The sequence below is a fragment of the Luteibacter sp. 329MFSha genome (assembly GCF_900111665.1).
Classification (GTDB): domain Bacteria; phylum Pseudomonadota; class Gammaproteobacteria; order Xanthomonadales; family Rhodanobacteraceae; genus Luteibacter.
On record NZ_FOJE01000002.1, the window covers coordinates 167682 to 224500 of the forward strand.

General features: G+C 68.5%; 51 protein-coding genes (2 of these 51 cut by a window edge). 32 read left to right on the forward strand and 19 right to left on the reverse strand.

What is annotated here, in order from left to right; translation table 11 throughout:
- The 7 genes from BMW54_RS12105 to BMW54_RS12135 all read left to right on the forward strand — a co-directional run.
- A protein-coding gene (locus tag BMW54_RS12105) for an AraC family transcriptional regulator (RefSeq protein WP_217642656.1) crosses the window boundary here: on the forward strand, positions 1-923 show its 3' portion. The gene continues 46 nt to the left of window position 1, outside the view; the window shows 923 of its 969 coding nt (coding positions 47-969); its start codon lies off the left edge, out of view; its stop codon occupies positions 921-923.
- A 144-nt stretch (positions 924-1067) separates the two neighbouring features.
- Positions 1068-1685, forward strand: coding sequence for a guanylate kinase (gene gmk / locus BMW54_RS12110; protein WP_090056273.1), 618 nt, complete (start codon positions 1068-1070; stop codon positions 1683-1685).
- On the forward strand, positions 1682-2494 hold the full coding sequence (locus BMW54_RS12115; protein WP_090056274.1) for an ABC transporter ATP-binding protein: 813 nt from the start codon (positions 1682-1684) through the stop codon (positions 2492-2494). The genes gmk and BMW54_RS12115 overlap by 4 nt, the downstream gene beginning before the upstream one ends.
- Positions 2491-3258: a lipid asymmetry maintenance ABC transporter permease subunit MlaE gene (gene mlaE, locus BMW54_RS12120; protein WP_090056276.1), complete on the forward strand. Its 768-nt coding sequence runs from the start codon at positions 2491-2493 to the stop codon at positions 3256-3258. The genes BMW54_RS12115 and mlaE overlap by 4 nt, the downstream gene beginning before the upstream one ends.
- A 58-nt stretch (positions 3259-3316) precedes the next feature.
- A complete protein-coding gene (gene mlaD / locus BMW54_RS12125; RefSeq protein ID WP_090056278.1) occupies positions 3317-4189 on the forward strand; it encodes an outer membrane lipid asymmetry maintenance protein MlaD in 873 nt (290 codons plus the stop codon).
- A 22-nt stretch (positions 4190-4211) separates the two neighbouring features.
- Entirely contained in the window at positions 4212-4886 is a 675-nt protein-coding gene (locus BMW54_RS12130) for an MlaC/ttg2D family ABC transporter substrate-binding protein (protein ID WP_090056280.1), read from the forward strand.
- Positions 4883-5179, forward strand: a complete 297-nt coding sequence (locus tag BMW54_RS12135) for an STAS domain-containing protein (protein WP_090056281.1) — start codon at positions 4883-4885, stop codon at positions 5177-5179. The genes BMW54_RS12130 and BMW54_RS12135 overlap by 4 nt, the downstream gene beginning before the upstream one ends.
- Positions 5180-5242: 63 nt before the next feature.
- On the opposite strand, the gene accC is transcribed toward BMW54_RS12135, so the two are convergent.
- From accC to cutA, 7 genes are all read right to left on the reverse strand, one after another.
- Positions 5243-6607 (reverse strand): acetyl-CoA carboxylase biotin carboxylase subunit, encoded by a 1365-nt coding sequence (gene accC, locus BMW54_RS12140; protein ID WP_090056284.1) that lies wholly within the window; start codon positions 6605-6607, stop codon positions 5243-5245.
- A gap of 10 nt (positions 6608-6617) precedes the next feature.
- Positions 6618-7079 carry an acetyl-CoA carboxylase biotin carboxyl carrier protein gene (gene accB / locus BMW54_RS12145; protein WP_090056287.1) on the reverse strand — a complete coding sequence of 154 codons (462 nt, stop codon included), beginning with the start codon at positions 7077-7079 and terminating at the stop codon, positions 6618-6620.
- A 56-nt stretch (positions 7080-7135) separates the two neighbouring features.
- Positions 7136-7585, reverse strand: coding sequence for a type II 3-dehydroquinate dehydratase (gene aroQ, locus BMW54_RS12150; protein ID WP_090056289.1), 450 nt, complete (start codon positions 7583-7585; stop codon positions 7136-7138).
- A gap of 229 nt (positions 7586-7814) precedes the next feature.
- Positions 7815-8408, reverse strand: a complete 594-nt coding sequence (locus BMW54_RS12155) for a DUF1415 domain-containing protein (protein WP_090056291.1) — start codon at positions 8406-8408, stop codon at positions 7815-7817.
- The gene (locus BMW54_RS12160) at positions 8405-8938 is read right to left on the reverse strand and encodes a TlpA family protein disulfide reductase (protein ID WP_090056293.1); all 534 of its coding nucleotides are present in this window, start codon (positions 8936-8938) and stop codon (positions 8405-8407) included. The genes BMW54_RS12155 and BMW54_RS12160 overlap by 4 nt, the downstream gene beginning before the upstream one ends.
- The gene (locus BMW54_RS12165; protein ID WP_090056295.1) at positions 8935-11163 is read right to left on the reverse strand and encodes a protein-disulfide reductase DsbD family protein; all 2229 of its coding nucleotides are present in this window, start codon (positions 11161-11163) and stop codon (positions 8935-8937) included. Before BMW54_RS12165 ends, BMW54_RS12160 begins: the two co-directional genes overlap by 4 nt.
- A 70-nt stretch (positions 11164-11233) precedes the next feature.
- Positions 11234-11557 (reverse strand): divalent-cation tolerance protein CutA, encoded by a 324-nt coding sequence (cutA, locus tag BMW54_RS12170; RefSeq protein WP_090057070.1) that lies wholly within the window; start codon positions 11555-11557, stop codon positions 11234-11236.
- A 198-nt stretch (positions 11558-11755) separates the two neighbouring features.
- Between cutA and BMW54_RS12175 the strand changes: the two genes are divergently transcribed.
- The gene (locus BMW54_RS12175; protein WP_090056297.1) at positions 11756-12049 is read left to right on the forward strand and encodes a co-chaperone GroES; all 294 of its coding nucleotides are present in this window, start codon (positions 11756-11758) and stop codon (positions 12047-12049) included.
- Positions 12050-12132: 83 nt separating this feature from the next.
- Positions 12133-13776, forward strand: a complete 1644-nt coding sequence (groL, locus tag BMW54_RS12180) for a chaperonin GroEL (protein WP_090056300.1) — start codon at positions 12133-12135, stop codon at positions 13774-13776.
- Between the two features lie 82 nt (positions 13777-13858).
- Here the strand turns inward: groL and BMW54_RS12185 are convergent, their stop codons facing one another.
- Positions 13859-15751, reverse strand: coding sequence for an LTA synthase family protein (locus BMW54_RS12185; protein WP_254779311.1), 1893 nt, complete (start codon positions 15749-15751; stop codon positions 13859-13861).
- Positions 15752-15926: 175 nt separating this feature from the next.
- On the opposite strand from BMW54_RS12185, the gene glnE reads away from it, so the two are divergent.
- The 4 genes from glnE (at position 15927) to BMW54_RS12205 (ending at position 21682) form a co-directional block, all read left to right on the forward strand.
- Positions 15927-18815, forward strand: coding sequence for a bifunctional [glutamate--ammonia ligase]-adenylyl-L-tyrosine phosphorylase/[glutamate--ammonia-ligase] adenylyltransferase (glnE, locus tag BMW54_RS12190; RefSeq protein WP_090056302.1), 2889 nt, complete (start codon positions 15927-15929; stop codon positions 18813-18815).
- A gap of 48 nt (positions 18816-18863) precedes the next feature.
- A complete protein-coding gene (locus BMW54_RS12195) occupies positions 18864-19793 on the forward strand; it encodes a nucleoside hydrolase (RefSeq protein WP_090056304.1) in 930 nt (309 codons plus the stop codon).
- 84 nt (positions 19794-19877) lie between these two features.
- Positions 19878-20123, forward strand: a complete 246-nt coding sequence (locus BMW54_RS12200) for a type B 50S ribosomal protein L31 (protein WP_090056306.1) — start codon at positions 19878-19880, stop codon at positions 20121-20123.
- A 263-nt stretch (positions 20124-20386) separates the two neighbouring features.
- Positions 20387-21682 (forward strand): citrate synthase, encoded by a 1296-nt coding sequence (locus BMW54_RS12205; RefSeq protein ID WP_090056309.1) that lies wholly within the window; start codon positions 20387-20389, stop codon positions 21680-21682.
- 120 nt (positions 21683-21802) lie between these two features.
- Here the strand turns inward: BMW54_RS12205 and BMW54_RS12210 are convergent, their stop codons facing one another.
- On the reverse strand, positions 21803-22465 hold the full coding sequence (locus tag BMW54_RS12210) for a hypothetical protein (protein ID WP_090056311.1): 663 nt from the start codon (positions 22463-22465) through the stop codon (positions 21803-21805).
- Between the two features lie 58 nt (positions 22466-22523).
- The gene (locus BMW54_RS12215) at positions 22524-25085 is read right to left on the reverse strand and encodes a penicillin-binding protein 1A (protein WP_090056314.1); all 2562 of its coding nucleotides are present in this window, start codon (positions 25083-25085) and stop codon (positions 22524-22526) included.
- Positions 25086-25321: 236 nt separating this feature from the next.
- Between BMW54_RS12215 and BMW54_RS12220 the strand changes: the two genes are divergently transcribed.
- The 11 genes from BMW54_RS12220 to BMW54_RS12270 all read left to right on the forward strand — a co-directional run bounded on the left by BMW54_RS12220 (position 25322) and on the right by BMW54_RS12270 (position 37751).
- Positions 25322-26380 (forward strand): pilus assembly protein PilM, encoded by a 1059-nt coding sequence (locus tag BMW54_RS12220; RefSeq protein WP_090056316.1) that lies wholly within the window; start codon positions 25322-25324, stop codon positions 26378-26380.
- Entirely contained in the window at positions 26380-27129 is a 750-nt protein-coding gene (locus BMW54_RS12225; protein WP_090056319.1) for a PilN domain-containing protein, read from the forward strand. The genes BMW54_RS12220 and BMW54_RS12225 overlap by 1 nt, the downstream gene beginning before the upstream one ends.
- Positions 27126-27773 (forward strand): type IV pilus inner membrane component PilO, encoded by a 648-nt coding sequence (pilO, locus tag BMW54_RS12230; protein WP_090056320.1) that lies wholly within the window; start codon positions 27126-27128, stop codon positions 27771-27773. The genes BMW54_RS12225 and pilO overlap by 4 nt, the downstream gene beginning before the upstream one ends.
- The gene (locus BMW54_RS12235; RefSeq protein ID WP_090056323.1) at positions 27773-28300 is read left to right on the forward strand and encodes a pilus assembly protein PilP; all 528 of its coding nucleotides are present in this window, start codon (positions 27773-27775) and stop codon (positions 28298-28300) included. The genes pilO and BMW54_RS12235 overlap by 1 nt, the downstream gene beginning before the upstream one ends.
- A gap of 19 nt (positions 28301-28319) precedes the next feature.
- Entirely contained in the window at positions 28320-30599 is a 2280-nt protein-coding gene (pilQ, locus tag BMW54_RS12240) for a type IV pilus secretin family protein (RefSeq protein ID WP_090057076.1), read from the forward strand.
- Positions 30600-30749: 150 nt separating this feature from the next.
- A complete protein-coding gene (locus BMW54_RS12245; RefSeq protein ID WP_090056325.1) occupies positions 30750-31742 on the forward strand; it encodes an AAA family ATPase in 993 nt (330 codons plus the stop codon).
- The gene (locus BMW54_RS12250) at positions 31739-32656 is read left to right on the forward strand and encodes a DUF58 domain-containing protein (RefSeq protein WP_090056327.1); all 918 of its coding nucleotides are present in this window, start codon (positions 31739-31741) and stop codon (positions 32654-32656) included. The genes BMW54_RS12245 and BMW54_RS12250 overlap by 4 nt, the downstream gene beginning before the upstream one ends.
- Entirely contained in the window at positions 32656-33171 is a 516-nt protein-coding gene (locus BMW54_RS12255; protein WP_090056329.1) for a DUF4381 domain-containing protein, read from the forward strand. Before BMW54_RS12250 ends, BMW54_RS12255 begins: the two co-directional genes overlap by 1 nt.
- A complete protein-coding gene (locus BMW54_RS12260) occupies positions 33158-34144 on the forward strand; it encodes a VWA domain-containing protein (protein WP_090056331.1) in 987 nt (328 codons plus the stop codon). Before BMW54_RS12255 ends, BMW54_RS12260 begins: the two co-directional genes overlap by 14 nt.
- Complete coding sequence (locus BMW54_RS12265; RefSeq protein ID WP_090056334.1) at positions 34141-36060, forward strand: tetratricopeptide repeat protein; 1920 nt, start codon at positions 34141-34143, stop codon at positions 36058-36060. The genes BMW54_RS12260 and BMW54_RS12265 overlap by 4 nt, the downstream gene beginning before the upstream one ends.
- Positions 36057-37751, forward strand: a complete 1695-nt coding sequence (locus BMW54_RS12270) for a BatD family protein (RefSeq protein WP_090056335.1) — start codon at positions 36057-36059, stop codon at positions 37749-37751. The genes BMW54_RS12265 and BMW54_RS12270 overlap by 4 nt, the downstream gene beginning before the upstream one ends.
- 472 nt (positions 37752-38223) lie before the next feature.
- On the opposite strand, the gene BMW54_RS12275 is transcribed toward BMW54_RS12270, so the two are convergent.
- Positions 38224-38733: an O-acetyl-ADP-ribose deacetylase gene (locus BMW54_RS12275; RefSeq protein ID WP_090056338.1), complete on the reverse strand. Its 510-nt coding sequence runs from the start codon at positions 38731-38733 to the stop codon at positions 38224-38226.
- A gap of 76 nt (positions 38734-38809) precedes the next feature.
- Here BMW54_RS12275 and BMW54_RS12280 point away from each other — a divergent pair, with 76 nt between their 5' ends.
- The 3 genes from BMW54_RS12280 to BMW54_RS12290 all read left to right on the forward strand — a co-directional run bounded on the left by BMW54_RS12280 (position 38810) and on the right by BMW54_RS12290 (position 43636).
- Complete coding sequence (locus BMW54_RS12280; protein WP_090056339.1) at positions 38810-39271, forward strand: MarR family winged helix-turn-helix transcriptional regulator; 462 nt, start codon at positions 38810-38812, stop codon at positions 39269-39271.
- Between the two features lie 120 nt (positions 39272-39391).
- The gene (locus BMW54_RS12285) at positions 39392-40525 is read left to right on the forward strand and encodes an efflux RND transporter periplasmic adaptor subunit (RefSeq protein ID WP_090056342.1); all 1134 of its coding nucleotides are present in this window, start codon (positions 39392-39394) and stop codon (positions 40523-40525) included.
- A gap of 12 nt (positions 40526-40537) precedes the next feature.
- Positions 40538-43636: an efflux RND transporter permease subunit gene (locus BMW54_RS12290; protein ID WP_090056347.1), complete on the forward strand. Its 3099-nt coding sequence runs from the start codon at positions 40538-40540 to the stop codon at positions 43634-43636.
- A gap of 45 nt (positions 43637-43681) precedes the next feature.
- On the opposite strand, the gene BMW54_RS12295 is transcribed toward BMW54_RS12290, so the two are convergent.
- The 3 genes from BMW54_RS12295 to BMW54_RS12305 form a co-directional block, all read right to left on the reverse strand.
- Positions 43682-45124 (reverse strand): M20/M25/M40 family metallo-hydrolase, encoded by a 1443-nt coding sequence (locus BMW54_RS12295; RefSeq protein ID WP_090056349.1) that lies wholly within the window; start codon positions 45122-45124, stop codon positions 43682-43684.
- 162 nt (positions 45125-45286) lie between these two features.
- Entirely contained in the window at positions 45287-45691 is a 405-nt protein-coding gene (gene mscL / locus BMW54_RS12300) for a large-conductance mechanosensitive channel protein MscL (protein ID WP_090056351.1), read from the reverse strand.
- Between the two features lie 71 nt (positions 45692-45762).
- On the reverse strand, positions 45763-46449 hold the full coding sequence (locus tag BMW54_RS12305; RefSeq protein WP_090056353.1) for a fumarylacetoacetate hydrolase family protein: 687 nt from the start codon (positions 46447-46449) through the stop codon (positions 45763-45765).
- A gap of 121 nt (positions 46450-46570) precedes the next feature.
- On the opposite strand from BMW54_RS12305, the gene BMW54_RS12310 reads away from it, so the two are divergent.
- From BMW54_RS12310 to BMW54_RS12325, 4 genes are read left to right on the forward strand one after another with little or no spacing between them, the layout of a single operon-like run.
- Positions 46571-47830 (forward strand): efflux RND transporter periplasmic adaptor subunit, encoded by a 1260-nt coding sequence (locus BMW54_RS12310; protein ID WP_090056356.1) that lies wholly within the window; start codon positions 46571-46573, stop codon positions 47828-47830.
- Positions 47831-47848: 18 nt separating this feature from the next.
- Positions 47849-48535 carry an ABC transporter ATP-binding protein gene (locus BMW54_RS12315; protein ID WP_090056357.1) on the forward strand — a complete coding sequence of 229 codons (687 nt, stop codon included), beginning with the start codon at positions 47849-47851 and terminating at the stop codon, positions 48533-48535.
- 17 nt (positions 48536-48552) lie between these two features.
- Complete coding sequence (locus BMW54_RS12320) at positions 48553-49719, forward strand: ABC transporter permease (protein WP_090056360.1); 1167 nt, start codon at positions 48553-48555, stop codon at positions 49717-49719.
- Between the two features lie 13 nt (positions 49720-49732).
- Positions 49733-51055, forward strand: a complete 1323-nt coding sequence (locus tag BMW54_RS12325; RefSeq protein WP_175472848.1) for an ABC transporter permease — start codon at positions 49733-49735, stop codon at positions 51053-51055.
- 237 nt (positions 51056-51292) lie between these two features.
- Here BMW54_RS12325 and yedA read toward each other — a convergent pair whose 3' ends face one another.
- The 3 genes from yedA to BMW54_RS12340 all read right to left on the reverse strand — a co-directional run bounded on the left by yedA (position 51293) and on the right by BMW54_RS12340 (position 53530).
- Positions 51293-52207 carry a drug/metabolite exporter YedA gene (gene yedA, locus BMW54_RS12330; RefSeq protein ID WP_090056361.1) on the reverse strand — a complete coding sequence of 305 codons (915 nt, stop codon included), beginning with the start codon at positions 52205-52207 and terminating at the stop codon, positions 51293-51295.
- Positions 52208-52301: 94 nt separating this feature from the next.
- Positions 52302-53183, reverse strand: coding sequence for a methylated-DNA--[protein]-cysteine S-methyltransferase (locus BMW54_RS12335; RefSeq protein WP_254779313.1), 882 nt, complete (start codon positions 53181-53183; stop codon positions 52302-52304).
- A gap of 68 nt (positions 53184-53251) precedes the next feature.
- A complete protein-coding gene (locus BMW54_RS12340) occupies positions 53252-53530 on the reverse strand; it encodes a hypothetical protein (RefSeq protein WP_090056367.1) in 279 nt (92 codons plus the stop codon).
- Positions 53531-53610: 80 nt separating this feature from the next.
- On the opposite strand from BMW54_RS12340, the gene BMW54_RS12345 reads away from it, so the two are divergent.
- Positions 53611-53952 (forward strand): Rieske (2Fe-2S) protein, encoded by a 342-nt coding sequence (locus BMW54_RS12345; protein WP_090056370.1) that lies wholly within the window; start codon positions 53611-53613, stop codon positions 53950-53952.
- Between the two features lie 12 nt (positions 53953-53964).
- On the opposite strand, the gene BMW54_RS12350 is transcribed toward BMW54_RS12345, so the two are convergent.
- A complete protein-coding gene (locus BMW54_RS12350) occupies positions 53965-55782 on the reverse strand; it encodes an SLC13 family permease (RefSeq protein ID WP_090056373.1) in 1818 nt (605 codons plus the stop codon).
- A gap of 229 nt (positions 55783-56011) precedes the next feature.
- Positions 56012-56819: the 3' end of a ubiquinone-dependent pyruvate dehydrogenase gene (gene poxB / locus BMW54_RS12355; protein ID WP_175472849.1), read on the reverse strand. 926 nt of this gene lie beyond the right edge of the window; only the last 808 of its 1734 coding nucleotides appear in the window; its start codon lies beyond the right edge, outside the window — the gene reads right to left on this strand; it ends in the stop codon at positions 56012-56014.

The following is a 56819-nucleotide window of genomic DNA, read 5'->3' on the forward strand; positions in this document are numbered from 1 at the left end:
TCCGGCTGGCGAGCGTCGAATCGGTCGTCTCGGGCGGTTTCACCGCCGGCGGCGACTGGGCGATCCGCTTTCCCGCCCCGGACAAGCTCAAGTTCTTCGCCGCGGTCCGCGGTGACCTCTGGCTACGCCTGGCCGATAGCGGCGAGACCGTGCGGATCGAATCCGGTGACGTGCTCCTCCTCGTCGCGCCCGAGGCCTTCGTCATGGCCAGCGACGTGTCGATCGCGCCGGTCGAGGCGCACGTCCTGTTCTCGGGCCGGGCGACGCCCATCGTGGCCGCCGGCAGGGGCGACGACGTGCTCATGATCGGAGGGCACGTCCGCGTGGACCGCGCCTATGCGGCGATGCTTGCGGAGGCCTTGCCGCCGCTGGTCCACGTGCGCGGAAACGCCCCGGAAGCGCAGGCGATGCGCTGGATCGTCGACAGGATGGTGGACGAGAGCGCGGGCGATCTCCCGGGCGCCGGTCTCGCCTCCACGCAGCTGGCGCAGTTGCTCTTCGTCCACCTGCTGCGGGCCCATCTCGCCTCGGGCGCGCCGATACGCGCGGGCTGGCTCGGCCTCGCCGCGGATCCCCGGCTCGCACCCGCGCTCCGGCTGATGCACGAGCGCCCCGACCAGCCGTGGCGGCTGGAACAGCTGGCCCGGGCCGCCGCCATGTCGCGGACCGTCTTCGCCTCGCGTTTCCGCGCGGCCGCTGGGGTCGCGCCGCTGACCTACCTCGCGCAGTGGCGGATGCGTCTGGCCGTCCACGCGCTTCGCCGGGGCGGCGTGCCCGTCGCGACGCTGGCGAGGGAACTCGGTTACGCGTCCGAAAGCGCCTTCAGCCATGCGTTCAAACGCATCGTGGGCGTCTCGCCGGGGCGGTACGTGGCGGCGCCGGACGGCGCAGCGGAGCCGTTTCCCATCGATCTGGCGTCGTAGCCGACGGGTGCGACCGAAAGGCGGCCGATAGACGAAACCCGGTACAATCCCCCTTTGCACAAACAGGACGCGTGCCGATGCCGACCCGTCGGCGCGCCGGTGCCACCGGGAGCGAGCCATGAACCCCCAACGAGATACCCGCGGATGATCGAAGGCACCCTGTTCGTGGTGGCCGCGCCTTCCGGTGCGGGAAAATCCACGTTGGTCAATGCGCTGCTCGAACGCGAACCGACCATTTCCCTGTCGATCTCCCACACCACGCGGCCGCCGCGTGTCGGCGAGCAGTACGGCCGCCATTACTTCTTCGTCGAGCGCCCGGACTTCGAGCGCGAGATCGCCGACGGCATCTTCCTCGAGCACGCCGAAGTCCACGGCAACCTCTACGGCACGTCGCGCACGGTCGTGGAGGAAAAGCTGGCGACGGGGTCCGACGTCCTGCTGGAAATCGACTGGCAGGGCGCGCGCCAGGTGCGCAAGGGCAAGCCGGACTGCGTCAGCGTGTTCATCCTGCCGCCGTCCCGCGTCGAGCTGGAACGCCGCCTGCGTGGCCGCGGCTCGGACGCGCCGGACGTGATCGAGCGCCGCCTGTTCAACTCGCGCGAGGAGATCGCCCACGCGCACGAGTTCGACTACATCATCGTCAACGACCGCTTCGAGGACGCCCTGGGCGACCTCCAGGCGATCGTGCGCGCCGTGCGCCAGCGCACGCCGTGGTCGGCGCACCGCCATGCCACGCTGATCGAGGAGCTCCTCGCACCATGACCGACGACGCCATCGTCCGCATCCGCGGCCTGACCACCGTCCTCAACGGCAAGACGATCTTCGACAACCTCGACCTCGACATCCCGCGAGGCAAGGTCACGGCCATCATGGGCCCCAGCGGCACCGGCAAGACCACGCTGCTGAAGCACATCACGGGGCAGATGCGCGGCGACGCGGGCAGCGTGGAACTCGACGGCCAGAACGTCCCGGCGCTGTCGCGCGAGCGCCTGTTCGAGCTGCGCGAGCGCATCGGATACCTGTTCCAGAATTCGGCGCTGCTCACCGACTTCGACGTCTTCGAGAACGTCGCGTTCCCGCTGCGCCAGCACACGCGCCTGCCGGAAGAGCTGATCCGCAACATCGTGCTCACCAAGCTGCAGGCCGTGGGCCTGCGCGGCGCCGCGCGCCTCATGCCCACCGAGCTCTCGGGCGGCATGGCGCGTCGCGTGGCGCTCGCGCGCGCGATCGTCTTCGACCCGGCGCTGATCCTCTACGACGAACCGTTCGTCGGACTCGATCCCATCGCGCTGAACCAGGTGCTGCTGCTGATCCGCACGCTCAACCAGACGCTGGGCATCACCAGCGTGCTCGTCGCGCACGAGCTGGCCGCCGTGCAGAAGGTGGCCGACCACGTGTACCTCATCGCCAACGGCAAGGTCGTGGCGCAGGGCGCGCCGGCCACGCTGGCGACCGACGGCTCGCCGTGGACCGCGCAGTTCTTCGGTGGCGAGGCCGACGGCCCGGTGCCGTTCCAGTATCCCGCGGGCGACTACGCCACCGCGCTCGGTTTCCCCGGAGGCAAGGCATGAGCAACGGGAACGACAACGTCGTCGTTCGCAGCCTGGCGCAGATCGGCGCCTGCGGGCTGTTCCTGCTGACGATCCTGGCGGCGATCCCGCGCAGCTTCCGCCACGGTCGCGAGACGGTGCGGCAGATCTGGTTCGTCGGCGCGATGAGCCTCACCATCGTCATGACCTGCGGCCTGTTCGTCGGCATGGTGCTGGGGCTGCAGCTTTACGACGTGCTATCGATCTTCGGTGGCACGTCGGCCACCGGCACGGTCGTGGCCATCGCCATCTACCGCGAACTCGGTCCGGTCGTGACCGCGCTGCTCTTCGCCGGGCGCGCCGGCACGTCGGTCACCGCGGAGATCGGCCTGATGCGCGCGACGGACCAGCTCGACGCCATGGAGATGATGGCGGTCGACCCCATCGCGTACGTGGCCGCGCCGCGCTTCCTCGCCGGTGTCGTCGCGCTGCCGCTGCTCGCGATCGTGTTCTGCGCGATGGGCGTGTTCGGTGGCCACCTGGTCGGCGTCACCTGGCTCGGCATCGACAACGGCACGTTCTGGTCGAACATGACCGCCGCGGTGGACGTCCACAAGGACATCGTCGACGGCGTCCTGCTGAAATCCATCGCCTTCGGCATCGTGGTCTCCCTGATCGCGGTGTTCCAGGGCTACACCACGCCGCCCACCAGCGAAGGCGTCGCCTATGCGACGACGCGCACGGTGGTCGCCTCGTCCATCGCCATCCTGGCGCTGGACTTCGTCCTCACCTCGTTCCTGATCTGAGGTACCGGAGACCCGCCATGACCACTCCTTCCCTTTCCAAGCATTCGAGGATCGTGCCGTGACCCAGAGACGTTCCTATGCCGTCGGCACCGGTCTGTTCATCGTGCTCGGCTTCGCCGCGCTGGCGTACCTCGCCACGCAGACCACGTCGGTCGCCAATTCGCACAGCGGTTCCACGTACACGGTGGACACGCGCTTCGCCAACGTCGGGCAGCTCAAGGTGCGGGCGCCGGTGAAGATCGCCGGCGTGCGCGTCGGTTCGGTCCAGGCCATCGACCTGGTGCCCGGCAAGGAAGAGGCCAAGGTCACGCTCGCCATCGACGATGGCCACAAGGACATCCCCGACGACTCCGTGGCCACCATCTACACGAGCGGCCTGCTGGGCGACCAGTACGTCGGCATCCAGTTCGGCCAGTCGAAGACGCCGGTCAAGGAAGGTGGCGAAATCGGCCTGACCCGTCCGGCCCAGCAGCTGGAAGAAATGCTCGGCAAGTTCTTCGGTGGCGGCAGCGCCCCGGATCGCCTGGGCGGCACCTATCACGTGACCGGCGACTTCACCAACATCGGCGGCCTGCAGCCGGGCGCGGCGGTGAAGATGGCGGGCGTGCCGATCGGCAGCGTGGATTCCGTCGTGGTGAAGCCGGGCGCGGTCCAGGCCACGGTGACCCTTGCGATCGACAAGCGCTACTCCCAGATACCCGATGACTCGTCCGCGGCGGTGTTCACTAGCGGTTTGATCGGCAGCCAGTATGTTGCGATCCAGCCCGGCGGGTCGCCGGAGTTCCTGGCGGAGGGCGACAGCTTCGTGCTGACGCAGTCCGCGCTCCAGCTGGAAGACCTGATCGGCAAGTTCCTCGTGAACGGATCGCCGAGCGATAACAAGTCCGGCGCCCAGGGCGCTGCCCAACCCGATAACGCCGGCAAGAAGTAAGGCCGGTCAGGAGACAACCCGCATGTTGCGTCAGATTTCACTCGCCATCGCCCTGGCCATGACCACCGCGGCCGCCGCGCCCGTCTTCGCGCAGGCCGCGGCCCCGGCCGCCGCCACGCAGGGCCAGCCGCCCCAGCAGGTCGTGCAGCAGATCTCCGACGACCTCGCCAAGGCCATCGAAGGTCACCAGGCCGAACTGAAGAACGACAAGGAAAAGCTGATCGCCATCATCGACGACACGTTCCTGCCGCACTTCGACATCGACTACGCGTCGATCCTCGTGCTGGGCCAGAACGCGACGAAGGCGACGCCCCAGCAGCGCGAGCGCTTCGCGAAGGCGTTCTATAACTCCATCACGCACCGTTACGCGGAAGGCCTGCTCAACTACACGCGTGGCCGCGTGAAGGTGCTGCCGTTCAGCGGAGACCTCAACAAGAAGCGCACGGTCGTCCGTACCCAGGTCATGCTCGACGACGGCAAGTCGGTGTCGGTCGATTACGCGTTCCGCCAGTCGTCGAGCGGTGACTGGAAGGCCTACGACGTGATCATCGAAGGCATCTCGTACATCACCAACTACCGCAACCAGGTCGATGCCGAGATCAAGAAGGAAGGCCTCGACAAGCTGACCGCCGACCTCGAGCAGAAGGGTTCCGCGGCGATCGACGAGCTCCAGCAGGCCGGTGGCGCGAAGCAGTGACCGCCGCCGCGTTCGCACTGAGCACGCCCGCACCGGAGACCCTCGCGGTCTCCGGTGCCCTGACGTTCGCCACGGCGTCCGACGCGCTGTCGAGCGTGCGCGGCGCGCTCGACCAGGGGCGGCAGTCGCGCCTCGACCTCGGCGGCCTGACCACGTCCGATAGCGCAGGGCTCGCCACGGTGCTGGCCGTGCTGGCGCACAGCCGGACGCAGGGCAGGGTGCTGACGGTCGAGAACATCCCCGCCGGCATGCACGCGCTGGCACGCGTATCGGGTGTGGATTCGTTTCTTTGACGGGCTGACCCACCGTTCCAGTCAAAAAAAATCCCGCCGAGGCGGGATTTTTTTTGCGCGCCATCAACCGGCCGGTGGCGTTTCCTTCTGCTCCGCCATGCGCTTTTCCAGGTAGTGGATGTTCTGTCCGCCCTGCTGGAAGCCGACGTCGGCCATGATCCGCTGCTGCAGCGGGATGTTGCACTTCACGCCTTCGATCACCGTCTCGGCCAGGGCCATGCGCATGCGCGCGATGGCGGTGGCGCGATCCGGGCCGTGCACGATGATCTTGCCGATCATCGAATCGTAGTTCGGCGGGATGCGGTAGCCGTCGTACAGGTGGGTGTCCACGCGGACACCCGGGCCGCCCGGCGCCTCGAAGCGCTTCACCGTGCCAGGGCTCGGCATGAAGGTGTCGGGATCCTCGGCGTTCACGCGGCACTCGATGGCGTGACCGGTGAGGACGATGTCTTCCTGGCGGATCGAGAGCTTCTGGCCGCTGGCGATGAGAAGCTGCTCGCGGACGAGGTCGATGCCCGTCACCAGCTCCGTCACCGGATGCTCCACCTGGATGCGGGTGTTCATCTCGATGAAGTAGAACCGGCCGTTCTCGAACAGGAACTCGAACGTGCCCGCGCCGCGGTAACCGATGCGGATGCAGGCGTCGACGCAGACCTTGCCGATCTGCTCGCGCAGTTCCGGCGTGATGCCCGGCGCCGGCGCTTCCTCGACGACCTTCTGGTGGCGGCGCTGCATGGAGCAGTCGCGCTCGCCGAGGTGGATCGCGTTGCCCTGGCCGTCGGCCAGCACCTGGATCTCCACGTGGCGCGGATTCTCCAGGAACTTCTCCATGTACACCTGATCGTTGCTGAAAGCCGCCTTGGCTTCCTGCTTGGTCATGACGATGGAGTTGGCGAGGTGGGCCTCGGTGCGCACGACGCGCATGCCGCGACCGCCGCCGCCGCCGGCCGCCTTGATGATGACCGGATAGCCGATCTCGCGGGCGATGCGGATGTTCTCGTCGACGTCGTCGCCGAGCGGACCGCCGGAACCCGGCACGCAGGGCACGCCGGCCGCCTTCATCGCGCGGATGGCCTCGACCTTGTCGCCCATCAGGCGGATGACGTCGGCGGTGGGGCCGATGAACACGAAGCCGGATTTCTCGACCTGCTCGGCGAAGTTCGCGTTCTCCGAGAGGAAGCCGTACCCCGGATGGATCGCGCCCGCGTCGGTGATTTCCGCCGCGGCGATGATCGCCGGAATGTTGAGGTAGCTCTCGGCCGACGGACCCGGACCGATGCATACGGATTCGTCGGCGAGGCCGACGTGCTTCAGGTTGCGATCGACGGTGGAGTGCACCGCGACCGTCTTGATGCCGAGCGCGTGGCACGCGCGCAGCACCCGCAGCGCGATCTCGCCGCGATTGGCAATGACGACCTTCTCAAGCATGGGTCGGGCCTCAGGCGATGACGAACATCGGTTCGTCGAATTCCACCGGCTGGCCGTTCTCGACCAGCACGGCGACGACGGTACCGGACACGTCGGCCTCGATCTGGTTGAACATCTTCATCGCTTCGATGATGCCCAGCGTCTCGCCGGCCTTGACCTGCTGGCCGACCGCGGCGAACGCCGGGGCACCCGGGGTCGAGGCGGCGTAGAACGTGCCGACCATCGGCGCCTTGACCACGTGGCCGGCCGGGAGGCCGGCGTCCGCGGCGGGAGCGGCCGGCGCGGCGGCGACCGGCGCCGCGGCCACGGGGGCGGCGGCGGGCGCGGCCATCACCTGCGGCGCGGCGACCGTGACGGCGCCCTTCGGCACGCGGGAAAGGCGGACCACCTCTTCGCCTTCCTTGATTTCCAGCTCGGCGAGGTTCGATTCCTCGAGCAGGTCGATGAGCTTCTTGATCTTGCGCAGGTCCATGGGACAAACCTTCTTGGTGGTGGGGCGGGCGCGCGCGGCGCACCCGCGAAAGGGAATCAGGCGGCCGGAACGGCCAGGCGCAACAGCGCGGCTTCGAGCGCCAGCCGGTAGCTGTCGCCGCCGAAACCGCAGATCACGCCGGCCGCGATGTCCGACAGGTACGAGTGGTGGCGGAACGGCTCGCGCGCATGCGGGTTGGACAGGTGGATCTCGATGAACGGGATCGCCACGCCCGCCAGCGCGTCGCGCAGGGCCACCGACGTATGCGTGAAGGCGGCCGGGTTGATCAGGATCCAGGCGGTGCCCTCGTCGCGCGCCTGATGGATGCGGCCGATGAGGTCGGCTTCGGCGTTCGACTGGTAATAGCCGAGATCGTGTCCCGCCCTCTGGGCGCGGGTGAGCAGCGACGCATTGATGTCGGCGAGGGTTTCGCTGCCGTAGACCGCGGGCTCGCGCACGCCGAGCAGATTGAGGTTGGGTCCGTGCAGGACAAGGATCCTGGCCACTGTTCACCTGTACCGTAGGGTCCGGAGCACCGGAACGCCGCGAAGTGTGCGCCTGTCGCCCGGCGTTGTCCAGTTCGGTGGAGTTCGGCGCAGTTCGCTGGAGATCGCGACTTTCCACACGCCGCCGTATGGTCTTGCAGGAGCCGCCATGCGGCGGGATGGCGCTTGTAGGAGCGCACCTGGGCGCGATGGGTGCTTGCGGCGAGCCCCATCGCGCCCAGGTGCGCTCCTACAAGTCGCTCGTGTCGTCGCTGTCGTGTACGAACAGCCGCCTCCACCCCTCATGCCCCAGCTTGTCGAGCGTGGCCATGTTGGTTTCGAAGATGGCCGAGGCGTCAGGGAAGGCGGCCACCGCTCGGTCGATGCTGGCTTCGCGCAGGAGATGCAGGGTCGGAAAGGGCGAGCGGTTCGTGTAATTGGTGATGTCGTCCGCCGCCGTGCCCTCGAACTGGAAGTCGGGGTGGAAGCTGGCGACCTGGATCTCGCCTTCGAGGTCGAGGTCGGCGACGGTGTCGTCCGCCACCTCGAGGAACTCGTTGAAGTCGAGGAAATCGCCGAGGACGTAGGGGTGGATCAGCAGCGTGGTGTCCGTCGTTTCCGGATCCGTGTCCCTCAGTAGCTCCAGCTCCCGCACGAGGTCCGCGTGCAGCTGCAGCGGCTGCGTCGCCTCGCTGACGACATAGCGGACCTGTCCCTTGCGCTGCACGGCCTTGGCGAACGGGCAGAGGTTGAGGCCGATGACGGCGCGTTCCAGCCAGGTGCGGGTGGCGTCGATGGCCTCGTCAGGCGAGGGTGGGGGCGTTTGGGTGGGTGCGTCGTTCATCGTCCGAGCCAGTCGTCGAGTTCCGCCTGGCTGAAGGTGCCGAGCTTGCGCCGCAGGATACGCCCGTCCTCGCCGATCAGGACGCTATAGGGCAACACGCGGCGCATGTTGCCGAAGGAGAGCGAGCCGCCGGGCGCGTCGTTGTCCGCCAGCACGATCGGGTAGTCGACCGGACGTTCGGCGAGGTACGTACGCACCGCGTTCGCGGAGTCCTCGGCCACGCCGAGGATCGCCACGTTGCGTTCGCGGTAGCGTCCCGCGTTCTCGCTCAGCAGCGGCATTTCGCGACGGCATGGCGCGCACCACGTGGCCCAGAAATTGATCAGCACGCGCTTGCCCCGCCAGTCCGAGAGCAGGCGCGGCTTGCCCTCGACGCTGACGAACGTCGCGTCCGGCGGCAGGTCGCCGACGTCCGCGACCGTGACGCCGGCGGGCGGCGGCGGATGCGCGCGCCGGTGCTCGAGGTAGAGGCCGGTCGCCGCCGCCGCGATGGCGAGCAGGACGATCCAGGCGGTGGGTCGCCGCGTCATGGATGGGCGGCGGCCTCGAGCGCCTTCTCGACGCCGTCGTAGGTCAGCACCGTCGACAGCTTGCGGCCGTCGCCACCGTTCTTCGGATACACGACGTACAGCGGCACGCCGACCGAGTGGTACTGCTCCAGGAACGCCGCGATGGTCGCGTTGACGTCGGTCCAGTCACCCTTCATGTAGACCGTGCCGGTGCGCTTCAGCAGCGCCTTGAAGGCGTCGGTGTCGAGCACCGCCTTCTCGTTGGCCTTGCAGGTGATACACCAGTCGGCCGTCATGTCGACGAGCACCGGGGTGCCCGCGGCGCGCAGCTCGGCGAGCTTCGCGGGGGAATACGGCACGGAGCCGTCCTGCGCCGTGACCGTCGCGCCCGAGGCCGCAGGTAGCCCGTGCACGGTCCACAGCGCGGCGGCGGCGCCGATCGCCAGCACGCCGGTGAACACCCAGGCGAGCGGGCGACCGCCGCGGCTGCGGCCGTACCACCACAGGGCCATGGCCAGCAGCACGCCGCCACCGAGCACGAGGGCGGCGGCATCCGCGCCGCGCTGCTTCGTCAGCACCCAGAGCAGCCAGACGGCCGTCAGGTACATCGGGAAGGCGAGCGCCTGCTTGAGAGTCTCCATCCAGCGACCCGGACGTGGGAGCAGGCGGGCGACGGCGGGGACGAAGCCCATCAGGAGGAACGGCAGCGCCAGGCCCAGGCCGAGCGCCAGGAAGATCAGGAAGGCCACGGGCAACGAGGCCGCGAACGCGAACGCGATCGCGGAGCCCATGAACGGCGCGGTGCAGGGGCTCGCCACCACGACCGCGAGCACGCCGGTGAAGAAGTCGCCCGACGGGCCCGAGCGCGAGGCCAGGCCGCCGCCGAGGTTGCCGAGCGAGCCGCCGATCTCGAACACCCCGGACATCGACAGGCCGACCGCCAGCATCACGTAGACGAGCAGGCCGATGGCCACGGGCTGCTGGAACTGGGCGCCCCATTGCAGACCGTGTCCGGCCGCGCGAACGCCCACGATGACCAGGCCGAGCGCGGCGAACGCGACGAGCACGCCCGCCGTGTACCAGAGCGCGTGCCGGCGCGCGGCGGCGGGGCTCTCGCCGCTTTCGAGCACCGTGATCGCCTTGAGCGAGAGCACCGGCAGCACGCAGGGCATGAGGTTGAGGACGAGACCGCCCAGCAGCGCGAGGCCGATGGCCGCGAGGATGCCGACCGGCGCGTCGCCGCCCGGCGTGAGGCCGGGAGGCGGCGGCGTCGGAGCGACCTCGGCCGGCGTGGCCGCCCGATCGTCGGCCTTGCCGCCGCCGATCGTCGCGGTGCCCGCCGCGAGGTCGACCTTCACCTGGCGCTTCATGACGGGATAGCAGACGCCGTTCTCCAGGCAGCCCTGGTAGGCGACGTCGAGCACGACGTCCTTCGCGTTGCCGGCGCCCGTGAGCGGAACCGGGAGTTCCACCTGGTCGTAGTAGACGATGGTGTCGCCGAAGTGTTCGTCGTGGTGCGCCGTGCCGCTCGGCCAGTCGGGCTCGCCCGCGGCGACGCCGGCCGGCGAGGTCACCTTGATCTCCGTCTTGTCGCGATAGAGGTAGTAGTCCTTCGGCATCGTCCAGCGCAGCAGGAGGCTGGCGTGATCCTTCACGAGCGCCTCGAACCGGAAGGCCTGATCGGCCGGCAGCGGCTCGGCGTCGGTGCCGGGAACGGCCTTGGGCGGGCCGAGCAGCGAGGCCGCGCTGGCGGCCGGCGCCACGGGCGTGTCGGCGGGAATCGTCGACGGGCCGCCGATCGCGAGCTTCAGGTGCTCGGTGTGCGGCGGATAGCAGATCTTCGGCTCGACCTCGTGGCAGCCCTGGTACTGGACGTCGAGCGCGAGGGTCTTCGTCCCGGCGTCGACGAGCGTGTAAGGCACCGTGGCGGCGATGTCGCCGTGGTAGATCTCGACGTCGCCAAGGTACTCGTCGTGTTTCTTCAGGCCGTCCGGTAGCGTCGGCTCGCCGAGCTTCACGGCCGCGGGTTCCGCCGCCACGATCTTGATACGTCCGCGATAGAGGTAATAGTCGGGCGCGATCGTCCAGTGCAGCTTCACGGTGCCGGGCTGACTCGCGTCGGACGTCAGCCGGAACGCCTGGGTGACGGGGAGCAGGTCGTCTTCGCCCTGGGCGAACGCGGGCAGGGCGGCAAGCAGGCCGAGGCCGGCGATCAGGTTCCGCGCGAAGCGGGCAAACGACGTCATGGCGACTCCGTGGATCGGTGCGGTGACGAACCGCGATGGGCGTCGGACATTATGACCGGCGCTACCCTGATTAGCTTGCATCGACGCTGGCTTCGAGCCAGGCCATGTAAGGCGCGTGGCCCTCCACGAGCGGCAGCGCGACGATCTCGGGCACGTCGTACGGATGGTTCGCCACGACCCAGGCCTCGACGGCCGGGAACGCCTCGCGCAGCGTCTTCACCAGCAGCAGGTCTTCGGACTCGGTGACGATCTCGCCCTTCCAGCGGTAGGTGGACCGCACGCCGGGCAGGTGGTTCACGCAGGCGGCGAGGCCGGCTTCGACCAGGCCACGGGCGAGGGTGGCGGCGGGTTCGCCGGGCGGGCAGGCGATGAGGATGGCGACGGGTTCGGACATGCGTCGCATTGTGGACACCTGTCGCACCTTTTTTGAACCCGGGACCTTGAACGGTTGGCCCAAGGCGCCATCTCTCGCGCATCCCGAGGCCCTTCCGATCCAGGGCGGCTTCTGGCTAAAATTCTGGCACTCACCCTGGCCAAGTGCTAACAGGGTGGACGAATTTCCTTATCCGTCAAACACATGCTTGGAGAAGTCATGAGCAAACTGCGCCCGTTGCACGATCGCGTCATCGTCAAGCGTCTCGAAGAAGAGCGCGTCTCGGCCGGTGGCATCGTCATCCCCGACAGCGCGACCGAGAAGCCGACCCGCGGCAGGGTCATCGCCGCCGGCACCGGTCTGCTGCTCGCCAGCGGCCAGCTGCGCCCGATGGGTGTGAAGGAAGGCGACGTGGTCCTGTTCGGCAAGTACGCCGGCCAGGAGATCAAGGTCGACGGCGAAGAGCTGGTCTTCCTGAAGGAAGACGACATCGTGGCGATTCTCGAAGGCTGATTCTTCAGCGTCTTCGGATGGCGAGTCGCAAGACTCCATAGCCCTTTCATCCTTATTCAAGAATTTTCGAGGCAAGAATTTTTATGGCTGCTAAAGAAGTCCGCTTCGGCGAAGACGTCCGCGCTCGCATGCTGAAGGGTGTCAACACCCTCGCCAATGCCGTCAAGGTCACCCTCGGCCCGAAGGGCCGCAACGTCGTGCTCGAGAAGAGCTTCGGCGCCCCGACCGTCACCAAGGACGGCGTCTCGGTCGCGAAGGAAATCGAACTCGCCGACAAGTACGAGAACATCGGCGCCCAGATCGTGAAGGAAGCCGCCTCGAAGACCTCCGACGTGGCCGGTGACGGCACCACGACGGCCACCGTCCTCGCCCAGGCGTTCATCCAGGAAGGTCTCAAGGCCGTCGCCGCCGGCATCAACCCGATGGACCTCAAGCGCGGTATCGACCAGGCCGTCACGGCCGCCGTCGCCGAGCTGAAGAGCCTGTCCAAGCCGACGGCCGACGACAAGGCCATCGCGCAGGTCGGTACGATCTCCGCCAACTCCGATTCGAACATCGGCGACATCATCGCGACCGCGATGGGCAAGGTCGGCAAGGAAGGCGTGATCACGGTCGAGGAAGGCTCGGGCCTCGAGAACGAACTCGACGTCGTCGAAGGCATGCAGTTCGACCGCGGCTACCTCTCGCCGTACTTCATCAACAACCAGCAGTCGCAGCAGGTCGAGCTGGACGACCCGTTCATCCTCATCCACGACAAGAAGATCTCGAACGTCCGCGAGCTCCTGCCGGTGCTCGAGGCCGTCGCCAAGGCCGCCAAGCCGCTGCTGATCGTCGCCGAGGAAGTCGAAGGCGAAGCCCTGGCCACCCTCGTCGTCAACACGATCCGTGGCATCGTCAAGGTCGCCGCCGTCAAGGCGCCGGGCTTCGGCGATCGTCGCAAGGCCATCCTGGAAGACATCGCCATCCTCACCAACGGCGTCGTCATCTCCGAGGAAGTGGGCCTGCAGCTCGACAAGGCCACGATCAACGATCTGGGCCGCGCCAAGCGCGTCGTGATCACCAAGGAAAACACCACGATCATCGACGGTGCCGGCGAAGCCGAGCGCATCCAGTCGCGCATCGGTCAGATCAAGGCGCAGATCGAAGAGACCTCGTCCGACTACGACCGCGAGAAGCTGCAGGAGCGCGTCGCCAAGCTCGCCGGTGGCGTGGCCGTGATCAAGGTCGGTGCCGCGACGGAAGTCGAGATGAAGGAAAAGAAGGCCCGCGTCGAAGACGCCCTGCACGCCACGCGTGCGGCCGTCGAGGAAGGCGTGGTCCCGGGCGGCGGCGTCGCCCTGATCCGTGCGCTCAAGGCTCTGGAAGGCCTCAAGGGCAAGAACACGGACCAGGACCTCGGCATCGCGATCACCCGTCGCACGCTGGAAGCTCCGCTGCGCGCCATCGTCACGAACGCCGGCGACGAAGCTTCGGTCATCGTCAACAAGGTCAAGGACGGCTCGGGTAACTTCGGTTACAACGCCGCCAATGGCGAGTTCGGCGACATGATCGAGTTCGGCATCCTGGACCCGACCAAGGTCACGCGTTCGGCCCTGCAGTTCGCCGCCTCGGTGGCCGGTTCGATCATCACGACCGAAGCGGCCGTGAGCGAGCTGCCGAAGAAGGACGAAGGCCACGGCCATGGCGCCCCGGGCGGCATGGGTGGCATGGGCGGCATGGACTTCTAAGTCCCGCTTCCCGACGCAGTCGCTTCAACGAAAAGGGCCTCGCGCAAGCGAGGCCCTTTTTTTGCACGGGCGACAACGTCGATCAGTTCTCGGCGCCCGCGGCGGCCTGCGCTTCCTCGTCGCCGGGCTGATGCGCGACGGTGCTCGCGCCGACCGTCATGTACTGCGCCACGAGCGGATCCAGCTTCCGCTTCATGCGCAGCATCGCGATGTTCCCCATCGAGATATCCGCGTACTTCAGCATCGGGTCTTCGATGGCCGGCTGCTCGCCCAGGGAGTTGGTCAGCGTGGCCAGCCGGGGCGCCATCACCTGCGTCAGGGCGAAATAGGCGTCGTCGTGCACGCCGGCCTGCTCGAGCAGTCGGCCCGGCAGCATCCACGAGGCGAGATCGCCGTGCGTCGGCGCCGGACCGTCGGCATGCGCATCGATCAGGAGGTAGGGCACCGTCTGGGTCAGCATGTCGCCGCCGTCGACGAAGCCCAGCGTATCGAACGCCTCGGTGAGCGCGGGAAGGTGATCGCCGTAGAACAGCAGCAGCGTCGGCCGCTCACGTTGCTTCAGCAGCTCCGCGAGACGGCCCAGTTCCGCGTCGGCATGGCGCATGTGGTAGATGTAATTGCGGACCTGGAGCTTCGCGCTGGCGCTGAGCCTGTCGGGTACGTCGATCGCGTCGCGCTCCTTTTCGTCGATGTTGATCGATTTGTCGTAAGGGCCATGCGCTTCCATGCTGATCGCGAACACGAGCCGCGGCGGGCCCGAATCCTTCAGCTGCGCCATGATCTCGTCGGTCATCGCGCTGTCCGCCATGTATTCGCCGTCCCGGCGGAAGCCCTTCGGGAAGTCGGGCTGGGAAACGAAGCGGTCGAAGCCCAGCGTCCGGAAGGCGGTCGTGCGGTTCCAGAACGCGGCGTCGTTGCCGTGCACGGCGATCGTTTCGTAACCGTGCGAGCGCAGCGTGCGAACCATGCCCGGCACGACGCCCGCGTGCATCTGCAGATACGGGAACTGCATCGTCGGGAAGTAACGGAGCGAGAGTCCGGTGAGCACCTCGAACTCGGTGCGGATGGTGCCGCCGCCATATGTCGGAACGTGCAGCCTGCCGGCACTGCCCTGCGCGGCGAGACGATGCAGATTCGGAGCGAACACCTGGTCGTCGAGACCCTTGACGATCGCCGGATCGAAGAACGATTCGCTCTGCACCACGACGATGTCGGGAGTCTGTCGCGCGTTCGTGGCGGCGGACGCCATGTGCGCGCGCAGGTCGCCGTCGGCGTCGGCGATGAACCGCGTCGCTTCGGCGGCGTCGGGTTTGCGGGCCTTGCCGGCGCCCATGAGCCGGAACTGCATGATGTTGGTGACGACGCCATTGAGGTCGGCGTTGCTCGCCGCGGACCAGGGCTGCATGCCCAGGCGGTCCTTTCCGTACATCGCCGTCCACGCCGGCACGCCCGCGAGCAGGGTGCCGAAGAGGCCCGCGACGGCGAGGCCCGTCACGAGGCGGCGGCCGTGCGTGCGGCGGGCGAACAGGGGCGGCTCGTAGCGCGCGAGCGCGACGATCAGCGCGATGGTGGCGAGGATCGCGAGGTAGGGCAGGGGATCGGATGGGAGGTAGCCACCGAGGAGGTGCAGCCCGCCGTTCTTCAGCTGCTCGATCATCCGGAAATCGGCAGGCAACAGCGGCGAACCGAGATTCTTCATCTTGATCGCGCTCACCGCGAGCACCGCGCCCTGCAGCATGAACGCCACGCCGAAGGACAGCCATGCGCGGCGTGTCAGCACGAGGAGCAGCGAGGCGAGAAGAAGTCCCGGGAGCGCGTTGGCGAACAGGTGCCACGGGCGTTCCGCCCACGCCATGCTGGAAACGCCAGGGTTACCGTCGAGGAAGCCGGTGTAGAGGACGAACGCCACGGCAAGGCAGGCGATCAGCGCCGCCCGGGTCGTCACGTCGCGCCAACGCGATGAATCGAAAGTCATAACGTCCTCTGCTCGGCCCCTGTCGCAAGGGACGTGGACTGTAACGCAGCGGACATGAATCGGTTGTCAGACTGTCATATGACTAAGCGGCGAAGAATCGCGCCCCCACGCGTCGGAAAGCTCGCGCAAGGCGTCGCAGCGCCGTCCGTCGCGGGTAGTGCACAATGACCGCCTGATGAATGCCACGACGCCTGCTCAGCGCGAGAGCACAGAACTACGCGCACTGATCGACACCCGTTACGCGGATGTGATGGCCGCGTGCCGCGCCGCGCGTATCCCATTGCACGACGATGCCGGCGTCGCCGAGCGGGTGCGACGCACCTTGCTCGCCTCCGACTTCGCGTTCGACGTGCTGCGTCGACAACCGGAACTTCTGGGTCCCGCCGGGCTCGAGCGGCTGCGGGCGAGCGCGGATGCGGGCACGCGCGGCGCCACGCTCGACCTGTCGGCGGATGAAGACCTCTGCATGGCGACGCTGCGCCGGTTCCGGCACGCCGAGGCCCTGCGCATCGTGTTCCGCGACGTCAACGGGCTGGACGACATCGACGAAACCCTGTCGTCGACCAGCGTGCTCTACGAGACGCTCCTCGAGGCGGCGCTGCGCTGGTCGGAGAGCGCGCTGCACGCACGTTACGGACAGCCGCGCGACGGCGCGGGCGTGGCGCAGCGGATGGTCGTGCTGGGTTTCGGCAAGCTCGGCGGCAACGAGCTGAATTTCTCGTCCGACATCGATCTCGTCCTCGCCTATGCGCACGGCGGCGAGACGGACGGCGCGCGGCCGCTCGACAACGCGGAGTACTTCGTCCGCGAAGCGCGACAGCTGGTGCGCCTGCTCGCGGAGCCCACCGTGGACGGCATCTGCGCGCGGGTCGATCTGCGGCTGCGCCCGTTCGGTCAGGCGGGGCGCCTCGCGCTGCCGTTCAGCGCGATGGAGCAGTACTACCAGCGCGAGGGTCGCGACTGGGAACGCTACGCGTGGATCAAGGCGCGTCCCGTCGCGGGCGATCGGCTGACGGGGCGCGAGCTGCAGGACATGCTGCGGCCGTTCGTCTACCGGCGCTACCTCGATTACACCGCGTTCGCGGGACTGCGCGAGATGAAGGCGTTGATCGACGCCGAAGTCGCACGCAAGGACCTTGCGGGAAATCTCAAACTCGGCCCGGGCGGCATCCGCGAGATCGAATTCGTGGTGCAGCTCATACAGATGATCCGCGGCGGGCGCGATCCGTCGCTCCGCGTGCGCGGCCTGCTCCCGGCCCTCAAGGCCTGCGAGGCACGCGGCTACATTCCCGCCGCCCGAGCGAAGCTGCTGCGCGCGGCCTATGTCTTCCTCCGGCGCCTCGAGAACCGCGTGCAGATGCTGCGCGACGCGCAGACGCACGACATCCCCGACGACGCGCTGTCGCGCGAGCGGCTGGCGCTTGGACTCGGTTACGCGAGCTGGGACGAGCTGGCGGTGGAACTGGCGCGCCATCGCAGCGCGGTGTCCGCGGAATTCGCCGCGGTCCTCGTGCCGGAGGCCGGCGGCACCGCCACGGCGCCGGTCGCCGACATCGCCTTGTGGGCGGCCGCGCGCGACGAATCCCTGACCGCCGCCGCGATGGAGGCGTCGGGCTTCGTGCCGGGTGCCGACGTCGCCGCCGAGATGGTCAGGCTGCCGCAGGCCGCCGCCGTGCGGTCGATGTCGGCGCGCTCGGCCGAACGCCTCGAACGTCTGATGCCGCAGCTGATCGACGCCGCGCGCGGCAGCGTGTCGCCCACGGCGAGCCTGCTGCGCATGCTGCGCCTCGTGCAGGCGGTGGCGCGCCGCTCGTCGTACCTGGCGCTGCTCGACGAACAGCCCAACGCGCGGCGCCGCGTGGCGAGCGTGTTCGCGGACAGCGCGTTCCTCGCGGAACGCGTCATCGCGCAGCCCCTGCTGCTCGACGACGTGCTCGACCCGCGCATCGACAAGCTGCCGCTGAAGCGCGCGGACATCGCCGCGGAGATCGCCCGCACGCTCGGCGCTCTGGACGAGCGCGACGCCGAGCGCGAGCTCGAGCGCATCAACGAATTCCGCTCGAGCATCGCGTTCCGGCTCGGCCTCGCGTTCAACGACGGCCGGGCCGACGCGACGGCCACCGCGCGGCGCCTGGGCGGCCTCGCGGAAGCCGTGGTCGCGGCGATCCTGGCGCTCGCCACGCGCGAGCTCACCGCCCAGCACGGACGCCTGCCGGGCGAGGGCAGCGGCTTCGCGGTGCTCGGCTACGGCAGTCTGGGTGGCGAGGAGCTGGGCTTCGCCTCGGACCTCGATCTCGTGTTCGTCTACGACGGTCGGCGCGCCAACGCGATGAGCGATGGCCCGCGGTCGGTCGACGGCACGCGCTGGTACCAGCGGCTGGCCCAGCGCGTCATGCACTGGCTCAGCGTGCAGACGCATGCCGGCAAGCTCTACGACGTCGACACGCGGCTGCGGCCCGACGGATCCAAAGGCCTGCTGGTCGCGAGCGTCGACGCGTTCGAGGCCTATCAGCGCGACCGCGCCTGGACGTGGGAGCACCAGGCGTTGCTGCGCGCGCGCCCCGTGGCCGGCGACCCGAAGCTGGGCGACACGCTCATGGCCATCCGGCGCGACATCCTGGGGGCGCCGCGCGACGCCGCGCGGGTGTACGACGAGGTGGGCACCATGCGTGCCCGCTGGCGCGCGGAGCGCGATCGATCGGACGCGGCGCGCATCGACCTCAAGCAGGGGCCCGGGGCGCTGATCGACATCGAGTTCGTGCTGCAGGGCATGGTGCTCGCGCACGCGGCCACGCATCCGTCGATCCTCGACACGCCCGCGAGCAGCGCCCTGATCGACGTGCTGCGCGACGTGGGACTTCTGACGGAGGCGCAGGCCGATACGTTGCACGTGGCCCACGCCGATCTGTTGCAGATGGGGCTGACCTGCACGCTCGACCTGCGCTCGCGCATCGCGGCGCGCACGCCGGAACTGGAAGCGCTGTGCGCGTCGGTGCGCCAGGTGACGGCCGCGCTGGGCTTCGATTTCGACCGACGCGACGAGACCGCGGCGCAAGGTGCCTGAGCGTCCGCGCAGCGCTATGCTGTGCGGCCGCTCATGGATGCGATACCGATGACCCGTACCCCGTTGCTGATCGACACCGACCCCGGCGTGGACGACGCCCTCGCCATCCTCATGGCGCACGAGCATGCGGACGTGTCCGCCCTGACCGTCGCCGCCGGCAACGTGGGTCTCGGGCATACGGTGCGCAACGCGCGGACGCTGGTGGAGCTCATCGGCGCCACCACCCCGGTGTTCCCGGGCTGCCCGTCGCCGCTGGTGCGCGATCCGGACGAGGATGCCGCCTTCGTCCACGGTGCCGACGGGTTCGGCGATGTCGGCTTCGACGAGCCGGCCCATCCGGCGCAGGCCGAACACGCCGCGCTGGCGCTCCTGCGGCTGACCCGCGAGCGTCCGGGCGAGCTCACGCTCGTGGCGCTCGGCCCGCTGACGAACCTCGCGCTGGCCGTGCGCCTCGACCCGTCGCTGCCGGAGCGCGTCAAGCGCCTCGTCATCATGGGTGGCGCGGTCACGGGCCACGGCAACACCGGCAAGATCCCCGCCGAGTTCAACATCGGCTTCGACCCCGAGGCCGCGCACGTCGTCTTCGAGGCGTTCCCGATGTTCGACCTCGTGGACTGGGAGGCGACGGTGCGCCATGCGTTCCCGGACGACGTCTACGAAGGCTGGGTGGCCTCGGGCGACGCCAGGGCGACGTTCTTCGAGAAGATCTTCGGCACCGCCCGCCGCTTCAACGCCGAGCACGAGCGCACCGGTTTCATCGCCGCCGACGCCCTGGCCATGGCCGTGGCGATCGACCCCGGGATGATCCTGCGCGCCGAGACCCGCCACGTGGCGATCGAACTGGACGGCCGCCTGACCCGCGGCGCGACGGTCGTCGACTGGCAGCGGCGCCTGGGCGGCCGGCCGAACGCCCGCGTCGTGCTCGAGGTCGACCAGGCCCGCTTCGGCGAGCTGATCGCGGGCGCCCTGGGGGCCTGAGTACGCCTCGGGGCAGGTTGCGCCCCGGCCGGGCGCTGGTTACAATGCCGCTCTTTTCACCCCGCTATTTCTCAGGTTCAAGCCATGAAAGAGAACATCCACCCGAATTACCAGCCGGTCGTCTTCCAGGACCTGTCGTCGGATTTCGCGTTCCTGACGCGCTCGACGATGTCCAGCAAGGAGACCGTCAAGTGGGAAGACGGCAACGAGTACCCGGTGATCAAGCTCGATATCACCAGCCACTCGCACCCGTTCTACACCGGCAAGCAGAAGACGCTGGACGTCGGCGGCCGCGTCGACAAGTTCCGTCAGCGCTACGGCAAGAAGTAATACCGCGAATTCCGCGCGCCGCTCGCGGGGTGGCGTTTCGCGAGGATCGAAGACACGGGGCAGGCCCACGGCTTGCCCCGTGTCTTTTTGCGTCCGCGATCTGCACGTTTGTCTAACGGACGTTTGAATGGGCTGTGTGCGATAATGGGGAACTTCGGTCGCACGTCGTGACCGGTACGGCGCCTCCCCCACGGTGTCGTTTTCCACCATCGGTACGCCGATCCCGCCCGCGGGCGGCGGCAACAGAACAAGAGGAGCTCGCCGTGTCCGACGCCAAAACCGTCAAATTGGTCGATGAATCCAACAAGCCCGTGAGCGAACTGCCGGTCATCGGCGGCACGCTCGGCGCCGAGTGCGTCGACATCGGCACGCTGTACAAGGACACCGGTTACTTCACCTACGATCCGGGCTACGGCAGCACCGCCAGCACCAAGAGCGCGATCACGTACATCGACGGCGACAAGGGCGTCCTCCTGTACCGCGGCTACCCGATCGAGCAGCTGGCCGAGAAGTCCACCTTCCTCGAAACCTCCTACCTGCTCCTCAACGGCGAACTGCCGTCGAAGGCCGAGTTCGCGAAGTTCGAGAGCGAGATCACGCATCACTCGATGATGCACGAGAACCTCAAGGACTTCCTCAAGGGCTTCCACCACAACGCGCATCCGATGGCCATGCTGGCCGCGTCGATCGCGTCGCTGTCGGCCTTCTACCATGACGACCTCGACGTCGATAACGCGGAAGACCGCAAGCTCGCCGCCATTCGCCTGATCGCGAAGATGCCGACGATCTCCGCGGCCATCTACCGCCATTCGATCGGCTGGCCGACCCGCTATCCGCGCAACAACCTCGAGTACGTCACGCGCTTCCTGCACACGATGTTCGAAGTGCCGAGCGAGCCGCTCGAGCTGAACCCGGTGGTCGCCAAGGCGCTCGACCTGCTGTTCATCCTGCACGCCGACCACGAGCAGAACGCGTCGACCTCCACGGTCCGCCTCGTCGGCTCGACGGGCGCCAACCCGTACGCCTCGGTCGCCGCCGGCATCACCGCGCTCTGGGGTCCGGCCCACGGCGGCGCGAACGAAGCCGTGCTGCTCCAGCTCGAGGAAATCGGCACGGCCGACAAGGTCGAGACGGCGGTCAAGCGCGCCAAGGACAAGAACGATCCGTTCCGCCTGATGGGCTTCGGCCATCGCGTGTACAAGAACTTCGATCCGCGCGCCAAGATCATCCGCGAGATGTGCCACAAGGTGCTCAACGAGCTCGGCGTCAACGATCCGCTGCTCGACGTCGCGATGAAGCTGGAAGAGGCCGCGCTGAAGGACGACTACTTCGTGGAGCGCAAGCTCTACCCGAACGTCGACTTCTACTCGGGCATCATCTACAAGGCCCTGGGCATCCCGACCGAGATGTTCACCGTCATGTTCGCCATCGCGCGCACGTCGGGCTGGATCTCGCACTGGATCGAGCAGCATGAAACCCCGGGATCGCGCATCGGCCGTCCGCGCCAGATCTACACCGGCGCCGACGTTCGCGACTACGTCCCGAACGACAAGCGCTAAGAAAGAAAAACCCCGCGAAAGCGGGGTTTTTTTTGGATAACGGCCGCCGACACGCTCTTGTGGGAGCGGCCCTGGCCGCGACGCCGTTGAAGCCAGGAGCCACAGGACGGCAGGGCGCCTTCAACTCGACGCGTCGAACGCCGCGATGTCCTCTTCCGCCAGCAGCTGCTGGACCATCGAAGCCGTCGCCCGTCGCATGGGCCTTTCGTCGACGCGATCGAGCGGAGCCTGGCGCAGCGCGTCGACGGGCAGCACCGTGATGTCGAAGGGAATGCCGTCCGCGCCGAACAGCAGCACCGGGTAATCGACCTGATCCGCGCCCGGGTTCGACCAGCGCAGCCGTCGGCTCTGGGTCTCGAGCGGAATCCCCTGCTCGCGCAGGAACAGCCCGGGGGCTTCCGGATCGTCGCTGAAAACGTGCAGGCAGACCGCCGAATGTTCGTCCGCCGTGCCTTCGAGCACGGCGCCGACCAGGCGCGCATCGAACGCGCGCATGAAGCGCATGGCTTCGACGGCGGCCTCGCGGCGAGCGCGCAATGCCTGCGGCTGCGTGTCGGCGTGGAAGATGCGCTGGTGCTCGCGCAACGCATCCTCGATCTCGTTGTTCCGGGGCAGCGCCTGGGTGTCGACGATGCCGAGCCGCTCGGCGGCCTTGAGTTTCGCGTGGTGGAAGTCACGGATGCCATGCTCGCTCATCAGGCGCGCCGCCTCCTGGGCGACGAGGACGCGGTTGCGCTGCGTCCGGTCCTGGGCATGGATCCTGTGGTGTTCGCCTCGTGCCATGACTCACCCCCGTTGAAGTGTTCGTGTACCAGGCGCGCGCACGCTCGCGCGGCGCGCGTCAGAAGATGTCGTAGGCGTGTTCCTGCTGTTCCTCCTGCTGCTTCTGCGTCGCCTGTTCGCGAAGACGATCGACGTCCTCGACCTTCATGATTTCGTTCATGCCGCCGTTCGACGGCAGGCCCGAACCCGGATCGACCTGCACCGTCGCGATGCCGGGCGGCATGGCGAGCGTGTGCGAGGGCTTGTCCTTGAGGACGGCGCCCATGTAGTCCATCCAGATCGGCAACGCCGCCTTGGCGCCGAATTCGCCGCGGCCCAGCGAGCTGAAGTCGTCGAAGCCGACCCACACCGCCGACGAGATGTCGCCGTTGAACCCGACGAACCACGCGTCGCGGTGATCGTTCGTGGAGCCGGTCTTGCCGGCCAGGTCGTCGCGCCCCAGCGCCTTCGCGGCGGAACCGGTGCCGCGCTTGATCACGTCCTGCATAAGCGAGGTGACGAGGTAATCGTTGCGCACGTCGATCACGTGGGGCGCGAGCTTCGGCGCCTCCGAGGCGTTGGCGTGCGCGTCCGCCGGCAGCACCGCGTCGCCGGTGCCGCCGCCCGCGGTGCCGGCCGTCGCCGGGCGGGCCGGGATCAGCGCCGTGGAGGCCTGCGTGGGCGGGCCCGGCGGCGTGGGATTGAGCAGGCGCTCCTGGCATTCGGCGCACGCGCGTTCGGGGTTCGCGACGTAGACCGGGTTGCCGTCGCGATCGTCGATGCGCGAGATGAAGTACGGCGTGACCAGGTAGCCGCCGTTGGCGAACACCGCGTAGCCCCGCGCCATGCTCATCGGCGAGACCGATGCCGTGCCCAGCGCCAGCGACAGGTTCTGCGGCAGCGCGTCCGGCGTGAAGCCGAAGCGCGTCATGTATTCGCGGGCGAAGCGCAGGCCCATGGCGTCGAGCAGGCGGACGGAGACCAGGTTCTTCGACTGCACCAGCGCTTCGCGCAGGCGCATCGGGCCGCTGAACTTGTTGTCGTCGTTGGCCGGCGTCCACATGCCGTCCGGGCGCGACGGGTCGGGGAAGGCGACGGGGGCGTCATTGACGATCGAGGCCGGCGTGAAGCCGCGCTCGAAGGCGGCGGAATACAAGTAGGGCTTGAAGCTCGAGCCGGGCTGGCGCGCAGCCATCACGGCGCGGTTGAACTTCGAACGCGTGAAGCTGAAACCGCCGACGAGCGCGCGCACGGCGCCGTCCTCGGGATCGAGCGACACCAACGCGGCCTGCACCGCCGGAATCTGCGTCAGGCGCCATTCCAGCTGGGCCGGCTCGGACGCGGCCGGCTTGCCTTCCTCGGTGGCGGCATCCTCGTTGACGTCGTCCTTCACGGCGTGGAACAGGCGAACCACGTCGCCGCGCTTGAGCACGGCGTCGGCGCGCGTCGGGGCGGCGCCCGCCCGGCCTTCGTTGACGTAGGGACGTGCCCAGGCCATCGATGCCAGGCTCAGCGTGACCGTCTCCTTGGGCGAGAGGTACACCTTGGCCTCCTTCGCGCCGGTTTCCGTGACGATGCCGGGGATCATGCCCGCGACGCTCGTGTAGCCCGCGAGAACGCGGTCGTAGTCTTCGGGTCCGGCCTGGGCCGAAAGTTCCTCGTGACCTTCGGGTCCGCGGTAGCCGTGCCGGCGGTCGTAGGCCGACAGCCGGTTGCGCAGCGCCTCGTTCGCGGCGGCCTGGCCGTCGCTGGGCACCGTGGTGTGGACGATGTAGCCCTCGGTCAGCGCGTCGTTGCCGAGCTTCTCCAGGACCTGCTGGCGGACCATTTCCGCGAGGTAGGGGGCGTCGACCTCGATCTGCTGTTCGTGCGGGAAGGCGTCGTTCGGCTCGTCGATCGCCTCGTCGTATTCGGCCTTGGTGATGAACCGGTTGGCCAGCATCTGGCCAAGCACCCAGTTGCGGCGCGCGATGAGGCGCTTGCCGTTGTTCAGTGGGTTGACCACCGAGGGGAGCTGGAAGGTGGAAGCCAGCGCGGCGCTCTCGGCCACCGTGAGCTGGTCGAGGTTCTTGCCGTAGTAGTAGGCCGCGGCGGCCGCGAGGCCGTACGAGCGGTGGCCGAGGAACATCTTGTTGATGTAGAGCTCGAGGATCTGGTCCTTCGTCAGCTCGTTTTCCATGCGCAGGGCGATGAACATCTCCGTCAGCTTGCGGGAGTAGAGCTTCTCCGGGCTGAGGAAGAAGTTGCGGGCCACCTGCTGGGTGATCGTCGAGCCGCCGGGGCCCTTGTCGCCGCCCGAGAGGACGACGTGGATGCCGGCGCGCGCGATGCCATGCCAGTCGACGCCGGGGTGGCTGTAGAAATCCGCGTCTTCGGCGGAAAGCACGGCGTTCTTCAGTCGCGCGGGCACGTCGGCGATCCGGACCGGGATGCGGCGGGTCTCGCCGAAAGAGGCGATCAGGCGGCCGTCCGAGCTGAGGACGCGTAGGGGAACCTGCATGTGGTAGTCGCGGAGCACCGCCACCGAGGGCAGGCGCGGGGCCAGGAGCCAGTAGGCCACGCCGATGGCGCCCGCCACGAACAGGATGCCGGCCAGTGCCAGGTACAGCGCATAGCGCAGCAGACGCTTGAGGATTCGCATGGAAAAGTGGGGCTCACCGCCGTGTGGTCGAGCGCGAGTATAGAGCCTGACCGGGTCGGGGGCGGCCCGCGCGATCTTTCGACCCGGTGTGAAGGGGGTTCGCTAACCCGGTGACTCGATTTGTGAATTAGTGCCGGTAAGCGGCTCCGAGGCCCGTTGCTAATCCGTTAAGTTTTAGATTTAATGCCCTCGCGCCGAAGACCAAATTCCGACAAGGCGCGGGGAAGGGGGACAACGTGGGGCTCTTTACACCCAAAGCGGCACCGTTGATCGGTGTCGACATAAGCTCGACCGCGGTAAAGCTGCTTCAACTCAGCCAAGCCGGCGGACGCTATCGCGTCGAACATTACGCTGTCGAACCCTTGCCGCCCAACGCGGTGGTGGAAAAGAACATCGTCGAGGTCGAGGCCGTGGGCGAGGCCATCCGGCGCGCCCTGGCCCGGTCGGGGGCCAAGGTGCGGCACGCCGCCGCCGCCGTGGCCGGTTCGGCCGTGATCACCCGCATCATCCCCATGTCGGCCGACCTCTCGGAAGATGACCTCGAAGGTCAGATCCAGGTCGAGGCCAACCAGTACATTCCGTACCCGATCGAGGAAGTGAGCCTCGATTTCGAGGTGCTGGGCCCCGTTCGCGACAATCCCGAGATGAACAACGTCCTCCTCGCCGCCTCGCGGACGGAGAACGTGGACATGCGCATCGCCGCGCTCGACCTGGGCGGTCTCACCGCCCGGGTCGTCGACGTCGAGGCCTTCGCCATGGAGAACGCCTTCGGCATGGTGGCCGACCAGCTCGCGGTCTCCCGCGACGCACTGGTCGCCGTCGTGGACATCGGCGCGACCATGACGACGCTGGCCGTCCTGAAGAACCAGCGCACCATCTACTCCCGCGAGCAGGTCTTCGGCGGCAAGCAGCTGACCGACGAGATCATGCGCCGCTACGGTCTCTCCTACGAGGAAGCCGGCCGCGCCAAGCGCAAGGGCGGCCTGCCCGAGTCGTACGAGTCCGAGGCCCTCGAGCCGTTCAAGGAATCGCTCGTCCAGCAGGTCAGCCGCCTGCTCCAGTTCTTCTTCGCGGGCAGCGAATACAGCCGCGTCGACCAGGTCGTGCTCGCCGGCGGCTGCGCCGCCATCGAAGGCATCACCGAACTGCTCGAGCAGCAGCTGGGCGTGCCTTGCGTCGTCGCCAACCCGCTGGCGCGCATGGCGCTTTCCAGCCGCGTGCAGGCGCAGACCCTGGCCCAGGACGCCCCCGCGTTGATGATCGCCGTCGGCCTGGCCATGAGGAGCTTCGACTGATGGCACGCATAAACCTGCTCCCCTGGCGCGCGGAGCGCCGCAAGCAAAGGGAAAGGGAGTTCTACATCCAGCTGGGCGTCGCGTTCGCCGCGGCGCTCGTCGCGTTGATTGCGTGGTCGTTCTGGATGGACGCGCGCATCGAGAACCAGGGGGAGCGCAACGCGTACCTCCAGGCCGAGATCAAGCAGCTGGACGACCGCATCACGAAGATCAAGGACCTCGAGAAGGTCCGCTCCGACCTGCTCCAGCGCAAGCAGATCATCGAGCAGCTCCAGGCGAATCGCTCCCAGATGGTCCACCTGTTCGACGAAATGGTGAAGACGATTCCCGCCAGCGCGCGGCTCTCCGGCATGAAGCAGTCGGGCGACTCGATGTCGCTGGACGGAGTCTCCCAGTCGAACTCCAGCGTCGCCGAGTACATGCGCAACATCGAGGCGTCCCCGTGGATGGGGCATGCCGACCTGCGCAAGACGGAAAACACGCACGATGCCTCGCGCATGCCGTATAGCTTCGGGCTCGACGTTCGCCTGAACAAGCCGGGCGAGGCCGATGGCGCCGCGCCCGCGGGCTCGTCGACCAGCGCGGCTCCGGCGGCGCCCGCCGCCGTTCCGGCCCCGCTGGCGCAGGCCGCTCAGGCGGCGACCGGTCAGCCCGCGTCCCCGGCTCCCGTGGCCGCGGGGCCTGCCGCCCAGCCAGCCGGGGTGACGACGCCAGCGCCCGCGGCGGCTCCGACGGGAGCCAAGCCATGAAGTTCCTCGACGATCTGCGCAATCTCGACCGCCACAACGTTGGCGGCTGGCCGAAGTCGGTCAAGATGTTCTTCACGGGCCTCGTGTTCGTCGTCGTGCTGCTCGGAGGCTGGTATTTCCAGATCAGCACGCAGCAGGACGACCTCGAACAGGCGGAAGCCCAGGAAGAGTCGCTCAAGGCGGAATTCTCGAAGAAGCAGGCCAAGGCCGCGAACCTCGAGGCCCTGGAACAGCAACTCGCCGACATGCAGGACATGCTGCGCACGCTGCTTCGCCAGCTGCCGAGCCGTACCGAGATGCCCGAGCTGCTCATCGACATCTCGCAGACGGCGCTCGCCTCGGGCATCGAGACCGAGCTGTTCCAGCCCGGCCCCGAGACGCCGAAGGATTTCTACGCCGAAAAGCCGATCACGCTGCGCATGGTTGGCACGTATCACCAGTTCGGCACGTTCATCAGTGGCGTGGCCTCGTTGCCACGCGTCGTGATTCTGACGCTGCACGACGTCTCCCTGAGCCCTAAGGACAAGGACAGCAAGAGCGGCGGCGCCGGCCAGCTGGTCCTCCAGGGCACCGTGAAGACGTACCGCTACCTCGAGGACGACGAAACAGCCAAACCGGCGACGCCGGGCCAGGGGGCGAAGTGATGACGCGCATGCATGCCATCGTCCGCCCTCTCGCCGTCGCGCTGTTCGGCGCGCTCGCGCTCGCGGGGTGCACCCGCGGCACGTCGGACCTGCGCGAGTGGGTCGATGCCGAGAAGCACAAGAAGGGCGAGCCGATTCCGCCTCTCCCCGTGATCCGCACGTTCGAAACGTTCGCTTACCAGGACCAGGGTGCGCGCGATCCTTTCAGCCCCAGCACGGCTGAAATGGACACGAGCGCATCGACGGGTCCGCGCCCCGACGAGAACCGCCCCAAGGAGCCGCTCGAGATGTTCACGCTCGACAGCCTGAAGATGGTTGGCACGGTTGGTGCTGGGTCCAGCCTGGAGGCGCTCGTGAAGGATCCCGGTGGGGTGATCCATCGCGTCCACCGTAATGAGTACATGGGGCAGGCCTACGGCCGTATCACCGCCGTCGGGGAGGATCGCATCGATCTGGTCGAGCTGGTGCCGAACGGCAGCGGCGGCTGGATGGAGCGTCCGGCAAGCATCGCGGTCGGTGAAAAATAAGAACTCGGGGATGACGCACATGACGACCAAATCCAATCATCTGCCGGGTAGCGCGCGCCATCGGTCGCGCCGCTGGATCCTCGGCGCCGCGCTGGCCGTGACCGGTGCCTTCGCCGGCACCGCATCGGCCGCCAACGCGCTGCAAAACGTGACCTACGACGCGCAGCCGGGCGGCCGCGTGCAGCTCACGCTCGCGTTCTCCGAGCGGGCTCCTGATCCGAAGGTCTTCACGACCAGCAACCCGCCACGCATCGCGATCGACCTCGCCGATACGACCAACGCGTACAGCACGCGCCACATCGACATCAACAAGGGTGCCACGTCCGGGGTTTCCGTCGTTTCCGCCGGCGGCCGCACGCGCGTCACGGTGGAGCTGTTCCGTGACTCCGCGTACAAGACCAGCGTCAGCGGCAAGAACCTGGTCGTCACCGTCAACAACGGGCCCTCGGCCGCCACGACGACGACGGCCATCGTCTCCGACCCGACGAAGGCCCTGCCGTCCAGCGCGGGCACGCCGCTGTCGAACATCGACTTCCGCCGCGGCCAGAACGGCGAGGGCCGTGTCCTGGTGACGCTCGGCAACGCCGCGTCGACCCCGGAGATGCATCGCGAAGGCGATCGCGTCGTGGTCAGCCTGCCGGGCGCCACGCTGCCGCCGAACCTTTCCAAGCGCCTCGACGTGCTGGATTTCGCGACGCCGGTCCAGGCGATCGAGCCGAGCTCCCGTCCCGGCGGTGCGCGTCTCGACATCCGCACGCGCGGTGACGTCGAGGTGTCCGCCTACCAGAACGGCACGGAGTACGCGATCGAAGTCGCGCCGAAGAAGGTGGCGACGCCGGTCGGCAAGGCCGCCAAGGGTCAGGAACCGACCTATTCCGGTTCGCGACTGACGTTCAATTTCCAGGACATTCCGGTCCGGTCCGCCCTGCAGCTCATCGCCGACGAGGCCAAGCTGAACCTGGTCGCTTCCGACAGCGTCGGTGGCAGCGTGACCCTGCGCCTCGTGAATACGCCGTGGGACCAGGCGCTGGACGTGATCCTGCGCGCCAAGGGCCTCGACAAGCGCCGCAGCGGCAACGTTGTCTGGATCGCGCCGCAGAACGAGCTGGCTGCCTACGAGCAGAGCCTCGCCGACGCGCGCCAGAAGGCGGAGGACTCGGCCGAGCTCATCTCCGATTACATCCCGATCAGCTACGGCAAGGCGGAAGACATCGCCAAGCTGCTGACCTCGGGCAGCATGCAGGGCGGCGGTGGCAGCAGCGGCGGCAACGTCGCTCGTGGATTCCTGTCGGCGCGTGGCAGCGTCTCCTTCGACGATCGCACGAACACGCTCCTGATCAACGACACGCCCGACAAGATCCGCGACCTGCGCGAGCTGATCGGCACGCTCGATCGCCCGGTACAGCAGGTGTTGATCGAGTCCCGCATCGTGGTGGCGACCGACCAGTTCACCCGTCAGCTGGGTGTGCGCTGGGGCGCGCAGGGCTTCTATCACAACAATGCGAACCAGATCGTCGGTACGTCGCCCGATCTTTCCAGCGGCGGTACGGGTACGGAGGCCGGCGGTACGGGTGGGCTGGTCACCAGCGTCCACAACAGCGACGTCAACTACGCCAACTCGGTCAACCAGTACCTCGCCAACGGTGCCACGGGCAACCTGCCGACCCGCGATCCCTACACGCTGCCGGGCGGGTACAACGTCAACCTGCCGGTCTCCAACCCCGCGGGTAGCATCGGCCTCGCGATCCTCGGCGCGAACTACCTCGTCGACCTCGAACTGTCGGCGGCGCAGACCGAGGGCCGCAGCGAAGTGATCTCCAGCCCGCGCGTGATCACGGCGAACCAGCAGGAAGCCGTGATCAAGCAGGGTACGCAGATCGGCTACGTGACCTACCAGGCATCCAGCTCCGGCGGTGGTGCGCAGAACGCGACGGTCCAGTTCAAGGACGCCGTGCTCGAGCTGCGCGTGACCCCGACGATCACCGCCGACAGCCGCGTCTACCTGAAGATCAACGTGAAGAAGGACGCCCTCGCGGGCAACACGCCGTCGCCGGGCGGTGGCTTCGTCCCCTCGATCGACACCCGCGAGATCAACACGTCGGTGCTCGTCGACAACGGCCAGACGGTCGTCCTCGGCGGCATCTACGAGATCACCAAGACCAACACCACCGACAAGGTGCCCGGTCTGGGCGACATTCCGGGTATCGGCGTGCTGTTCCGCCGCACGAACCGCGGCAACAACAAGGCCGAGCTGCTGATCTTCGTCACCCCGCGCATCCTCAGCGACACGCTGCAGTAAGCGTGCTTTGGAGACGACGAGAAGGGCGGCCTCCGGGCCGCCCTTCTCGTTTCCGGGTGGCCCGGCACGCCACTCCTGACCTCCGGCCCTAAACTTCCGCCGGTTCCTGTGGTCTGATCGGACCTTCAGACTCTTGCGGAAGTGCCACCGATGTCCGACCTGCCGATCGCCCCCGCGCCTCTCCAGGAGGCCTTCGTCCGTCTGCGGGACGACCTGACGCGAGGCATCATCGGCCAGCCCCATCTGGTCGAGTGCCTGCTGATCGCCCTGCTGGCCGACGGGCACCTGCTCGTGGAAGGCGCACCGGGGCTGGCCAAGACCACGGCCATCAAGGCGCTCGCCACGCGCGTCGAGGCCGATTTCCACCGCATCCAGTTCACGCCCGACCTGCTCCCCGCGGACCTGACCGGCACGGACATCTTCCGTCCGCAAACCGGCAGCTTCGAATTCGAGCGGGGCCCGTTGTTCCACAACATCGTGCTGGCCGACGAGATCAATCGCGCCCCGGCCAAGGTGCAGTCGGCCTTGCTCGAGGCCATGGCCGAGCGGCAGATCACGATCGGGCGGCGAACCTGGCCGCTGCCGGATCTCTTCATGGTGATGGCCACCCAGAACCCGATCGAGCAGGAGGGCACGTTCGCGCTGCCCGAGGCGCAGCTCGACCGCTTCCTCATGCACGTCACCATCGGCTACCCCGATGCCGACGCGGAGCTGTCGATCCTGCGACTGGCCCGGAACCAGGCTCGCGAGGCCCTCCACCCCACACCGCCGCCGCGCCACATGCTGACGCCGCAGGATGTCTTCGCCGCCCGCGACGCCGTGCTGGCGGTGCACATGGCGGAGCCGCTCGAGCGCTACATCACGCAACTCGTCGTCGCCACGCGCGAGGCGGGCAAGTACGGCGCGGAGCTCGCCCGCTGGATCGCCTGGGGCGCCAGCCCGCGCGCCACGATCGCACTCGATCGCTGCGCCCGCGCGCACGCGTGGCTCGCGCGCCGCGATTACGTCCTGCCGGAAGACATCCATGCCATCGCGCACGAAGTGCTGCGCCACCGCGTGCTCCCGAGCTACGAGGCGGAGGCCGAGGGCGTGCGCATCGACGCGGTGATCGACCGCCTGCTGGACCTCGTGCCGCTGCCGTGAACGCCGTCGCCCCCGTTGCCGATGGGCGCGTCCGCGTGTCGCTGCCCGACCTCATCGCGTTGCGTTCGCGCGTCGCGCGCGCACCGGCACCGCCGGTCGTCTCGCGCGCGCAGCGTGCCGGTCAGCGCCCCGGCCGTCTGCACGGGCGCGGCATGGACTACGCGGAATCGCGCGTCTACCAGGCCGGCGACGACGTCCGTCGCATGGACTGGCGCCTCACCGCCCGCAGTGGCGTGGCGCATACGAAGCTGTTCCAGGAGGAACGCGAAGGCCGCCTGCTGATCCTGCTCGATACCAATGCGAGCATGCGCTTCGGCACGCGTACGCGGTTCAAATCGGTGCAGGCCGCGCGCGCCGCGGCCATGGCCGCGTGGTACGCCGTGCGCGGCGCCGATCGCGTGGGCGTGCTCGCCTTCGGTGGACAGCGCCAGCTGTTGCGTCCGCAAGGCGGTGCGCGCGGCGCGCTCGCGGTCGCGGGTGCCATCGCCGCGTGGGACGCGTTGCCTCCGGGTGACGATGAAACGCTGTCCGCCGCCCTCCAGCGCGCCGGCCGGCTGATGCATGGCGCCTCCCGCGTCCTCATCGTGAGCGATGGCTTCGCCGTCGACGACGCCGCGCGCGGCCGCATGCTCGGCCTCGTCGCCAAGGCCGAGGTCGCGGTACTCAACGTCGCCGACCCGCTCGAGCTTGCGCAGCCGCCGGCCGGCCGCTATCCCTTCGCGCATCGCGGCGTGCACTACGACGTCGTGTTGCAGGGCGAACGACAGCGCGAGGATTTCGCGCGGAGCCTTGGCGAAGGCCATCGTCGCCTGACCGCGCTCTGCACGGGGCTCGGTCTGCGCGAACGCACGCTCGACACCAGTGCCGATCCGCTCGACGCGATCGTCGCCCTGCTGGGCGCGAGGACGCGCTGATGCCCACGAACGGTCCCGAACTGCGCGACATCCATGTCCCGCACATCTCGCCGTGGTGGCCGCTGGCGCCTGGCTGGTGGATCCTGCTCTGCCTGCTCGCGGTCGCCTGCGTCGTCGTCGTCCTGTGGCTGCGTCGCCGGCGTGCATGGAAGCGGCACGTCGACGCGGCACTCGCCGGACTGCGCGACGCGCGCGCACGCTACGCGACCGATGGCGATGCCGGCGCGTTCGCGGCAAGCGCGAGCGAACTCGTGCGGCGCATCGCGCGTACGCGCGACGCGCACAGCGTGACGCTCAGCGGCGACGCATGGCGCGCCGCGCTCTCGACGATGGCGCCGAAGCACGACATCGCCGCGGTGTCCGCTCTCGACACGGCGAAGTACCGGCGCGACGTCGACATCGACGTCGACGCGACGGCGCGCGTCGTCGAGGCCTGGGCGCGCGCCGCGATGCGCAGGCCGTCGCCGTCATGGCGTCATGTCGCCAACGGGAGGCGCACGCATGTCGCTTCCTGAATTCGCGTGGCCGTGGATGTTCCTCGCCCTGCCGCTGCCGTGGCTGCTCCGTCATGTGCTCCGTCCGGTAAAGCCGGCGCAGGCCCTAAACCTCCCGCAGCCCGGCATCGCGCTCGTCCAGGCGTCGCTGGCGCGCGCACCGTTCGCCGCGACGCTGCTCCTCGCGCTCGCGTGGCTCTGCCTCGTCGTGGCCGCGGCGCGTCCGCAGCACCTTGGTCCACCCGAGCCGCAGCGCCGCAGCGGCCGCGCCACCATGCTCGCCGTCGACCTCTCGGGCAGCATGTCGCTCGACGACATGCAGCTCGCCGGCAGGCAGGTCACGCGCTTCGCCGCCGTGGAAGCGATCGCGGGCGACTTCATCGACCGGCGCGCCGGCGACGAACTCGGCCTCATCCTGTTCGGTTCGCAGGCCTACCTCGTCACGCCGCTGACGTACGACCTGGACGCCGTGCGAGCGCAGCTGCATGGCGCGGTCGTCGGACTGCCGGGTCGCGAAACCGCGATCGGCGACGCGCTCGCCGTCGCGGTGAAGCGCCTCGCGGAAATGCCGGAACAGGCGCGCGTCGTCGTGCTCCTCACCGATGGCGTGAACAACGCCGGTTCGATCGCGCCGCGCGAGGCGGCTCGCGCCGCGAAGGCCGCGGGCGTGCGCGTCTACACGATCGGCATCGGCGCGAACGCGATGCGCGTTCCCGATTTCTTCGGCAGCCGCGTGGTCAATCCGTCCGCGGATCTGGACGTCGGCATGCTCACAGACATCGCCAACCAGACCGGCGGGCGTTTCTTCCGCGCGACCGATACGGACCAGCTCGCGCAGGCCTACCGCGCGATCGACGCGCTCGAGCCTGTTCCGCAGGAGGGCGCCTCGCTGCGTCCCCGCTACGAGCTGTTCCGCTGGCCGCTGATCGTCGCGCTGATCCTGTTCGGCCTCGCCGCGCTGCCGCGCTACGTCGGCGGGAGGGCCCACGCATGAGCGCCTGGTTCGGCTCGTTCCATTTCATCGAGCCTCGTTGGCTGTGGCTCCTCGTGGCGGTCCCCGCGATCGCCTGGTTCATCGGCCGGCGGCCCGCGAGTCAGCGCGTGCTCGCCCGCCTCGCCGATCCCGAGCTGCTACCGCACCTGCTCGACGGCAAGGCGTCCACGTCGCGGGCGCCCGTCGCCGCGTTCGCCACGGCCGCGGTGCTCGCCATCCTCGCGCTCGCGGGCCCGGCGTGGGATCGCCAGTCGCAGCCGCTCTTCGCCGAGCGGGCGGCACAGGTGGTCGTCGTGTCGATGTCGCCGGACATGTCGTCGCACGACATCGTTCCCGACCGTCTGAGCCGCGCGCGTTACAAGGTGCGCGAGCTCTACGCGGCGAACCGCGACGGCATGAACGCGCTGATCGCCTATACGGGCGAGGCGTTCACGGTGGCGCCGCTGACCACCGACGCCCACAGCGTCGACGATCTGCTGACGGCGCTCGCGCCCGACACCATGCCGGTGGACGGCGACGACCCGGGCAAGGCGATCGACCAGGCGGCCGACCTGATCCGTCGCGCCGACCTGCGCGGTGGTTCGATCGTGCTCGTGACCGACCGTGCCGATGACGCGGCCGTCGCCGCCGCGCGCCGCGCGCGTGCCGCTGGCGATCGCGTGTCGGTACTGGGCGTGGGCACGACGCGCGGCGGCCCGATTCCGGCCGACGACGGCGGTTTCCTCAAGGACGCCCGCGGCGACGTCGTCATGGCCGGACGCGACGACGTGTCGCTCGCGGCCGTCGCCAGCGCCGGCGGCGGCCGGTTCGTGCCCATCGCCGACGGTGGGTCCGACGTCGCGGCGCTCGCCGGCGAGCTGACCAACGAGGGCGACGGCAAGGCGGTCGAGGGCGCGGCATCCGGCCAGTGGCAGGATCGCGGACCGTGGCTGTTGCTGCCGTTGCTCCCGATCGTCGCGCTCGCGTTTCGCCGCGGCTGGCTGCTCGTGCTGGCGCTTGCCTTCGTTCCCCTGTCGCCGGCCCGCGCGGACGGCATCGCCGATCTGTTCCGCACACGCGACCAGCAGGCCGCGCGCGCCTTGGCTGACGGCGATGCGAAACGCGCGCAGTCGCTGGCGCAGGGCGAGGCAATGCGTGGCGCCGCCGCGTATCGCGCGGGGGATTATCCGGCGGCGGAGGCCGCGCTCGCGCACGGTCAGGGCACCGACGCGCAGTACAACCTCGGCAACGCGCTGGCGAAGCAGCAGCGGTACGAGGAGGCGATCGCGGCCTACGATCGCGCGCTGAAGGCCGATCCGTCGAACGCCGACGCGGCGGCGAACCGCAAGGCCGTCGAAGATTTCCTCGCGAAGCAGAAGCAACAACAGAAAGACTCGAAGGACAAGGACAAGCAGGGCGGCAAGGGCCAGAACGACAAGGATCGGCAACCGCCGTCCGGCGGCCAGCAGAAGGATCAGCAGCAGGGCCAGCAGGACGGCAAGGACGGCCAGAACGGTCAGAGTGGGCAGCAGTCTGGCGCCGACGGAAAGGACGACGCCGGCGATACGCAGGGTGCGAAGGACAAGGCGGGCGAGGGCGAAGGCGGCGATCGCGGCAAGGACGGCGGCAAGGGGCAGGCGCCCCAGGGCGACGCCGCGACGAAGTCGCAGGCCGAGCAGGCGCAGGCGAAACAGGCGCAGGACGCCCTCAAGCGGCAGATGGACGCGAAGCTGGCGGCGCAGGGCGAGGGCAAGGATGGAAAGAAAGGCGAGGAAGATCACGACCTCGGTGCGGTCTCCGCGAAGGACGCCGCGTCGAAGCTGCCGCCGGACGTGCAGCGCGCGCTCATGCGCGTGCCCGACGATCCGGGTGGCCTGTTGAGGAGGAAGTTCATGCTCGAGTACCAACGCCGTCACGGCGCGGAGCCGGAAGAATGAAGCGACGTGCGCGACTGCTCGCCTTCGTGCTCTGCTGCATTCCCTTCATGGCGATGGCCCAGGGAGCGGCGCCGGTCGCCACGCTCGACCGCAGCAAGGTCGGGCTTGGCGAGACCGTCACGCTCAACATCGAGGTGGCGGACGAGGCGGACGGTTCGCCCGATCTGTCGCCGTTGATGTCCGACTTCGTCGTGCTGGGCACGTCGACCAATCACACCTTGAGCATCGTCAACGGCAAACGCGAGGCGCGAACCATCCTCGGGATCGCCCTGCGCCCGCGTCGCGAAGGGCACCTCACGGTGCCCGCGCTGGCCATTGGCGGGCAGTCGACGCAGCCGGTGTCGGTCGATGTCGCGGCGTCGACCGACACCGGCGCGGCAACGGCCGAGGGCCGACCCGTCGCGCTCGAAGGCAAGGCCGATCCCTCTACCGCGTATGTGGGCCAGCAGATCGATTACACGCTGCGACTTTATTTCGCCGTCAATCTCGCCGACGGCCAGCTTGGCGATCCCTCGGCGGAAGGCGCCGAGGTGCGGCGCATCGGGCAGGACGCCAATTACCAGACCATGCGCGGCGGTCGCCGCTTCAACGTCGTCGAGCGGCACTACGCGATCTTCCCGCAGCACGCGGGTACGCTGGACATCCAGCCGCCCACGTTCCAGGGCACCGCGGTCGACCCGACCGATGCCACCTCGTTCTTCGGCGCGGGCGAACCGGTGAACGCCGTCGCCGAGCGCGTGCGCGTCGACGTGCGCGCGCGCCCCGATGGCGCCGCCGGCGGCGCATGGATTCCCGCTCGCGAGCTGAAGCTCACCCTCGAAGGCATCCCCGCGGACGGCAAGGCGCGCGTGGGGCAGCCGGTGACGCTGACCATGCGGCTCGACGCGACGGGCATGCCGTTCGAGGCGTTGCCGGCGCTCTCGCTGCCGAAGCTCGACGGTGCGGACGTCTATCCGGACAAGGCCGTGACGGGTGGCGGAAGCAGTAGCGCCTGGGTGACCGGTCGCCGCCAGCAGGGTTTCGCCGTCGTGCCAACGCGCCCCGGCACGCTGCACATTCCCGCCACCACGCTGCACTGGTGGAACGTGGTCACCGACAAGCCCGAAGTGGCGACGGTGCCCGCGCACGACATCGAGGTGACCGCCGCGGGCGCGACGCAGGCGTCCGTGCCGGCGTCCCCGACGGCGGGCGGCGCGGCCGCGCCGGCAGCGGCGGGCACGTCCGCTCCCGCTCCTGCCGTGGGGACAGGCGGTGGCTCGACGTGGCGCTGGCTGTTCGTCGCCGTCCTCTCGCTCTGGCTCGCGACGCTGGTCGCGTGGTTCGTGCTGGCGCGCCGGCACGGTGGACGAGGCGTCGCCGTCGAACCGCGGCCGAAGCCCGAGATCGTTCGCGAAAAGCCCGCGCATGAGCAATTCCTCAAGGTCGCCGCCGGCGGTGGCCTGGCCGAGGCGGAACATGCGTTGCTGCGCTGGGCCCGTATCGTGCGTCCTTCCATCCATTCGCTCGGCGCGCTTTCCGCGGCCCTGCGCGAGGGGCCGCAGCGCGAGGCGATCGCGATGCTGCAGCGTGCCCGTTTCGCGGATGGCGAGGCGTCCGGCCCGAAGCTGCGGGAGGCGTTCGCGAAGGGCTTCGATTGGGCGCCCTCGGCAGCGAAGAGCGACGAGGCCCTGCCGCCGCTCTATCCCCGTTGATACGCGCCACCTGCGGGTTGCCGTGGGAGCGGACCTGGCCGCGACAGCTTCTCGCGCCAGTCCGAAAGCTGGCGCGCCAGCTCCGAGGCTGCGTCGAACGGCGATCGCGCCCAGGTGCGCTCCAACGGCGTTTTGCCGTGGGAGCGGACCTGGCCGCGACAGCTTCTTGCGCCAGTCCGAAAGCTGGCGCGCCAGCTCCGAGGCTGCGTCGAACGGCGATCGCGCCCAGGTGCGCTCCGACGGCGTTTTGCCGTGGGAGCGGACCTGGCCGCGACAGCTTCTCGCGCCAGTCCTGAAGCTGGCGCGCCAGCCCCGGGGCTACGGCGATCGCGCCCAGGTGCGCTCGAACGGCGTTTTGCCGTGGGAGCGGACCTGGCCGCGACAGCTTCTCGCGCCAGTCCGAAAGCTGGCGCGCCAGCTCCAGGTTCACGGCCAAAAGCCATCGCGCCCAGGTGCGCTCCTACGGCGTATCTCAGCCTAGCGCCGACGCGTAGACCCGCGTCATCGCCGCGCTGAACGTACAGAACACCACGTTTCCGGGCCTCCACGGCGCGTCCCGGATCATCCGGACGGCGATGGCGGCGGCCGCGTCCGCCGGATACCCATAGACCCCCGCGCTGATCGCCGGGAACGCGATCGACGCGACGCCATGCTCCCGTGCCAGCCGGAGGGACTCGCGGTAACACGCCTCCAGGAGGGCCGGCTCGCCCCGCTGGCCACCGTGCCACACGGGCCCGACGGTATGGATGACGAAGCGCGCCGGCAGCGCGAAACCCCCGGTGATCCGGGCCTCGCCAGTGGGGCAGCGTACCCCGGGCCGCGCCTCCGGCAGCGCGCGGCAGGCCGCCAGCAGGCCGGGGCCGGCGGCGCGATGGATGGCCCCGTCCACGCCCCCGCCGCCCAGCAGGGATTCGTTGGCGGCGTTGACGATCGCATCCACGGGCAGGGTGGTGATGTCGCCTTCGAAAACATGGTGGTTCATGGCAGAGTGTCCTTGTGACGAGCAGGCGCCATTTGGCTACGATGCGAGTGACAGTCCACCCCTGCAGCCCAAGGTTATGGCCGACCAGCTCAAAGTAGAAGACATCTCCTTCGCCTACCTGATCAACGACGTGACCTTGCTCTTCCGCAAGCACTTCGACCGGCGGGCGGTGCGGTTCGGGCTGACGCGCGCGCAGTGGCGCGCCCTGAAGGCGCTGCATCGGCGCCCGGGCATGCGCCAGAACGAGCTGGCCGAGCAGCTCGACATGGAGCCGATCGCCGTGGGCCGCGTCATCGATCGCCTGCAGGCGGCCGGTTTCGTCGAGCGTCGCGCCGATCCCAAGGATCGCCGCGCCTGGCGCCTGCACGACACCGACCAGGCACGGGGTGTCATCGACGACATGGAAGATATCGCCCGCGGCCTGCGCCGGGATGCCACCCAGGGAATCTCGACGGACGACCTGCAGACGATGCTGGCCGTGCTGGACCGCATGAAGGAAAACCTGCAGGGCCTCGACGGCCCGTCCGACGACGCCTGACCGGCGGGTCAACCGATCCAGGGGCCGATGCGTTAGTTTTTACGTTTCACCCGTCCCAGAACCCACGCCCGTGTTCCCCAGCGCGGCGACCGGATCCCGATGGAACCGGCCGGAGACCCCATGCAGCGATCCCCAGGGAAGAAACTCGTCCTCATCGTCGGCCTCGTCGCGGTCGTCGCCATCGGCTTCGGCGTCTGGCGGCACGATCCGGATGCGAAGGGCGCCGACCAGCCGGCGAAGAAGGCGACTGCGGGCGTGCCGGTCACGACGGCGGTCGCCACCCGCGGTGAGATCGATCTGTCGCTGAAGGTGATCGGGCGGGCGGAGGCCTATTCGACGGTCAACGTGCGCTCGCGCGTCAACGGCCAGCTGGAATCGCTCGCTTTCACGCCCGGCGAGCACGTGAAGAAGGGCGATCTGCTCGCGCGCGTCGACCAGCGCCCGCTCAAGGCGGCCTACGACGAGGCCCAGGGCAACGTGGCCCGCGACCAGGCACAGCTGGTCAAGGCCGAGGCGGATCTGGAGCGTTACCAGAACATGCTCGGCAAGGGCTTCGTCAGCCGTGCCGATTACGATCTCTACAAGGCGAACCTCGGCGTCGCGCGCGCGGCGCTCGAAAGCGATCGCGCGGCGGCGCGTGCGGCGCAGACGCAGCTGGAGTTCACCACGATCGTGGCCCCGTTCGACGGCGTGACCGGCGCGCCTCTCGCATATCCCGGCGCCACGCTCACCGCCGATACCACCGACATCGTCGTGCTCAACCAGATCGACCCGATGCGCGTGGCGTTCTCCATTCCCGAAGACAGCCTCGCCGCCGTGCGCAACAGCCTGCGCCGCGGCACGCTGCCGGTGCAGGCGAAGATTCCGGGCGACGACGGCCAGCCGTTGCAGGGCGAACTCGAATTCATCGACAACGCGGTCGACGCGACCACCGGCACCATCGTACTCAAGGGGCGCTTCGCGAACGCCGACGGCCGCCTCACGGCGGGGCAGTTCGCGGAAGTCACGCTGCCGACCACGCGGCTCACGGACGCGATCAGCATTCCGGTCGTGGCGTTGCAGAGCTCCACCGCCGGCACGTTCGTCTTCGTCGTGAAGCCGGACGACACGGTGGAGCAGCGCAGCATTTCCACCGGAGCGACGACTGCCGATCGCGTGGTGGTCGACAAGGGCCTGAATGCCGGCGAGCGCGTGGTCACGGAAGGCCAGATGCTGCTGGTGGACGGCGCCCGCGTGCGCGTCGACAAGGGCTGAGGGCCACACCAGGTGAACCTGCCGGAACTCTGCATCCGCCGCCCGGTGATGACCACGCTGCTGATGGCGGCGCTGGTGATCTTCGGCATCGCCGCGTACCCGAGACTTCCCGTCAACGAGCTTCCCAACGTCGACTTCCCCACCATCAACATCAGCGCGAGCCTGCCCGGCGCCTCGCCGGAGACGATGGCCTCGTCCGTCGCGACGCCGCTCGAGGCGCAGCTGTCGACGGTGGCCGGTATCGATTCGATGACGTCGTCCAGTTCACTGGGTTCGACGACCATCACCGTCACGTTCGCACTCGACCGCAGCATCGACGGCGCGGCGCAGGACGTGCAGGCCGCGATTTCCGCCGCGCAGCGCCAGCTGCCGCAGGACATGCCGACGCCGCCGACGTACCGCAAGGTGAACCCGGCCGACGCGCCGATCCTCTTCCTCACCATGCAGTCGTCGACGCTGCCTCTCTCGACGGTGGACGACTACGCCGAGACGGAACTGGCGCAGCGCCTGTCGATGGTCGACGGCGTGGCGCAGGTGAACGTCTACGGCTCGCAGAAATACGCCGTGCGCATCGCCGTCGATCCGGACCGCCTCGCCGCGACCGGCATCGGCGTGGACCAGATGCGTGAAGCGATCGCGGCGGCGAACGTCAACAAGGCCACCGGCTCGCTCAACGGGCAACGCCAGCTGCTGTCGATCCGTTCGGATGGCCAGTTGATGCGCGCCGCCGATTACGGCCAGGTGGTGGTGGCCTATCGCAACGGGGCGCCGGTGCGGCTGTCCGACATCGCCGTGCCGCGCGACAGCGTGCAGGACGACCAGAAGGCCAGCTGGTTCAACGGCCACCGCTCGATCACGCTCGCGATCCAGCGTCAGCCCGGCGCCAACACCGTGGAGACGGTGGACAAGATCTTCGCGCTCTTGCCCGCGTTCCAGGAGACGTTGCCGCCGTCGGTGAAACTCAACGTGATGTACGACCGTTCGGTATCGATCCGCGACTCCGTGCACGACGTGCAGTTCACCCTGGTGCTCGCCGGCATCCTCGTTGTGCTCGTGATCTATCTGTTCCTCGGCAACGCGTCGGCGACGCTCATACCCGCCGTGGCGCTGCCCATCTCGGTGCTCGGCACGTTCGGCGCGATGTTCGCGCTCGGCTACAGCCTCGACAATCTCTCGCTGCTGGCGTTGACGCTCGCCGTCGGTTTCGTCGTCGACGACGCCATCGTGATGCTCGAGAACATCATGCGCCACATCGAGCTCGGCGAAGAGCCCTTCGACGCCGCGGTGAAAGGCGCGAACGAGATCGGCTTCACCATCTTCTCCATGACGCTGTCGCTCGTCGCGGTGTTCATCCCCGTGATGTTCATGGGCGGCATCGTCGGTCGGCTGTTCCACGAGTTCGCCGTCGTCATCAGCGTGTCGATCCTCATCTCGGGCTTCGTCTCCATCACGCTCACGCCCATGTTGTGCAGCCGCTTCGTCAAGGCGCACGACCACGACAAGCGAAGCTTCATCGTCGTCGGCTTCGATCGCGGGTTCGCCGCGGTGACCGCCGGTTACACGCGCACGCTGGCCTGGTGCATGCGGCATCCGCGCACGGTGCTGCTCGGCTTCGCGCTGAGTCTCGTCGCCACGGGCCTGCTCTTCGTCGTCACCCCGAAGGACTTCATCCCGGCCGGCGACAGCGGCCAGCTTCGCGTCACCTCCGAAGGACCGACCGACATCTCGTTCGCCGCCATGTCCGCACGCCAGCAGGCGCTCGCGGACATCGCCATGAAGGATCCGAACATCGCGGCGGTCATGTCGAGCGTCGGCGCGGGTGGTCCGCGCTCCACCGTGAATTCGGGCTCGCTCCTGCTGCGCCTGAAGGACAGCGACGCGCGAGGTGGCACGACCCCCGACGAGATCATCCAGGGCCTGCGGCGCCAGTTCGCCGAGGTGCCCGGCATCCGCACGTACATCCAGAATCCACCCGCCATCCAGGTCGGAGGGCGGCAGTCGAAGGCCCAGTACCAGTACACGGTGCAGTCCACCGACCTGCATGCGCTGTACGACTGGTCGGGCAAGCTCGTCGCCGCGTTCCAGAAACTGCCGGGCTTCCAGGACGTCACGACGGACCTCGATCTGAACAGCCCGTCGATGGTCGTCAGCGTCAACCGCGACAAGCTCGCGCCGCTGGGCCTGACGATGGATCAGGTGCAGACCGCGCTCGGCACGGCGTTCGGCGAGAACCAGATCTCCACGATCTACGGCTCGGCCACGCAGTACTGGGTGATCCTGCAGGTGGAGCGCCGGATGCAGGACGATCCCGCCGTGCTGTCGCGGCTCTACGTCACGTCGGACAGCGGCAAGCTCATTCCCCTGAATACCGTGGCGCGTTTCGAGCGCAAGCCCCAGGTGCTCACGGTGAACCACCAGGGCCAGCTGCCGGCCGTGACGGTGTCGTTCAATCTCGCGCCGGGAGTGTCCTTGAGCGACGCGGTGGCGAGCATCGACCGCGCGACGACGGAGATGAAGCTGCCCGCCACGCTGAGCGGCAGCGTGCAGGGCACGGCGCAGGCGTTCCAGGATTCGGTCAAGGGCATGGGACTGCTGCTCCTGCTCGCGGTGTTCGTGATCTACCTCGTGCTGGGCATCCTGTACGAGAGCTTCATCCATCCGCTCACGATCCTCTCGGGCCTGCCGGCCGCGGCGGTCGGTGCGCTGCTGACGCTGGTGATCTTCAACGCGTCGCTCGACCTGTTCGCCTTCGTCGGCATCATCATGCTGGTGGGCATCGTGAAGAAGAACGCGATCATGATGATCGACTTCGCGCTGGAGCGTCAGCGCGACGCGGGGCTCGCGCCGCACGACGCGATCTTCGAGGCGTGCCGCGTGCGTTTCCGCCCGATCATGATGACGACCATGGCGGCGTTCGCGGGCACGTTGCCGATCGCGCTGGGCATCGGCGCGGGCGCGGAGACGCGCCGTCCGCTGGGCCTCGCCGTGGTGGGTGGCCTCGTCGTCTCGCAGATCCTGACGCTGTACCTGACGCCCGTGATCTACCTGTACATGAATCGCCTGCAGGACAGGCTGGCGCCCAGGAAGAAGCTCGATCCCGCGAGGGCCTGAGCCCTCGCGGGAGCCGATCGTATCGGCGACGATCCCCGGCGGGGATCAGTCGTGCGCCCCGTCCTTCGCGAACGCGCCCGGCGCCGAGCCGAAATCGCCATTGGCCTGCGCGGCCATGTACGCGAACGTCGCATAGACCGCCACGTTCTGCGCCAGCGCCTTCGGATCGATCTTGTCGAGCGTGTCGTTGGCGTTGTGGTGGTAGTCGAAGTAATCGGTACCGTCCTGCGTGAGCGACAGCGCGGCCATGCCCTTCGCGTGCATCTGCGAGAGGTCCGAGCCGCCACCGCCGGGCTTGTTCGGATCGTACGCGACGCCGATCGGCTCGATCACCTTCGCGATCTGCTCGATCGCGCCGCGCGCTTCCGGCTTCACGCTCGCGGTCATGCGCCAGATGCGGCCCGCGCCGAAGTCGGACTCGGTACCGAGCTGGAACTTCGAGACCTCCTTCGCGTGCGCTTCCGCATAGGCGCGGCCGCCCCACAGACCCATCTCCTCGTTCGCGAACGCGATCACGCGAATGGTGCGGTCGGGACGCTGCGGCATGTCCTTGATCAGCTTCGCGGCAGCCGCCGCGATCGCCACGCCGGCGCCGTCGTCGATGGCACCCGTGCCGAGGTCCCACGAGTCCAGGTGACCGCCGATGGCGACGACCTGGTCCGGATGCTTGCGGCCGGTCACTTCACCGATGACGTTCGCGCCTTCGTACGTGCCCGCGAAGCCCACATCGAGATCGAGCTTCAGCGTGACGGGCTTGCCTTGCTTCAGCACGCGTTCGAGCTGGTCGGCATCGGGCAGCGACAGCGCGGCCGCCGGGATGGCTGCCTTCGGATCCTGGAAGCCGGTGACGCCGGTATGCGGTGTGCGGCTGTGCGGATCGGTGCCGGCCGAGCGAAGCAGGAACGCCGCGGCGCCCATCTTCGCGGCGAGCACGGGGCCGCCGGTGCGCGTGGCGGAACCCTTGCCGTAATCGTGGCCGTCCTTCTGCTGCTGCATGTGCGTGCTGACGTAGACGATCTTGCCCTTCACGCTGGCCGGGTCGGCCTTCTTCAGTGCGTCGAGGTCGTCGAAGCCCACCACTTCCGCGGTGAGGCCGCCCGAGGGCGTGCCGGCCGAGTAGCCCAGCGCCGTGAGCAGGAGCGGCTGGGGATACGGCGAGACGATCGCGCCACGCTCGCTGCGGCGCTGCCAGAGCGGGTAGCTGACTTTCTCCGTGTAGACCTTGTCGAAGCCCATGGCCTTGAACTTCGCGACGGTCCAGGCGACGGCGCGCGCATCGGCTTCGCTGCCGGCCACGCGCGGGCCCACCTCGGTGGTGAGCCCCGACACGAATTCGTAGCCGGTGTTGTCGTTCATCGCGCGGTCGCGCAGTTCGGTCGCCGCGGCGACGGCCTTCTCGGGAATCGTGGTGGCCTTATCGGCGGCGTGGGCGGAGAAGGCGAGCGCGAGGCATGCGGCCAGCGCATGCAGGCGGAAGGTGTGACGCATCGAATGACCCCCGGGGACGGAAACGTCGATTATTGCGCCGGGGAACGCAGGGCAGATAGGCCGGAAGTCATGGGCCGGAATCGGCTTCCACCCCTCGGTAGAGACCTGGCTACCAAAGGGGTGGGAGCCGATCGTATCGGCGATCGTTCCTGCCGCGGGATATCAGATCTCGCGATTCTGCTGCTTCAGCAGATCGCGGATTTCCGTCAGCAGCGCGACGTCGGCCGGCGGGGCGGCGGGAGCCGCTTCCTCGCGACGCGTGAGACGGTTGATCGCCTTGACCACGACGAAGATCGCGAAGGCGATGATGATGAACTGGATGAGCACGTTGATGAAGATGCCGTACTGCACGGCGACTTCCTTGACCCCTTCGCTGGCGGGCCTCAGCACCCATTTCCAGTCCGAGAAATCGATGCCGCCGATCAGCCATCCGATCGGGGGCATGATGATGTTGTCGACGAGCGACGTGACGATCTTGCCGAACGCGGCACCGATCACCACACCGACCGCGAGGTCGATCACGTTACCGCGCAGTGCGAATTTCTTGAATTCCGCGACGAAACTCATCGGCCCTTCCTCCTCGTGGCATTGGCGTCGGTCGTCAAACCTAACGATCCGTATGTAGGCATACCGCGAAGTCAGCTCACGCGTCCCTCGAGCGTGACGACATCGCCCAGCGTGGCGACGAAGCGATCCCCGCGGTGGAGCGCGGCCACACCGGCTGGCGTGCCCGTGTAGACGATATCACCCGCCTTCAGTTCGAACAGCCGCGACAGCGCGCTGAGGATGTGCGGCACGTCGAGCACCATGTCCGCGAGCGTCGCAGACTGGCGGCGCTCGCCGTTGACCGTCAGGGCGATGGGCGTCGTCGCGTCCGGGATGTAATCCGTCGCGGGAACGATGGCCGAGACCGGCGCGGAGTGATCGAAGGCCTTGGCGACGTCCCACGGCGCGCCCTTGGCCTTGGCCTGCGCCTGCAGGTCGCGACGGGTCAGGTCGAGCCCGATGCCGTAGCCCCAGACGATGCGCGCGGCCTGTTCGACCGTGAGGTCGGTGCCGCCGCAGCCGAGCGCCACGACCATCTCCACTTCGTGATGCAGGTCGTTGGTGGCGGACGGGTAGGGCACGTCGGCGCCGTCGGTGACCAGCGCGTCGGCCGGCTTGGTGAAGAACATGGGATTCGCCGTGTCGACCGAGGCGCCCATTTCCTTCGCGTGATCGGCGTAGTTGCGGCCGATGCAGAAGACGCGGCGGACGGGGAACCGCTCGGTGCGGCCGACGACGGGGATGCTCGGCGGAGCCGGCGGGGGAATGACGGTATTCATGGCCCAAGCGTATCAGGTGACACCTGTCACGACAGATGACTGATACCGGAAAGTGGTGCACGGTCCGGACGCATCGCATGATCGTGCTGCGAGTCTGACCAGGGGCGAGGGCAAGGGGACGATGAATTCGAACGCCGAGCTGCTCAAGCAGCTCAAGATCGACAAGTCGCACAAGGAGGCGCACGGGGGCGGGGGTGGCCCGCGGGCGCGCACCGTGCTGATCGGCGCCCTCGCGGTGCTCGTCGTCCTCGCCATCGCCGGCGGCGCATGGGACTTCCTCGCCCGGCGGCCGGTGGAGGTGCGCACGGCGACCGCCGTCGCGCCGACCGCCGCCGGCGACGCCGGGGCGGTGCTCCAGGCCACGGGCTACGTGACCGCGCGGCGCCAGGCGACCGTGTCGGCCCAGATCACCGGTGCGCTGGTCGAGGTGCACATCGAGGAAGGCGACCGCGTCGCGAAAGGCCAGATCCTCGCCCGCCTCGAAGACAACGCCCTGCGCGCCAGCCTCGAGTCGGCGCGTGCGAACGCCGCGGCCGCGCACGCGAACGTCGTTCAATCGCAGGCGCAACTCGACCAGGCGCTGCGCGACGCCGATCGCCAGGAGACGCTGGTCGGGCGGGGGCTCGTGTCCCGCCAGTTCGCCGAGCAGACGCGCACGCAGGCCAACACGTTCCGCGCGCAACTCAACACGGCACGGCGCCAGGCCGACGCGGCCGACGCCCAGGTCGGCGTGGGGCAGGTCAACCTCGATTACACGGTGGTGCGCGCGCCCTTCGATGGCGTGATCACGGACAAGGCCGCCCAGGTCGGCGAGATCGTCTCGCCGCTCTCGGCCGGTGGCGGCTTCACGCGTACCGGCGTCGGCACGATCGTCGACATGGATTCGCTCGAGATCGACGTCGACGTCAACGAGGCCTATATCGGCCGCGTGCAGCCCGACATGCCGGCGGAAGCCGTGCTCGACGCGTACCCGGACTGGCGCATCCCCGCGCACGTCATCGCCATCGTGCCGGCGGCCGACCGCGGCAAGGCCACGGTGAAGGTGCGCGTGGCGCTGGAAACGAAGGACGGCCGGATCGTGCCCGACATGGGCGTGCGCGTGTCGTTCCTCGAACGCCGCGCGCCTGCGCAGGCCGCCTTGCCGAAGGGCGTGCTGGTGCCGGCCAACGCCGTCGTGCGTCGCGACGATCGCGACGTCGTCTTCGCCGTGGCCGATGGCAAGGCCGCCCGCCGCCAGGTGACGGCCGCGGCACAACCGAACGGCGATCTGCGCCTCGTCAGCGACGGCCTCGCGGCCGGCGACACCGTGATCGTCTCGCCCCCCGCCGACCTCGCCGACGGCGCCGCCGTCCGCGTCGCCACCTCACCGACCACGAACTGACCCCGCGGAGACTCACCGATGGCCACCCTGATCGACATCCAGGATCTTTCGAAGGTTTACGAACGCGGCCGGCAGAAGGTGGAGGTGCTGCACGGCGTCGATCTGAAGATCGAACAAGGCGACTTCCTCGCGCTGATGGGACCGTCCGGCTCGGGCAAGACGACGCTGCTCAACATGATCGGCGGCCTCGACACGCCCACGGGCGGCAGCATCACGGTGGGCGGCGACCGCATCGACCAGCTCGGGTCCGGCGCGCTGGCGAAGTGGCGTGCCGCGCACGTCGGCTTCGTTTTCCAGTTCTACAACCTCATGCCGATGCTTACCGCGCAGCGCAACGTCGAGCTTCCGCTCCTGCTGACGAAGTTGTCGGGGGCGCAGCGCCGGCAGAACGCGTCCATCGCGCTGCAACTCGTGGGCCTCGCCGATCGCGCGTCGCACAAGCCGTCCGAGCTGTCCGGCGGCCAGCAGCAGCGCGTCGCGATCGCCCGCGCGATCGTGTCCGATCCCACGCTGCTCGTCTGCGACGAGCCGACCGGCGACCTCGATCGCCAGTCGGCGGAAGACATCCTCGGCCTGCTGCGCGAACTCAACCGCGAGCACGGCAAGACGATCGTGATGGTGACGCACGATCCGAAGGCCGCCGAGTACGCCAACCACACGCTGCACCTCGACAAGGGATCCCTTGTCGAACAGGCCGTGAGCTGAGCGACGAGGATGCCGGCATGAAATACCTGCATCTCATCTGGGCCGCGCTGTTCCGTCGCAAGGCGCGCACGTTCTTCACCCTCATCTCGATCCTTGCCGCCTTCCTGCTCTTCGGCATGCTCGACGCCACGCGCGCCGCCTTCTCCTCGGGCGACAGCGTCATCGGCGTGGACCGCCTGCTGACGACGTCGAGGTATTCGATCATCCAGTCGCTGCCCGCGAGCCTCGGCACGCGCATCGCGGCCGTGCCCGGCGTGGCCGCGGTGGGATCGGCGAACTGGTTCGGCGGCATCTACCAGGATCCGAAGAACTTCGTGCTCAGCTTCGCCGTGAGCGACAACTTCCTCGACATCTACCACGAGATCGAACTGCCCGCCGACCAGCGCAAGGCGTTCGACGCGACGCGTACGGGCGCCGTCGTCGGCGAGCCGCTGGCGAAGCGTTTCGGCTGGAAGGTCGGCGACAAGATTCCCCTGCAGTCGACGATCTTCCCGCAGCGCAACGGCGACAAGACCTGGCCGTTCGACATCGTCGGCATCTACAAGGCGGCGCCCGGCGCGGCGAACGGCACCGATCAGCAGTTCTTCTTCCACCACAAGTATTTCCAGGAGGCCAACGCGTTCCAGGGCATCGGCACGACCGTCGGCTGGTACGTCGTGAAGCTCACCTCCGCCGACAGGGCGGACGCGGTGGCGAAGGCGATCGACGCCCTGTCCGCCAACTCGGACCACGAAACCAAGACGCAGACCGAGCAGGCCTTCAACGCCTCGTTCGCGAAGCAGCTCGGCGACATCGGCCTCATCGTGTCCGCGATCATGGGCGCCGTGTTCTTCACGCTGATCCTGCTCACGGGCAACACGATGGCGCAGGCCGTCCGTGAGCGGACCAACGAGCTGGCGGTGCTGAAGACCATCGGCTTCTCCAGTCGCAGCGTGCTGTGCATGGTGCTCGCCGAGGGCGTGCTCCTGCTGCTGCTCGGCGGCGTGCTGGGCCTCGTGCTCGCAGGCATCGTCGTGCCGATCGTCGCGAAGGGCAGCGGGGGCATGCTCAACCTGCCGCCGCTCGGCATGCAGACGTGGACGCTCGGCATCGTGCTGATGCTCGTCATCGGCGCGCTCGTCGGCCTGCTGCCCGCCATCCGTGCCATGCGACTTAACATCGTCGACGCGCTCGCCGGTCGTTGAGAGGACACTGACGATGAAATCACTGAAGAAGTTCGGCGCCGGCCTGCTCACGCTGCTGATCGTCGCGGTGTTCCTCGCGATCTGGATCGCGTTGCCCTGGCCCGGCATCGTGGCGCTCGCCGTCGTGCTGGCGCTGTGGATGGCGCTGACCCGCCGCGGTCGGCAGACGTGGGAGGTGACGAAGGTCGGACTCGCCACGGTGACCCAGCGGCTCGGCTCGTCGTCGGTCGTGGTCGTGGGCATCGCGGGCGTGGTCGGCGTGCTGGTCGCCATGCTCGCCATGAGCGAAGGCTTCGCCGAGACGTTGCGCTCGACCGGCAACGACCAGACGGCGATCGTGCTTCGCGGCGGCTCGCAGGCGGAACTCAATTCGATCCTCGATCGCGACAGCGCCAACGTCGTCGTCCAGGCGCCGGGCGTGAAGAAGGATGCTGAGGGCAAGCCCATCGCCTCGGGCGAACTGGTCGTGGTGGCCAACCTGCCGAAGAAGGGCGATCCGCAGAGCGACGCCAACGTGCCCATTCGCGGCGTGAGCGAAGACGTGTGGAACCTGCGCCAGCAGGTGAAGATCGTGGAAGGCCGCAAGTTCCAGCCGGGGCTGCGCGAACTGATCGTGGGCAAGGGTGCCCGCGCGCAGTTCGAGGGCCTCGACGTCGGCAAGAGCATCCGCCTCGCCGGACAGACCTGGACGGTGGTGGGCGTGTTCGATTCGGGCGACGCGCTCGAGTCGGAGCTCTGGGGCGACACGCAGAGCGTCGCGTCCGCCTACCGGCGCGGCAGCAGCGTGCAGTCCGTGACGGTGCTGCTCGATTCACCGAAGGCGTTCGACACGTTCAAGGCGGCCCTGGCCGGCGATCCGCGCCTGAAGGTCGACGTCAGCACGACGCGCGAGTACTTCGGCAAGCAATCGGAAGGCCTGACGAAGGTGCTGCGCGCGGTGGGCATCACCGTGGGCATCATCATGGCGATCGGCGCGGTCTTCGGTGCGCTCAACACGATGTTCGCGGCGATCCAGGCGCGTGCGCGCGAGATCGCGACGCTGCGCGCCATCGGCTTCCGCGGCCTTCCCGTGGTGGTGTCGATCATGCTGGAGACGATGTTGCTCGCGCTGCTCGGCGGATTGATAGGCGCAGGCATCGTCTGGGTGATCTTCAACGGCTACACCGCGTCGACGCTGGGTGCGAATTTCAGCCAGGTCGTCTTCCGCTTCCACGTGAGCGGCGACCTGCTCTGGACGGGCATCAAATGGGCGCTGGCCATCGGCTTCATCGGCGGGTTGTTTCCAGCGCTGCGTGCCGCGCGTCTGCCGGTGACGGCGGCGCTTCGCGAGCTCTGACCTCCTCGTCGCGGAAACGCTGGCACGAGGCGAGCGCCGCGATCGCGATGCCGAACAGCGTGCCGGCGCGGGCCAGCCACCAGCGCCGGCACCGCGGGCACCGAATGCACGATGGCCCGATCGTTCCCACGGTAAGCTCCGGCGGCTGAGAGAGGCGACGAGGCTAGGGACGCGTACCGGTTGCGGATATGGAAGTTTTCTCAAAAATCGTCGCAGGCCGGAGGCCTGCGACGCAGGTCACACTTTGCGCACCCGCATCATCGTGATGATGCCGACGCCGACCAGGATGATCGCCATGCCGACCAGCTCGAACACGCCCACGTGCTCGCCCGCGAGCAGCACGCCGAACACGACGGCCACGGGCGGATTCACGTAGGCGTAGCTGGTGGCCAGCGCGGGACGGACCGTCTTGAGCACGTACAGGTAGGCGCTGAAGGCGACGATCGAGCCGAACACGATGAGGTAGGCGAGCGCGACGGTCGCGCTGGTCTCCGGATGCGCGGGAATGCGCTCGCCGCGCAGCAGCGCGATGATCGCCAGCGACACGCTCGCGCAGAGCATCTGCGCGGCGGTGTTCATCGGGCCCTTGGGCATGTCCTGGCGTTTCGACCACACGGAGCCGAAGGCCCACGACATGGCGGCGACGATCAGGGCGACGGCGCCCAGCGGTGCGCCCGACAGGCCGGCCCCCAGGTTCAGCACGACGACGCCCGCGAAGCCCAGCAGCAGTCCGGCGGTTTCGCCGCGCGTCGGCCACTCGCGGTAGATGCCCCCGAAGACGGCCGCGAACAGCGGCATGCTCGCCACCGCGACGGCGGCGATGCCGGAGCTGACCGACTGTTCGGCGAAGCAGACCAGGCCGTTGCCGCCGGCGAGCAGCAGCGTGCCGACGATGGCGGCGTTCTTCCACTGCCGCGCCGTCGGCAGCGCGGCGCCGCGCAGGCGCAGCACCGCGAACAGCAGCACGCCCGCGATCGCGAAACGCAGCGCGGCGAGCAGGAACGGCGGATAGCTGACCAGCGCGTAGCGGATGCCGAGGTACGTCGAACCCCAGATCACATAGAGCGCGAACAGGGCGAGCGGCACCATCCAGCGCGGGTCGCGCACGACGGAGGCGGGGGCCTGACTGGGCGTGAGGGCGGCGTCGGACATGCGGTGTTCCAGGGCTGTCACGCGACGCATCGTGCGCCGCGAATCACGCACGATATCGTCCGCGGGCCGCGGACGGTAGCGAAACCTTCGCCGGTCAGCCTTGAGCGGCTTTCATGGCCCGCTCGGTGGCGAGCAGCTGCTGCTTGATCTCGAGTCCCCAGCGCCAGCCGCCGAGGCTGCCGTCCTCGCGGATGATGCGGTGGCAGGGCACCAGCAGGGCGAGGCGGTTGCTGCCGCACGCGCGACCGATCGCCCGCGCGGCGTTGGGCACGCCGAGCGCCGCCGCGAGTTCGCCGTAGCTCAGGGTCTCGCCGCGCGGGATGCGGGTCAGGGCATCCCAGACGCGCCATTGGAACGCGGTCGCCGCGACGTCGAGCGGCGGGAGCGTGGGTGCGTCGGCGTCGCTCCATCCCAGCTCGTGCGCGACGCGCGCGATGACCGCGTCCAGCCACTCCTCGCGCCCCTCGTCGACGCGCTCGCGGGTCGCATAGGGGAATTCGTCGCCCAGGCGCGCCTCGAGTTCCGCGTCGTCGGCCCCGAGCGTCACCGAGCAGATGCCCTTCGCCGTCGTCGCGACGAGCAGGCGCCCCAGCGGCGTGGTCGTGGTGGTGTAGCGGATCGACGCACCCGCGCCGCCGGCGCGATAGCTGGCCGGCGTCATGCCGAGCCGCCGGTCGCTTTCCTCGTAAACGCGGCTGCCCGATCCGAAGCCCGCCTCGTAGACGGCGTCCGTGACCGCGGCGCCATCCCGCAGCGCCTCGCGCAACTGGTCGAAGCGGCGCGCCCGCGCGTATTCCGCCGGACTCAGGCCGTAGCGGCGCCGGAACGCGCGTTGCAGGTGCGTCGGACTGAGACCGGCGACGGCGGCCAGGCTGGCGAGATCGGTCGGCCCGTCCTCGCGATCGAGGGTGGCGCGGACGCGTTCGAGCGCATCGTCGGCGTGGGGACGCATGGCGTGAGCGTGAGCCTGGTGCATGATGGCCTCCTTCATGGGAAGCCAGCGTAGGCGGGGCCGCGCCCCGCGACCATCCGGTTCTTGCGCTGTCAGTGGTGGTGGACGGGCTGGCCCTGGCGGATCACCACGAACTCGCCCTCGAGCACGTCCGGGTCCTTCGGCGCGGACGCCTGGGCGCCCACGGGACGGCCACGGGCGAGCTTCCACTGGCGCACCGCGAAGAACGCGAGGCCGCCGACGAACAGGACGCCGATCACCACCACGCCGAACACGAGCAGCACGCCCACGGCGGCGAGGCCCAGCACCAGCGACAGGGCGCGGACGAGGGGATTACGCGAGCGGCGGATGGGCGGGAAGACGAAGCGCATTGGTTAAAAATCCGTATGGCACAATGACATGCGTGTAAGCCTCTTTACCTTGGGGCATCCGATCCTCATAGACAAGTGCCATGACCCCTATCACCGATGCCGCTCCCCTCTGCCTGCTCACGGACATCCCCGACGGTGGCGCCGTCGAAGTCGAGGCCCTGCTTCGTGGCGAGGCTGAGTCGCTGCTCGTCTACCGTCATGGCGACGACGCGCGGGCGTACCTCAACGTCTGTCCCCATGCGGGCCGCCGGCTGGATTACGCGCCGGGCAAGTTCCTGGTCCGCGGCGGCACCATCATCTGCGCGGCCCACGGCGCGTCCTTCGCGGCCGATTCCGGTGAATGCACGCAGGGCCCGTGCAAGGGCGACAGCCTGCGGCGCATCGACGTCCGCGTCGTCGATGGCGCGGTCCGCCTCGCCTGAGATATTTCTCGATCAGCGATACATCAGGTTGATGGTCACGATGGTGATCACCAGCATCAGGACCGTGAGCGGGACGCCGGCCCGCAGGAAATCCTTCGAGCGATAGCCGCCGGGGCCCGCGACCATCATCAGGGCCGGGTGACCCGACGACAACAGGAACGTGTTCGACGACGATACGGCCACGATCAGCGCATAAGCGGACGGGTTGCCGCCCGTACTCACCGCGACACTGATCGCGATGGGCACCATCATCACCGTGGCGCCCACGTTCGACATCACTTGCGAGAACAGGAGAGTGAGGATCGCGATGGACGCCTGCAGGGTCCACTGCGGGGCGTGGCCGAGGATCGCGAGCACTTCCTGGGCGATCCACGACGCCGTGCCCGTCGAGTCCATCGACCAGCCCAGGGGAATCAGGCACGCGGTGACGAAGATGGTCTTCCAGTTGATGGCCTTGTAGGCCTCGTCCATGTTCAGCACGCCGGTGAGCAGCATGCCCACCGCGCCCGTCATCATCGCGACCGACAGGTCGAGGTGGGTGAAGAGGGCCAGGCACTTCGCCAGCACGAAGAAGCCCACGGCCTGCCAGATCTTGCCGGGGCGCTGTTCTTCCTTCGGAATGTCGGTGACGACGACGATGTCGCGGTCTTCCTCGGCCAGCATCAGGTCGCGCCACTTGCTGTGCAGCACGAGCGTGTCGCCGGCGCGGAGGGTGACGGCGCGGACATCCTCGCGGAACACCTCGTCGCCGCGGTTCACCGCCAGCACCGAAATGCCGAAACGCTTGCGCAGGCGGAGGTCGCCCACCGACTGCTTGATGAAGCGCGAGCTGGGCGGCACCACGGCCTCGGAAATACCGGCGCGGGTGGTGTTGAACTGCTCCCCGAGCTGGCGCATGCGCCACGACACGCGGCAGAGCTGGTTGTTGGCGAACGCGTTGATGGCGTCGCGCGGGGCCAGCACGCCGAGCACGGTACCGACCCAGATCATCTGGTCCGAGGGCGGCGCCACGCGGCTTTCGTTGCCGTTCTTGATCGCCAGGATCAGCGGCGCGCCGTGCAACTGCTCGACCTCGCCGATGCTCATGCCGACCAGCGGGCTCTCGGCGGTGACGGTCAGCTCGGCCGTTTCGCCCGCGATGCCGTAGGTGTCGGCGAAGTAGCTCTCGGTTCTGCCCGGCGTGACCTTGAGGCGCTCGTCCTCGCGCTCGGGCAGCAGCCGGCGGCCGAAGAAATAGAAGAACAGGATGCCCACCACCGCGAGCACGAGGCCGACGGGCGTCACGCTGAACAGGCCGAACTTGGGAATCGTGTGCGCGCCGGGGGGCAGGTTGCTGTTCGCGCTGGCGACGAGGTCGTTGAGGACGATCAGCGGGGAGTTCGCGATCAGCGTGGTGTTCGTGGCCGTCAGGATGCAGAAGGCCATCGGCAGCAGCAGGCGCGACAGCGGCACGCCGGTGCGGGCCGAAAGGCGGCTGGTCACCGGGATCATCAGCGCGGCCAGCGCCTGGCTGGGGATTACGGCGCTGAACAGGCTGGTGACGCTGTTGACGACGACGCCCAGCCGGGACTCCACGCCGCGCGCCATGCGCATCACGAAGGCCGCGGTGAGGTTGAGAACGCCGGCGCGATCGAGACCCGCGCCCATGATCATGATGGCGATGATCGCGATGACGGCGTTACCGGCGAAGCCGTTGAACACCTGGTCGCCGGGAATGAGTCCCGTGAGGCCGATGGTGACCACGACCAGCAGGGCGACCATGTCGGCCCGGATCCACTCCAGAACGAGCATGAGCATGGTGAAGCCCACCAGGCCCAGCACGAGGATCATTTCGGGAGTGAGGGTCAGAGCCACTAGCCGGCTGTCCGGATCCGGTCGATGGAGGCGTGCGGTGGCATCTACGGCGCCAGCTGCGGTGATTGCCGCAGGAGTATACGCGCTGGGGGTGGCTCGCGGCTGAAGCTGATCCCCGTAGGAGCGCACCTGGGCGCGATAGCTGCTCGCGGCAAGCCCCAATCGCGCCCAGGTGCGCTCCTACCGCGAATCGCGGCGGGCGCGGTCAGCGGCTGAGGTTGCTCACCGCCAAGTCCAGAATCGAATCGCCGCGGCCGCTCATCACGGCCTTCAGCGCGTACAGGCTGAAGCCCTTCGCCTGCTCGGCGGTGATCTTCGGCGGCATGGACAGCTCCTGCCGGTTGCTGACGACGTCGAGCACGGCGGGGCCCTCGTGCGAGAGGACCTCGGCGATGGCCGACTGCAGATCGCTGGCGCGCGTGACCCGGCGGCCGTGGATGCCCATCGCGTTGGCCATCGCGGCGAAGTCCGGGTTGTCGAGCTGCACGCCGGTCTCGATGTAGCCGGAAGCCTTCATCTCCAGCTCCACGAAGCCCAGCGTGCCGTTGTTGAGGACGATCACCTTCACCGGCAGCTTCTGCTGCGCCAGCGTGATGAAGTCGCCCATCAGCATGGTGAAGCCGCCGTCGCCCGAGAGCGAGATCACCTGCCGCCCCGGATAGGCGGCCTGCGCACCGATGGCCTGCGGCATCGCGTTGGCCATCGAGCCATGCACCAGCGAGCCCAGAAGGCGGCGCTTGCCGTTCATGCGCAGGTAGCGCGCGGCCCAGATCGTCGGCGTGCCGACGTCGAAGGTGAACACCGCATCCTCTTCCGCCAGGTCGCTGACCAGGCGCGTCACCTGCTGCGGATGGATGAGGTCGTGACGACCGTCGATGCGCGCCAGTTCGTCGAGGCCTTCGCGCGCCCGCGCGTAGTGCGCCAGGCAACGGTCGAGATGGCCGCGCAGACGCTTCGGTTCGATGCGGGGAAGCAGCGCGCGCAGCGTCTCGCCCACGTCGCCGACGACGCCT

Bases quoted from the DNA above. Each gene is read 5' to 3' on its own strand.
- BMW54_RS12340 (WP_090056367.1), bottom strand. From the start codon at position 53,530: ATGCGCTTCGTCTTCCCGCCCATCCGCCGCTCGCGTAATCCCCTCGTC.
- BMW54_RS12285 (WP_090056342.1), top strand. From the start codon at position 39,392: ATGCAGCGATCCCCAGGGAAGAAACTCGTCCTCATCGTCGGCCTCGTC.
- BMW54_RS12325 (WP_175472848.1), top strand. From the start codon at position 49,733: ATGAAATCACTGAAGAAGTTCGGCGCCGGCCTGCTCACGCTGCTGATC.
- pilQ (WP_090057076.1), top strand. From the start codon at position 28,320: ATGACGACCAAATCCAATCATCTGCCGGGTAGCGCGCGCCATCGGTCG.
- BMW54_RS12295 (WP_090056349.1), bottom strand. From the start codon at position 45,124: ATGCGTCACACCTTCCGCCTGCATGCGCTGGCCGCATGCCTCGCGCTC.
- BMW54_RS12265 (WP_090056334.1), top strand. From the start codon at position 34,141: ATGAGCGCCTGGTTCGGCTCGTTCCATTTCATCGAGCCTCGTTGGCTG.
- BMW54_RS12275 (WP_090056338.1), bottom strand. From the start codon at position 38,733: ATGAACCACCATGTTTTCGAAGGCGACATCACCACCCTGCCCGTGGAT.
- mlaE (WP_090056276.1), top strand. From the start codon at position 2,491: ATGAGCAACGGGAACGACAACGTCGTCGTTCGCAGCCTGGCGCAGATC.
- gmk (WP_090056273.1), top strand. From the start codon at position 1,068: ATGATCGAAGGCACCCTGTTCGTGGTGGCCGCGCCTTCCGGTGCGGGA.
- BMW54_RS12280 (WP_090056339.1), top strand. From the start codon at position 38,810: ATGGCCGACCAGCTCAAAGTAGAAGACATCTCCTTCGCCTACCTGATC.
- accB (WP_090056287.1), bottom strand. From the start codon at position 7,079: ATGGACCTGCGCAAGATCAAGAAGCTCATCGACCTGCTCGAGGAATCG.
- BMW54_RS12130 (WP_090056280.1), top strand. From the start codon at position 4,212: ATGTTGCGTCAGATTTCACTCGCCATCGCCCTGGCCATGACCACCGCG.
- BMW54_RS12335 (WP_254779313.1), bottom strand. From the start codon at position 53,183: ATGCACCAGGCTCACGCTCACGCCATGCGTCCCCACGCCGACGATGCG.
- groL (WP_090056300.1), top strand. From the start codon at position 12,133: ATGGCTGCTAAAGAAGTCCGCTTCGGCGAAGACGTCCGCGCTCGCATG.
- BMW54_RS12225 (WP_090056319.1), top strand. From the start codon at position 26,380: ATGGCACGCATAAACCTGCTCCCCTGGCGCGCGGAGCGCCGCAAGCAA.
- BMW54_RS12215 (WP_090056314.1), bottom strand. From the start codon at position 25,085: ATGCGAATCCTCAAGCGTCTGCTGCGCTATGCGCTGTACCTGGCACTG.
- BMW54_RS12270 (WP_090056335.1), top strand. From the start codon at position 36,057: ATGAAGCGACGTGCGCGACTGCTCGCCTTCGTGCTCTGCTGCATTCCC.
- cutA (WP_090057070.1), bottom strand. From the start codon at position 11,557: ATGTCCGAACCCGTCGCCATCCTCATCGCCTGCCCGCCCGGCGAACCC.
- BMW54_RS12245 (WP_090056325.1), top strand. From the start codon at position 30,750: ATGTCCGACCTGCCGATCGCCCCCGCGCCTCTCCAGGAGGCCTTCGTC.
- BMW54_RS12305 (WP_090056353.1), bottom strand. From the start codon at position 46,449: ATGAATACCGTCATTCCCCCGCCGGCTCCGCCGAGCATCCCCGTCGTC.
- yedA (WP_090056361.1), bottom strand. From the start codon at position 52,207: ATGTCCGACGCCGCCCTCACGCCCAGTCAGGCCCCCGCCTCCGTCGTG.
- BMW54_RS12155 (WP_090056291.1), bottom strand. From the start codon at position 8,408: ATGAACGACGCACCCACCCAAACGCCCCCACCCTCGCCTGACGAGGCC.
- BMW54_RS12195 (WP_090056304.1), top strand. From the start codon at position 18,864: ATGACCCGTACCCCGTTGCTGATCGACACCGACCCCGGCGTGGACGAC.
- glnE (WP_090056302.1), top strand. From the start codon at position 15,927: ATGAATGCCACGACGCCTGCTCAGCGCGAGAGCACAGAACTACGCGCA.
- mscL (WP_090056351.1), bottom strand. From the start codon at position 45,691: ATGAGTTTCGTCGCGGAATTCAAGAAATTCGCACTGCGCGGTAACGTG.
- accC (WP_090056284.1), bottom strand. From the start codon at position 6,607: ATGCTTGAGAAGGTCGTCATTGCCAATCGCGGCGAGATCGCGCTGCGG.
- BMW54_RS12175 (WP_090056297.1), top strand. From the start codon at position 11,756: ATGAGCAAACTGCGCCCGTTGCACGATCGCGTCATCGTCAAGCGTCTC.
- BMW54_RS12255 (WP_090056329.1), top strand. From the start codon at position 32,656: ATGCCCACGAACGGTCCCGAACTGCGCGACATCCATGTCCCGCACATC.
- BMW54_RS12210 (WP_090056311.1), bottom strand. From the start codon at position 22,465: ATGGCACGAGGCGAACACCACAGGATCCATGCCCAGGACCGGACGCAG.
- BMW54_RS12320 (WP_090056360.1), top strand. From the start codon at position 48,553: ATGAAATACCTGCATCTCATCTGGGCCGCGCTGTTCCGTCGCAAGGCG.
- BMW54_RS12200 (WP_090056306.1), top strand. From the start codon at position 19,878: ATGAAAGAGAACATCCACCCGAATTACCAGCCGGTCGTCTTCCAGGAC.
- BMW54_RS12165 (WP_090056295.1), bottom strand. From the start codon at position 11,163: ATGACGTCGTTTGCCCGCTTCGCGCGGAACCTGATCGCCGGCCTCGGC.
- BMW54_RS12345 (WP_090056370.1), top strand. From the start codon at position 53,611: ATGACCCCTATCACCGATGCCGCTCCCCTCTGCCTGCTCACGGACATC.
- BMW54_RS12315 (WP_090056357.1), top strand. From the start codon at position 47,849: ATGGCCACCCTGATCGACATCCAGGATCTTTCGAAGGTTTACGAACGC.
- BMW54_RS12185 (WP_254779311.1), bottom strand. From the start codon at position 15,751: ATGACTTTCGATTCATCGCGTTGGCGCGACGTGACGACCCGGGCGGCG.
- BMW54_RS12260 (WP_090056331.1), top strand. From the start codon at position 33,158: ATGTCGCTTCCTGAATTCGCGTGGCCGTGGATGTTCCTCGCCCTGCCG.
- BMW54_RS12235 (WP_090056323.1), top strand. From the start codon at position 27,773: ATGACGCGCATGCATGCCATCGTCCGCCCTCTCGCCGTCGCGCTGTTC.
- BMW54_RS12115 (WP_090056274.1), top strand. From the start codon at position 1,682: ATGACCGACGACGCCATCGTCCGCATCCGCGGCCTGACCACCGTCCTC.
- BMW54_RS12310 (WP_090056356.1), top strand. From the start codon at position 46,571: ATGAATTCGAACGCCGAGCTGCTCAAGCAGCTCAAGATCGACAAGTCG.
- BMW54_RS12160 (WP_090056293.1), bottom strand. From the start codon at position 8,938: ATGACGCGGCGACCCACCGCCTGGATCGTCCTGCTCGCCATCGCGGCG.
- pilO (WP_090056320.1), top strand. From the start codon at position 27,126: ATGAAGTTCCTCGACGATCTGCGCAATCTCGACCGCCACAACGTTGGC.
- BMW54_RS12350 (WP_090056373.1), bottom strand. From the start codon at position 55,782: ATGATCCTCGTGCTGGGCCTGGTGGGCTTCACCATGCTCATGCTCGTT.